This is a genomic window from Sulfuricurvum sp., from assembly GCF_023229695.1.
Taxonomy (GTDB): Bacteria; Campylobacterota; Campylobacteria; order Campylobacterales; family Sulfurimonadaceae; genus Sulfuricurvum.
Genome location: NZ_JALNYS010000001.1, coordinates 113,244 through 170,914, shown reverse-complemented (window position 1 = coordinate 170,914; position 57,671 = coordinate 113,244). Strand labels below are relative to the sequence as shown.

General features: G+C 44.8%; 59 protein-coding genes, 1 tRNA gene and 1 pseudogene (2 of these 61 cut by a window edge). 11 read left to right on the top strand and 50 right to left on the bottom strand.

All coding sequences use genetic code 11. The annotated features are described in order from the left end of the window. Window positions 1–447 carry the 5' end (the start) of a type I glyceraldehyde-3-phosphate dehydrogenase gene (gene gap, locus M0P91_RS00930; RefSeq protein WP_295063165.1) on the bottom strand. It extends 567 nt beyond the left edge of the window, so the window shows 447 of its 1,014 coding nt (coding positions 1–447); its start codon is at window positions 445–447; its stop codon lies off the left edge, out of view. Between the two features lie 75 nt (window positions 448–522). On the opposite strand from gap, the gene nadD reads away from it, so the two are divergent. From nadD to M0P91_RS00915, 3 genes are all read left to right on the top strand, one after another. Further along, on the top strand, window positions 523–1,068 hold the full coding sequence (gene nadD / locus M0P91_RS00925) for a nicotinate (nicotinamide) nucleotide adenylyltransferase (RefSeq protein WP_295063162.1): 546 nt from the start codon (window positions 523–525) through the stop codon (window positions 1,066–1,068). Continuing rightward, the gene (gene rsfS, locus M0P91_RS00920) at window positions 1,052–1,381 is read left to right on the top strand and encodes a ribosome silencing factor (RefSeq protein ID WP_295063160.1); all 330 of its coding nucleotides are present in this window, start codon (window positions 1,052–1,054) and stop codon (window positions 1,379–1,381) included. Before nadD ends, rsfS begins: the two co-directional genes overlap by 17 nt. Before the next feature lie 144 nt (window positions 1,382–1,525). After that, window positions 1,526–2,140 carry an ElyC/SanA/YdcF family protein gene (locus tag M0P91_RS00915; RefSeq protein ID WP_295063157.1) on the top strand — a complete coding sequence of 205 codons (615 nt, stop codon included), beginning with the start codon at window positions 1,526–1,528 and terminating at the stop codon, window positions 2,138–2,140. Between the two features lie 116 nt (window positions 2,141–2,256). On the opposite strand, the gene M0P91_RS00910 is transcribed toward M0P91_RS00915, so the two are convergent. From M0P91_RS00910 to mqnP, 4 genes are all read right to left on the bottom strand, one after another. Continuing rightward, a tRNA-Arg gene (locus M0P91_RS00910) sits at window positions 2,257–2,333 on the bottom strand. Between the two features lie 63 nt (window positions 2,334–2,396). After that, on the bottom strand, window positions 2,397–2,912 hold the full coding sequence (locus M0P91_RS00905; RefSeq protein WP_295063155.1) for a hypothetical protein: 516 nt from the start codon (window positions 2,910–2,912) through the stop codon (window positions 2,397–2,399). Continuing rightward, window positions 2,909–3,430, bottom strand: coding sequence for a hypothetical protein (locus tag M0P91_RS00900; RefSeq protein ID WP_295063152.1), 522 nt, complete (start codon window positions 3,428–3,430; stop codon window positions 2,909–2,911). Before M0P91_RS00900 ends, M0P91_RS00905 begins: the two co-directional genes overlap by 4 nt. Beyond that, window positions 3,430–4,287, bottom strand: a complete 858-nt coding sequence (mqnP, locus tag M0P91_RS00895) for a menaquinone biosynthesis prenyltransferase MqnP (protein ID WP_295063149.1) — start codon at window positions 4,285–4,287, stop codon at window positions 3,430–3,432. Before mqnP ends, M0P91_RS00900 begins: the two co-directional genes overlap by 1 nt. Window positions 4,288–4,471: 184 nt before the next feature. Here mqnP and miaA point away from each other — a divergent pair, with 184 nt between their 5' ends. Then, complete coding sequence (gene miaA / locus M0P91_RS00890; protein ID WP_295063146.1) at window positions 4,472–5,365, top strand: tRNA (adenosine(37)-N6)-dimethylallyltransferase MiaA; 894 nt, start codon at window positions 4,472–4,474, stop codon at window positions 5,363–5,365. Here miaA and M0P91_RS00885 read toward each other — a convergent pair. From M0P91_RS00885 to M0P91_RS00750, 28 genes are all read right to left on the bottom strand, one after another. Then, window positions 5,354–7,714, bottom strand: a complete 2,361-nt coding sequence (locus M0P91_RS00885) for a hypothetical protein (RefSeq protein ID WP_295063143.1) — start codon at window positions 7,712–7,714, stop codon at window positions 5,354–5,356. The two genes, miaA and M0P91_RS00885, sit on opposite strands and share 12 nt — an antisense overlap. Before the next feature lie 28 nt (window positions 7,715–7,742). Continuing rightward, window positions 7,743–9,248 carry an NADH-quinone oxidoreductase subunit NuoN gene (gene nuoN / locus M0P91_RS00880; RefSeq protein ID WP_295063140.1) on the bottom strand — a complete coding sequence of 502 codons (1,506 nt, stop codon included), beginning with the start codon at window positions 9,246–9,248 and terminating at the stop codon, window positions 7,743–7,745. Beyond that, entirely contained in the window at window positions 9,248–10,795 is a 1,548-nt protein-coding gene (locus M0P91_RS00875; protein WP_295063137.1) for an NADH-quinone oxidoreductase subunit M, read from the bottom strand. The genes nuoN and M0P91_RS00875 overlap by 1 nt, the downstream gene beginning before the upstream one ends. Before the next feature lie 9 nt (window positions 10,796–10,804). After that, window positions 10,805–12,673: an NADH-quinone oxidoreductase subunit L gene (nuoL, locus tag M0P91_RS00870; RefSeq protein ID WP_295063134.1), complete on the bottom strand. Its 1,869-nt coding sequence runs from the start codon at window positions 12,671–12,673 to the stop codon at window positions 10,805–10,807. Between the two features lie 3 nt (window positions 12,674–12,676). Continuing rightward, window positions 12,677–12,982 (bottom strand): NADH-quinone oxidoreductase subunit NuoK, encoded by a 306-nt coding sequence (gene nuoK, locus M0P91_RS00865; protein ID WP_295063131.1) that lies wholly within the window; start codon window positions 12,980–12,982, stop codon window positions 12,677–12,679. Then, window positions 12,982–13,566: an NADH-quinone oxidoreductase subunit J gene (locus tag M0P91_RS00860; RefSeq protein ID WP_295063128.1), complete on the bottom strand. Its 585-nt coding sequence runs from the start codon at window positions 13,564–13,566 to the stop codon at window positions 12,982–12,984. The genes nuoK and M0P91_RS00860 overlap by 1 nt, the downstream gene beginning before the upstream one ends. A gap of 9 nt (window positions 13,567–13,575) precedes the next feature. After that, entirely contained in the window at window positions 13,576–14,196 is a 621-nt protein-coding gene (nuoI, locus tag M0P91_RS00855; RefSeq protein WP_295063126.1) for an NADH-quinone oxidoreductase subunit NuoI, read from the bottom strand. A gap of 10 nt (window positions 14,197–14,206) precedes the next feature. Further along, entirely contained in the window at window positions 14,207–15,196 is a 990-nt protein-coding gene (gene nuoH, locus M0P91_RS00850; protein ID WP_295063123.1) for an NADH-quinone oxidoreductase subunit NuoH, read from the bottom strand. Window positions 15,197–15,198: 2 nt separating this feature from the next. Beyond that, the gene (locus M0P91_RS00845; protein WP_295063119.1) at window positions 15,199–17,685 is read right to left on the bottom strand and encodes an NADH-quinone oxidoreductase subunit G; all 2,487 of its coding nucleotides are present in this window, start codon (window positions 17,683–17,685) and stop codon (window positions 15,199–15,201) included. Window positions 17,686–17,688: 3 nt separating this feature from the next. Next, window positions 17,689–19,938: an NADH-quinone oxidoreductase subunit G gene (locus M0P91_RS00840; protein WP_295063116.1), complete on the bottom strand. Its 2,250-nt coding sequence runs from the start codon at window positions 19,936–19,938 to the stop codon at window positions 17,689–17,691. Between the two features lie 9 nt (window positions 19,939–19,947). Continuing rightward, complete coding sequence (locus tag M0P91_RS00835; protein ID WP_295063113.1) at window positions 19,948–21,984, bottom strand: FAD-dependent oxidoreductase; 2,037 nt, start codon at window positions 21,982–21,984, stop codon at window positions 19,948–19,950. Between the two features lie 9 nt (window positions 21,985–21,993). Further along, window positions 21,994–22,218 (bottom strand): NADH-ubiquinone oxidoreductase subunit E family protein, encoded by a 225-nt coding sequence (locus M0P91_RS00830; RefSeq protein ID WP_295063110.1) that lies wholly within the window; start codon window positions 22,216–22,218, stop codon window positions 21,994–21,996. Window positions 22,219–22,230: 12 nt separating this feature from the next. After that, complete coding sequence (gene nuoD, locus M0P91_RS00825; RefSeq protein ID WP_295063107.1) at window positions 22,231–23,457, bottom strand: NADH dehydrogenase (quinone) subunit D; 1,227 nt, start codon at window positions 23,455–23,457, stop codon at window positions 22,231–22,233. Window positions 23,458–23,465: 8 nt separating this feature from the next. After that, entirely contained in the window at window positions 23,466–24,272 is an 807-nt protein-coding gene (locus tag M0P91_RS00820) for an NADH-quinone oxidoreductase subunit C (RefSeq protein WP_295063104.1), read from the bottom strand. Further along, window positions 24,272–24,781, bottom strand: coding sequence for an NADH-quinone oxidoreductase subunit B family protein (locus M0P91_RS00815; RefSeq protein ID WP_295063101.1), 510 nt, complete (start codon window positions 24,779–24,781; stop codon window positions 24,272–24,274). The genes M0P91_RS00820 and M0P91_RS00815 overlap by 1 nt, the downstream gene beginning before the upstream one ends. Beyond that, window positions 24,763–25,152, bottom strand: a complete 390-nt coding sequence (locus M0P91_RS00810; RefSeq protein WP_295063099.1) for an NAD(P)H-quinone oxidoreductase subunit 3 — start codon at window positions 25,150–25,152, stop codon at window positions 24,763–24,765. The genes M0P91_RS00815 and M0P91_RS00810 overlap by 19 nt, the downstream gene beginning before the upstream one ends. 330 nt (window positions 25,153–25,482) lie before the next feature. Then, window positions 25,483–26,577 (bottom strand): methyl-accepting chemotaxis protein, encoded by a 1,095-nt coding sequence (locus tag M0P91_RS00805; RefSeq protein WP_295063096.1) that lies wholly within the window; start codon window positions 26,575–26,577, stop codon window positions 25,483–25,485. 254 nt (window positions 26,578–26,831) lie between these two features. Then, complete coding sequence (locus tag M0P91_RS00800; RefSeq protein WP_295063093.1) at window positions 26,832–28,568, bottom strand: AAA family ATPase; 1,737 nt, start codon at window positions 28,566–28,568, stop codon at window positions 26,832–26,834. Then, complete coding sequence (locus tag M0P91_RS00795) at window positions 28,565–30,115, bottom strand: long-chain-fatty-acid--CoA ligase (protein WP_295063091.1); 1,551 nt, start codon at window positions 30,113–30,115, stop codon at window positions 28,565–28,567. The genes M0P91_RS00800 and M0P91_RS00795 overlap by 4 nt, the downstream gene beginning before the upstream one ends. Next, window positions 30,112–31,344, bottom strand: a complete 1,233-nt coding sequence (locus M0P91_RS00790; protein WP_295063088.1) for an outer membrane protein transport protein — start codon at window positions 31,342–31,344, stop codon at window positions 30,112–30,114. The genes M0P91_RS00795 and M0P91_RS00790 overlap by 4 nt, the downstream gene beginning before the upstream one ends. A 3-nt stretch (window positions 31,345–31,347) precedes the next feature. Next, window positions 31,348–32,196, bottom strand: a complete 849-nt coding sequence (nfo, locus tag M0P91_RS00785; RefSeq protein WP_295063085.1) for a deoxyribonuclease IV — start codon at window positions 32,194–32,196, stop codon at window positions 31,348–31,350. 2 nt (window positions 32,197–32,198) lie between these two features. After that, on the bottom strand, window positions 32,199–33,215 hold the full coding sequence (locus M0P91_RS00780) for a virulence RhuM family protein (protein ID WP_295063082.1): 1,017 nt from the start codon (window positions 33,213–33,215) through the stop codon (window positions 32,199–32,201). Continuing rightward, on the bottom strand, window positions 33,208–35,046 hold the full coding sequence (locus M0P91_RS00775; protein ID WP_295063079.1) for a P-loop NTPase fold protein: 1,839 nt from the start codon (window positions 35,044–35,046) through the stop codon (window positions 33,208–33,210). Before M0P91_RS00775 ends, M0P91_RS00780 begins: the two co-directional genes overlap by 8 nt. A 65-nt stretch (window positions 35,047–35,111) precedes the next feature. After that, on the bottom strand, window positions 35,112–35,375 hold the full coding sequence (locus M0P91_RS00770; RefSeq protein ID WP_295063076.1) for a type II toxin-antitoxin system RelE/ParE family toxin: 264 nt from the start codon (window positions 35,373–35,375) through the stop codon (window positions 35,112–35,114). Continuing rightward, entirely contained in the window at window positions 35,365–35,571 is a 207-nt protein-coding gene (locus M0P91_RS00765; RefSeq protein ID WP_295063073.1) for a hypothetical protein, read from the bottom strand. Before M0P91_RS00765 ends, M0P91_RS00770 begins: the two co-directional genes overlap by 11 nt. 41 nt (window positions 35,572–35,612) lie before the next feature. Next, the gene (locus M0P91_RS00760; protein ID WP_295063071.1) at window positions 35,613–36,758 is read right to left on the bottom strand and encodes a pyridoxal phosphate-dependent aminotransferase; all 1,146 of its coding nucleotides are present in this window, start codon (window positions 36,756–36,758) and stop codon (window positions 35,613–35,615) included. Further along, a complete protein-coding gene (locus tag M0P91_RS00755; protein WP_295063068.1) occupies window positions 36,745–37,245 on the bottom strand; it encodes a hypothetical protein in 501 nt (166 codons plus the stop codon). The genes M0P91_RS00760 and M0P91_RS00755 overlap by 14 nt, the downstream gene beginning before the upstream one ends. Beyond that, window positions 37,217–38,233: an aldo/keto reductase gene (locus M0P91_RS00750; RefSeq protein WP_295063065.1), complete on the bottom strand. Its 1,017-nt coding sequence runs from the start codon at window positions 38,231–38,233 to the stop codon at window positions 37,217–37,219. The genes M0P91_RS00755 and M0P91_RS00750 overlap by 29 nt, the downstream gene beginning before the upstream one ends. Window positions 38,234–38,320: 87 nt before the next feature. On the opposite strand from M0P91_RS00750, the gene M0P91_RS00745 reads away from it, so the two are divergent. Continuing rightward, complete coding sequence (locus M0P91_RS00745; protein WP_295063063.1) at window positions 38,321–38,674, top strand: hypothetical protein; 354 nt, start codon at window positions 38,321–38,323, stop codon at window positions 38,672–38,674. Window positions 38,675–38,771: 97 nt separating this feature from the next. Beyond that, window positions 38,772–39,677: a DUF234 domain-containing protein gene (locus M0P91_RS00740; protein ID WP_295063060.1), complete on the top strand. Its 906-nt coding sequence runs from the start codon at window positions 38,772–38,774 to the stop codon at window positions 39,675–39,677. Here the strand turns inward: M0P91_RS00740 and M0P91_RS00735 are convergent. The 4 genes and pseudogenes from M0P91_RS00735 to aguB all read right to left on the bottom strand — a co-directional run bounded on the left by M0P91_RS00735 (window position 39,660) and on the right by aguB (window position 42,061). Continuing rightward, window positions 39,660–40,448, bottom strand: a complete 789-nt coding sequence (locus tag M0P91_RS00735; protein WP_295063057.1) for a J domain-containing protein — start codon at window positions 40,446–40,448, stop codon at window positions 39,660–39,662. The genes M0P91_RS00740 and M0P91_RS00735 overlap by 18 nt on opposite strands. Before the next feature lie 65 nt (window positions 40,449–40,513). Continuing rightward, window positions 40,514–40,768: pseudogene (locus tag M0P91_RS00730) on the bottom strand (CcdB family protein); the annotation flags it as partial. A gap of 56 nt (window positions 40,769–40,824) precedes the next feature. Next, window positions 40,825–41,115: a type II toxin-antitoxin system CcdA family antitoxin gene (locus M0P91_RS00725; RefSeq protein ID WP_295063055.1), complete on the bottom strand. Its 291-nt coding sequence runs from the start codon at window positions 41,113–41,115 to the stop codon at window positions 40,825–40,827. Between the two features lie 85 nt (window positions 41,116–41,200). Then, window positions 41,201–42,061 (bottom strand): N-carbamoylputrescine amidase, encoded by an 861-nt coding sequence (gene aguB, locus M0P91_RS00720; RefSeq protein WP_295063052.1) that lies wholly within the window; start codon window positions 42,059–42,061, stop codon window positions 41,201–41,203. Window positions 42,062–42,172: 111 nt separating this feature from the next. On the opposite strand from aguB, the gene M0P91_RS00715 reads away from it, so the two are divergent. Continuing rightward, window positions 42,173–42,919: a flagellin gene (locus tag M0P91_RS00715; RefSeq protein ID WP_295063049.1), complete on the top strand. Its 747-nt coding sequence runs from the start codon at window positions 42,173–42,175 to the stop codon at window positions 42,917–42,919. Window positions 42,920–42,961: 42 nt separating this feature from the next. Here the strand turns inward: M0P91_RS00715 and argS are convergent, their stop codons facing one another. The 4 genes from argS to M0P91_RS00695 all read right to left on the bottom strand — a co-directional run bounded on the left by argS (window position 42,962) and on the right by M0P91_RS00695 (window position 47,232). Beyond that, complete coding sequence (argS, locus tag M0P91_RS00710; protein ID WP_295063046.1) at window positions 42,962–44,542, bottom strand: arginine--tRNA ligase; 1,581 nt, start codon at window positions 44,540–44,542, stop codon at window positions 42,962–42,964. A 3-nt stretch (window positions 44,543–44,545) separates the two neighbouring features. Further along, window positions 44,546–44,785 (bottom strand): twin-arginine translocase TatA/TatE family subunit, encoded by a 240-nt coding sequence (locus M0P91_RS00705; protein WP_295063043.1) that lies wholly within the window; start codon window positions 44,783–44,785, stop codon window positions 44,546–44,548. 249 nt (window positions 44,786–45,034) lie between these two features. Beyond that, window positions 45,035–45,658 carry a guanylate kinase gene (gmk, locus tag M0P91_RS00700; RefSeq protein ID WP_295063040.1) on the bottom strand — a complete coding sequence of 208 codons (624 nt, stop codon included), beginning with the start codon at window positions 45,656–45,658 and terminating at the stop codon, window positions 45,035–45,037. Next, a complete protein-coding gene (locus tag M0P91_RS00695) occupies window positions 45,655–47,232 on the bottom strand; it encodes a hypothetical protein (RefSeq protein ID WP_295063037.1) in 1,578 nt (525 codons plus the stop codon). Before M0P91_RS00695 ends, gmk begins: the two co-directional genes overlap by 4 nt. Before the next feature lie 78 nt (window positions 47,233–47,310). Between M0P91_RS00695 and M0P91_RS00690 the strand changes: the two genes are divergently transcribed. Next, complete coding sequence (locus M0P91_RS00690) at window positions 47,311–47,781, top strand: hypothetical protein (protein ID WP_295063034.1); 471 nt, start codon at window positions 47,311–47,313, stop codon at window positions 47,779–47,781. Here the strand turns inward: M0P91_RS00690 and fliR are convergent. From fliR to rpsB, 6 genes are all read right to left on the bottom strand, one after another. Continuing rightward, complete coding sequence (fliR, locus tag M0P91_RS00685; protein ID WP_295063031.1) at window positions 47,773–48,537, bottom strand: flagellar biosynthetic protein FliR; 765 nt, start codon at window positions 48,535–48,537, stop codon at window positions 47,773–47,775. The two genes, M0P91_RS00690 and fliR, sit on opposite strands and share 9 nt — an antisense overlap. A gap of 2 nt (window positions 48,538–48,539) precedes the next feature. Further along, the gene (locus M0P91_RS00680; RefSeq protein ID WP_295063028.1) at window positions 48,540–49,181 is read right to left on the bottom strand and encodes an ABC transporter ATP-binding protein; all 642 of its coding nucleotides are present in this window, start codon (window positions 49,179–49,181) and stop codon (window positions 48,540–48,542) included. Window positions 49,182–49,380: 199 nt separating this feature from the next. Continuing rightward, window positions 49,381–49,785 (bottom strand): PIN domain-containing protein, encoded by a 405-nt coding sequence (locus M0P91_RS00675; RefSeq protein ID WP_295063025.1) that lies wholly within the window; start codon window positions 49,783–49,785, stop codon window positions 49,381–49,383. Beyond that, window positions 49,782–50,021, bottom strand: a complete 240-nt coding sequence (locus tag M0P91_RS00670) for a hypothetical protein (protein ID WP_295063022.1) — start codon at window positions 50,019–50,021, stop codon at window positions 49,782–49,784. Before M0P91_RS00670 ends, M0P91_RS00675 begins: the two co-directional genes overlap by 4 nt. A 247-nt stretch (window positions 50,022–50,268) precedes the next feature. Further along, window positions 50,269–51,336: a translation elongation factor Ts gene (gene tsf, locus M0P91_RS00665; protein ID WP_295063019.1), complete on the bottom strand. Its 1,068-nt coding sequence runs from the start codon at window positions 51,334–51,336 to the stop codon at window positions 50,269–50,271. A gap of 2 nt (window positions 51,337–51,338) precedes the next feature. Then, a complete protein-coding gene (gene rpsB, locus M0P91_RS00660) occupies window positions 51,339–52,109 on the bottom strand; it encodes a 30S ribosomal protein S2 (RefSeq protein WP_295063016.1) in 771 nt (256 codons plus the stop codon). 345 nt (window positions 52,110–52,454) lie between these two features. Between rpsB and M0P91_RS00655 the strand changes: the two genes are divergently transcribed. Further along, complete coding sequence (locus M0P91_RS00655; protein ID WP_295063013.1) at window positions 52,455–54,011, top strand: DUF3373 family protein; 1,557 nt, start codon at window positions 52,455–52,457, stop codon at window positions 54,009–54,011. Window positions 54,012–54,202: 191 nt separating this feature from the next. Here M0P91_RS00655 and M0P91_RS00650 read toward each other — a convergent pair whose 3' ends face one another. The 3 genes from M0P91_RS00650 to M0P91_RS00640 are packed head-to-tail and all read right to left on the bottom strand — an operon-like array spanning window position 54,203 to window position 56,526. Then, entirely contained in the window at window positions 54,203–54,670 is a 468-nt protein-coding gene (locus M0P91_RS00650; protein WP_295063010.1) for a peroxiredoxin, read from the bottom strand. Then, window positions 54,658–55,107 (bottom strand): DUF523 domain-containing protein, encoded by a 450-nt coding sequence (locus M0P91_RS00645; protein ID WP_295063007.1) that lies wholly within the window; start codon window positions 55,105–55,107, stop codon window positions 54,658–54,660. The genes M0P91_RS00650 and M0P91_RS00645 overlap by 13 nt, the downstream gene beginning before the upstream one ends. 3 nt (window positions 55,108–55,110) lie before the next feature. After that, window positions 55,111–56,526 carry an aldehyde dehydrogenase family protein gene (locus tag M0P91_RS00640; RefSeq protein ID WP_295063004.1) on the bottom strand — a complete coding sequence of 472 codons (1,416 nt, stop codon included), beginning with the start codon at window positions 56,524–56,526 and terminating at the stop codon, window positions 55,111–55,113. Between the two features lie 133 nt (window positions 56,527–56,659). Between M0P91_RS00640 and M0P91_RS00635 the strand changes: the two genes are divergently transcribed. Together M0P91_RS00635 and M0P91_RS00630 are read left to right on the top strand one after the other, a co-directional pair. Beyond that, a complete protein-coding gene (locus tag M0P91_RS00635) occupies window positions 56,660–57,106 on the top strand; it encodes a globin (RefSeq protein WP_295063001.1) in 447 nt (148 codons plus the stop codon). Window positions 57,107–57,308: 202 nt separating this feature from the next. Continuing rightward, a protein-coding gene (locus tag M0P91_RS00630) for an AAA family ATPase (protein WP_295062998.1) crosses the window boundary here: on the top strand, window positions 57,309–57,671 show its beginning. Its footprint extends 801 nt past the window's final position; the window shows 363 of its 1,164 coding nt (coding positions 1–363); the start codon lies at window positions 57,309–57,311; its stop codon lies off the right edge, out of view.

The following is a 57,671-nucleotide window of genomic DNA, read 5'->3' as shown; positions in this document are numbered from 1 at the left end:
AGCATTCGAAATAATCGGTTCCCCCGCATAAAGATGCTCATTGACCCCCAGAACAAATGTCGGAATCTCCGGGTCTTGCGTCGGGGCAGAAAAAATAACTTTTTTAACCCCTTTTTTCAAATGATGCGCCGTCAAAGCCCCAGTCAAAAAAAGCCCGCTGCACTCCAATACGACTTCAGCACCACATGCACCGAAATCAATGTTTTCGGGATTTTTTTCACAAAACACGGCCACCCTTGATGAACCGATTTGTAAAGTATTATCTTGAATCTTGGCCTCTGTTTCAAACGGTCCGTGAACCGAATCGTTTTGTAACAGGTAGAGCATTCTATCTATCGGTGCCAAATCATTAATCGCTACAAGCTCTACATCCGTTCTTGAAGCGATAACACGGGTGACACAACGACCTATTCTTCCAAAACCGTTTATTGCGATCTTCAGTGCCATCACATTTTCCTACAACCATTAATAGGGTTATTTTACCAAAAATCGGTTATAATTTCGTTTAAAAGAGGATTGGGTATGAATATTGCGCTTTACGGCGGCAGTTTTGATCCTCCTCACATCGGACATGTGCGCGTCGTAGAGGCTGCATTGATAAAATTGCCGATTGATAAACTGATTATTATTCCGGCTTACAAGAATCCGTTCAAGCTAAAAGTGTGTGCATCTGCCTCCAAACGGCTGCAATGGCTTAAAAAACTTTTTAAAAATATGCCAAAAGTCGAGATCAGCGATTTTGAAATTCGGCAAAATCGCAGTGTCTATACCATTGAAACGGTTGAACATTTTCGGGACGCCATAGAGACACTCTACCTCATTATCGGGGCGGACAATCTCGAAAAGCTTCCGCAATGGCACCGCTTTGAAGAGTTGAGTTCCCTTGTAGTCTGGGTTGTTGCGACGCGAGGAGAATCTCCTATCCCCGATGAGATGATCCGCCTTGACGTTGATGCACCGATTAGCTCGACCGATTGTAGAATGCTCCAAAGAGCACCGGGGCTGAACCTCATGTTTGATCATGAAATTATTACTACCTATAAGGAAATAAATGAATCCAAGAATTGAAAAAATCAGTGCGATTTTAGACCTGAACAAAGCCGAAGCGATCGAAGTTTTTGATCTAAGAGGGGGAGATTACTTTGCCGATTACGTCATTATCGCTTCATCGTTGGGGGAACGCCATACGTATGCTCTCCTTGATCATCTCAGAAGAGGATTAAAAGGCTCTGAACAATTTTTAGGAGTCGATGAGAGCGGTGACTGGATAGCGATTGATTTGGGAGATATCCTCATTCACATCCTTACCCCGCAATATCGTGTCAAATACGATTTGGAAAGCTTTTTAAGTGAAATTGCCGCACGGAAAAATAAAAACTAATCATCAAACGGGATGTTTTTACTCAAAAAACTTATCGCTTCCCTTTTAATGCCTTTTCCCATCTTTCTACTACTGATGGGGATAGCTCTTTATTTTTGGCAACGGGCGCAACATCGACGGGCGCAAAAAACCATTACTCTTGCTATGATATGGATTAGTCTCTTATCGTATCCACCTTTTTCAGCCCTTCTTCTCTATCCCCTCGAACATTCCTATTCAAAAGTGCAGTTTGGCCAAAACGTTCCTAAATACATTCATGTACTGGGACATTCGCATATCGGCAATCCGGCTATCCCCCTTTCATCAGAACTCAGCCTTGTCGGACTGGCACGTGTTACGGAGGGTGTATCCATTTACAAACGTTATCCGGAAATGAAAATTATTTTTAGCGGATACGGAGGGGATGAGCCGGTTTCCGATGCTCGAAAGAACGGAGAAATGGCGCTCTCAATGGGGGTAAAAGCGACAGATATCCTCTTTCTTGAAAGTGCAAAAGACACCTATCAAGAAGCACTTCAGGCCAAAAAAATCGTTGGTAATCAGCCGCTTGTTTTAGTAACCTCGGCTTCGCATATGCCCCGTGCCGTCGCTCTTTTCAAAAAGGCCGGTATCAAGGTCATTGCTGCACCCACAGACTTCCATGTCAAAAAGAAGGATACATTATTGCAATTCCCTTCCGCAGAGGGATTGTTGCGTTCGGAAACGGCGTTTCATGAATATTTTGGAATAGCCTGGAGTCAATTAACCGGCTTAATATAACGGTTCCTGAACGGATCCATCTATACCGGCGAAAAAGCTGTGAGTGGGTAAATTCTTAAGTGGTTCTGATATTTGATTTTCGTTTGTGAAAGTTTTATTGTTACGGTGTTTGTAAGTGGTGCGCCCGAAGGAATTCGAATCCCTGACCGCCGGTACCGCAAACCGGTGCTCTATCCAGCTGAGCTACGGACGCATATTGTGTTGTGAGACCGAAATTATAGCTGATAAAGCTTAAAATATTATTAAGTAAAAACTTCTATCGAAGCTGATTGATCTTAAGGACAAACTCTACCTCAGCTTTTGAGAGTCGAAGTTCTTTGGCAATGGCATCCACTTCCAATCCCTGATTGTACCGGCCGATCACTTTTTCATCATCCAAGCCGCTGATGGATGTCGGCAAAGAGAGGTTGCGAATCCGCTCTTCAAGATATCGGAGACGATTTTCAGTTTTTTCTTTATACGCACTAAAACTCCCCTCGATATGGCCCAAAGACTCCATAATCGGTACCGAGATCTCATTCACCTCACGCCCTAACTCTGCATGGAGCGAATGGTGTTCTCGCGGAACACTCTCCTGAAGCGACGTCATGATCTCAAGTTCTTGCTTAAGCCGCTTGTCCATCGCAAAGAGTTCACGCTGCAAATCGTTCACCGCTTTGGCTACGGAGCGAATTTGTGAACTCATTTCGGCTTCTTTGGTTATGACGAAATAAATCAGCCCTATCACCATCACCGTCAGTGCAATCAGTGCAATTTCAATGCCGTGATTCATTCACGCCCCTTAAGGTGACGTATCATAGCCCTCTCTCGTGCCGTCATATATCCGCTCCATGCATTTTCGTCTCTTGGATGAATTCGAAGAATTTTACCGATTGTTTCATCCACCGCTTCAAAGAAAAGAGGAGTTTCCCGCGTTGGATGAACCGGAAGTTCAAGACGGCAGTAATAGTGTTCTTTGGCTATCAACATCGGTGCACTCAATTTAAAGTACTCAAATCCGATCCCCTCAACATCCCCTTTATACGCTAAAGGTTCTCGATGCGGTGCCGTATTCGTTAACAAGTGTTCGAGGCGATCCATCTTACGATACAGTTCTGCTAATAAATGTAAAACAATCGGATCGGATTCACTTATCCCCCCTCTGACATTGGCCATTCGTAGCAGCTGTCCTAAAACATCTTCGTCATATTCACTTAATAGCTCATATTCGCGTTCAAAGTTTCCACCTCGCTCCGTGATCCGATCAAAGGAGATCTCAAAAATTGCGGGAACCAGTCTAATACTCTCCATCACACTACCTTATCCAAAATAATCAATGCTATAAATACAAATCCCAAATAGCCGTTTACCGTAAAAAATGCCCGATCAATCTGTGTAAAATCACGATGCACCAAATAATGCTCATATGCTAACATAAGAATTGAAAATACCACTGCGCAGTGTGCAAAAACGCCCAAATTTGCCGTTATGACAAACGTTTCCCAAAATAAGGCAGTAAGCAGATGGAATATTGCAGATAGTTTTAATGTCGTTGCGCTTCCGAAGCGTGAGGGAATTGAGTGAAGATTATTGGCAACATCAAATTCCATATCCTGTAACGAATAGAGTAAATCAAATCCCGCCACCCAGAACATTACCCCGATACTCAGCCATAGCGACCATGCCGTAATCTCGCCGCTGACTGCAATCACACCGGCAATCGGCGCCAGTCCCAAGGATATCCCCAATACGATATGTGCCATGGAACTGAAGCGCTTAAAATACGAATAGCTCCCCAATACAATTAGGATCGGTACACTTAAAGAAAACGCAAGAGAATTGACAAAATACGAAACACCGATAAAAATCAGCGCATTGACAAGGGTAAAAAGGGCGATGGAGGTTGCATCCAGACGCCCGTCTACACTCGGACGTGTTGCGGTGCGCGGATTATACGCATCGAATTTACGATCGACAAAACGGTTAAATCCCATCGCAAAGTTTCTTGCACTCACGGCAGCAGCCGCCCCTAAAAAGAGAAGACGAAACCCGAACCATCCATCCGATGCAACGATCATAGCGATAAAAATAAAAGGGAGTGAAAATACGGAGTGCCGGAACATGACCAATTCATTAAAATAGTGCAGCTTTTTAATCAATCGTTTCACATTCACCCTTTATCTTATAGTCATTTATTTTATCGTAAATTATCTTTGACACAATCAAATGCGTTTTCCTGTAGTCCTCGATGATCCTGCTTTTAGCAAAGCCGGTGTAAATTTTGCCATCTTGATGTTTCGACCCATCTCCTTTCAAAAGCTTCATCCTCCCTATTAAGGTATAATACGGGCCATGAAACAGTTGGCAATTATCGGCTCTACCGCTTCGGGCAAAAGTGATCTCGCACTGGCTTTGGCAAAAACATATAACGGGATTATCTTATCCATCGATTCGCTTAGTATCTATAAAAAAATCGATATCGCTTCCGCAAAACCTTCTCAGAATGAGCGTAATGAAGTGATCCATTTTGGTATCGATGTACTCTCTCCCGAGTCCAATGCTAATGTTTTTACGTTTATTGACGAATACCATCGTGCTCTTGAATATGCAAAACAGCATAATAAAAATCTAATCATTGTCGGAGGGAGCAGCTTTTATCTGAAAAGTATGTTGGAAGGTTTGTCCCCTATTCCGGATATCACCGATGACACCCGTCATAAAGCAGCGGAACTCCTTCTGGATATTCAAGCGGCCCATACCTTTTTAGCCAAAGTCGATCCCGAAACCATGACTAAAATCCACCCTACCGATCGCTACCGTATTGAAAAAATGCTTCTGTTGTTTTTTCAATCCGAAACCCCACCCTCCGAATGGTTTCGCCTTCATCCCCCATCTCCCGTTATCCGGGAATGCCCTGTTTTGGATCTGAATATTGAGCGTAACCTTTTGCGTAACCGGATTGCCCTTAGAACGCAAAAAATGGTTGCTTCGGGGCTTATCGACGAAGTAGCCGAATTGGAGAGAAATTTCGGACGCCTCCCAAACAGCATGAAAGCGATCGGTATCGTTGAAACGTTCGAGTTTTTGGATGGGAAGATTTCAAAAAAAACGCTGATCGACAAAATTGCAACCCATACCGCTCAGCTCGCCAAGCGGCAACAAACCTTTAACCTGCACCAATTTTCCCTCGACGCAAGCGGATCCTCCGACCATTTAGAAAAAATTTCCGATACCTTACTCCAATAATGAGAGGGCATCTTTCGCCAGTTTTCCCCATGCCGAAGCGCCATCAGCTTTTATACTTGCATTAAAGGCGGCGCGCGCTTCCGCTTTCCGCCCCATTTTTTGAGCAAGTGAGCCCATTAGGTAGTGCTGCCGGGAACGTTTCTCTTTGTCTATCTTTCGGGTGTTCAGGCTTTTAAGGGTCTCATAGGCATCGGCGTCACGCCCGGTTTTCTGATACGACTGAGCAAGGGTAAATTCGATATACGGGGTTTGTGTGTAGGTTTTGGTTCTCTCTTGAAGGGCCATAACTTTACGTGCATAGGTTTGGGTCAATGCCTCGTCCTGACGTACTGTTCCCAAGGCTACCATTTGCGTATAACGCTCTACATCTTTAAAATCGTTTTTAAATAACGTTTCGATATTTTTGATATGCCGGATCATTCCATCCCCGTTTCCGCTTCGTTGCATGGCATCAAAAAGGGTCCGATAAATATCATTAAGGGGAGGGTTTGTTTCGCTGTTGAGTAACAAAGCAAGCTCTTCTCCCCCTTTTATTGCATTTTTATACTCCCCTAAAGCAAACTGTGTTTTTACAATACGATAAAGCCACAGCTGCCGTTCACTCATAGATTTTGATTTTAAATGGCTTTGCGCTATTTTCTTTGCGGTTGGGTATTGGGCCGTTTTGAGGGCACACTCAAAATTTAGTCCGTCCCATTGCGGCAGCAGCTTAATCTTATACATCTTCTGCATTGACAATGCTTCAGCACATTTCCCCTCTTTGAGATACGCTTTGCTTAGTTCGACACCACTTTTTGTGATTAAACCGTTTGCTTCGGGATAAATGCCGCTGTCTAAATGGTACAGCTCGGTTTCAATCTCCAGAATCTCTTTATACCGTTTCTCTTTGAATAATAGTTGCGCTTTTTTGTAGAGGGCTTTAAGTCCAACCGCATCATTACCGTAGCGATCGATTAAATCATCGTATTTTTTAATCGCCGTACTTGCATTGCTCTCATTCTCATTAAAAAACAATCCATCTTTCGCACGGCGTACATCTTCAATAAACTCTCCGTATTTATACTTATCAAGATACTCATTGAACCGTTTAAGTGCCTCTTCGCGTCTATTGGCCAGAGCCAGCTGCATTCCGAGATCTTTAAGAAGTCTTTCATGGTCCGATGATTCAAGCGGATTTAGTTTAAAAATATTCTCGGTAATCATTGCAGCGGTTCTGGGCTCATGATGTTCAAGAAAAGCATTGGATAATTTAACCGCATCCTCTTTTACTCCGTTAAAGTACGTAGGATTGGCATTGCCGATTTTCTCAATATACATTTTCGCTTTCCCTACATTTCCCGCAAGCAATTCAATTTGAGCCAATTTAAATGCCGCCTTAGAGGCTATGGTAATGTCTTTGCTCGATGAGAGCGCTTGAGCGTAATATTTTGCTGCCTTAGACGCATTACCTCCCCCTTCCAGTTGTTGCGCCTTATAGATCATCCCCTGAGCGGCAAAAGGGCTATGGGCATGTTCATCAAACAATCTGTCAAAAAAATAATCGGCATCCGTCGGTTGTCCGATTTTGGAGTAAGCGTTTGCGGTGTAGGCAAGAACCTCTGCAATATTGGAGTCCCCGGAGTAATCGCGTAAAAACCGTTTCGATACATCAAGAAGGATATCATGCTGCTCCTGTTCATGCAGTGCCCGAATTTGGTAGAGTACCAATTCATTTTTAAAAATCGTCTTCGGATATTTCTTCAACGTATCTTTTACCAATGAAAGCACTTTGGCAAAATCTTTCTCTCCATACGCCTTTTTTATTTGCATATAATCGGTTGCGTCCTGAACCCGTGATATTTTGATGGGGTTTCCTTTTAAATCCAAACCGCCGATGTAGGGATTGGTATGGTTATGAATTTTAACCGGAAAATTAATTGCATTTTCTCCTCCGCTCTTCGGATTAAGCATCGGCGGTGTTTGTCGATATCCCACAACAATCCAATGGTTGGTCCGATTAATATCACTGTAAAAGGTTTCAGCACTCTTCGTTAAATCAAAAGGGAGCGGAATTAATTTAAGTTTGGTAATCGGCGTAATGGTAATGGTATAGGCGTTATTGGTTTTTGCAGACGAAATCGTATAATGAAGATTATGAACGGGCTCAAAAGAGTGCTTCGGAGCATGCGGGAAAGTGCAGACGATCTGTTTTATCGTATCAAAATCATCTTTCGTCGATTCGCACCGAAAAGACTCCTCGTTTCGTAAATGAAGAATACTAAAGGGGTCATGCCCCTCTTTGCCGCTTTGAATCGAAAGCTCCAAGGCGGCGAGAGGAAGCCATAGAGACAATACCCACCAGTGTCTCATAGCTAAACTCCCCTTTCCTCATCGAGGATTAATAGCCGCTATTATACACGAAACGGGTAATAACTTCCAAGAGCGGATTGACGGCAAAAACTGCAAAGATCGTCCCGACTGCAGCAATTCCGATAATGGTTTTTAACGATAACGAGGCATTCATCAAATAATATTTTTCATACCCGACCATCGGCTCTTTCATAAACATAAAAATAATAAGTTTAAGATAGTAATACCCTGCAATTGCCGAGTTCAGAGCCATGATCAAAGCCAATACGGTATATCCGGCACTTACGGCAGAACCGATCATATACATTTTCCCCCAGAACAAACCAAACGGAGGAATACCGGCAAGTGACAACATGAAAAGCGCCATCATCAATGCAGCCATCGGCATCGTTTTTATCATACCCGAAAATTTCTCGTACGGGTGGTCGGAACTTTGCCCCGGAAGAAGATTTTTCTGACGGTTCACCCATAACATGGTAAATGCTCCGAGATTTGTAAAACTGAACAATGCCCAATACAAAAATAATCCGCTGTTCGCCTGCGTCGTCCCGATCAAAATAGCGGCCATAACGAAACCGGCATGAGAGATCGAACTGTACGCCAACATCCGTTTGACATCGGTTTGGACCAGTGCCCAGATATTTGACGCCGTCATTGTTATAACGACCCCGATGTACAAGATTACCTGAAGCCAGACAACCCCGCTGTGGACCAAGAATTCAAACAACCGCATAGCAACGACGAACGCCGCAATTTTCGGAACAATCGACATGTATCCCGCAAGTGCCGCTGAAGAGCCTTCGTAAACATCCGGCGTCCACGTATGAAACGGTACCATGGAGAGTTTAAATCCAAAAGCCGCGATCATAAAGACAACACCTACGAGAACAAACCCGATATTGCTGTAATGATCTTCCGCCAATACCGTCGCAATCTGATTAATCTCTACCGAACCGCTGATAGCGTATAAAACCATCGAACCGAACGCATAAAATCCTGCGGCCAGTGCCCCCATCGTAAAATACTTCACCGCCGCTTCAAACGATTTCGATCGGTTATGCAATGCAATCAGTGTATAAAGAGCCAATGAAGCTGTCTCTAAGCCGACAAAAACCAAAATCAGGTTATCCGTCGCAACCATAAATTGAAACCCTGCAATCATAAACAAGAAGAGGGCAAAATATTCCGGGTAGTTGTACTCATGAAACCGTTTTGAGGTGAGTGCCAACGGAATAAAAAGCATCGAACCTGCAACGATAATAATTTGAGAAAGGATGGCAATACCATCCATCAGCATGACATCAAAAAAGCCCAATACGGTGCCGTTTTTAAGAAATACTCCCCCAAACTCAACCAATGTACCCAAATCAAGGAGCAAGAATAACAACGCCACCATGACATAAAAAGATTTGTGCAATCCCTCTTTCGCCAAATCGATCACTAAAATTGCCAGTGCACCGATTATCGCGATAAGCATCGGTGCAAGTGTCGCTACGTTAAGCGACGCCATCGAAACATTAATCGGCTCTAACATTAGTGCGCCTCCTGGTGTAATTTCATCGCTCCGGCATCGGAGAGATTGGGAATACGCGCTTTTGCCTCAGAGCTTTGCGCTTTATCATGCATCAACTGGATCACCGATTCGACACTGTTGTTAATCGGTTCCAAAACCGGCTTAGGATAAACACCTAGCCAAATTGCCAAAATCACCAATGGAACCAGTCCGATCAATTCGGTTTTATTCACATCTTTGAGTTTTTTGTTTTCTTCATTCGTTACATTGCCAAAAAACATCTTTTTGTACGCTGCCAACATATAGATCGCACCAACGATAATCGCAGTTCCTGCGATCAGGGTATACGTGTGAGATTGTTTGTAAAAACCGAGCAAGCTTAGAAACTCTCCGACGAAGTTAATGGTTAGCGGCAATCCGACCGATGCCATCATCATAATTCCGAAAATAGTGGCATAACGTGGCATAACCGATGCCAAACCGCCGAATTCCGACATCAACTTTGTATGACGGCGATCGTAAATAACCCCGACGAGTAAAAACAGAGCACCCGATACAACCCCGTGGGCCAGCATCAAGAAAACCGAACCGCTAACCCCTTCAACATTCAAGGCAAACGTTCCAAGAATGATAACTCCCATATGGGAGACCGAGCTGTAAGCAACGACTTGCTTAATATCTTCTTGCGCATAAGCAACCATAGCCGTGTAAATAATCATGATAATTGCAATAGCCGCGATTGGAAACATAAAAAAGACCGATGCATCCGGAAAAAGCGGCAGTGAAAAACGGACAAATGCATAGGTCCCCATTTTTAGCAAAATTGCAGCCAGAATTACCGAACCGATAGTCGGAGCCTGTCCATGCGCATACGGCAACCATGTATGGAATGGAAACATCGGAACCTTGATCGCAAAACCTAAGAAAAAAGCCGCAAACAACCACAATTGGAAGTTCTCCGGAAGAATCAAACGATACCATTCCAAGATTGAGAAGCTCCACATCCCTGTTGCCTGATAATAAAAATAGGCCATAAAGAGCATACCGACCAACATTACCAATGACCCGGTAAAGGTGTAGAGGAAAAATTTAACGGAGGCATAAATACGCAGAGGCCCGCCCCATGCACCGATAATATACAGCATCGGCACCAATGAAAGTTCCCAAAAGACATAAAATACAATCGCATCCAGCGCCGCAAAAACACCGACCATTGTCATTTCTAAAAACAACAACGTAATGATCATATCTTTGACACGACGTGTTTCCGTCAATGATGCGATACCGATCAACGTAAAAAAGGTGGACAAAATGACAATAAATAATGAAATACCGTCAATACCGAGGAGGTAATTAATTCCGAATGCCGGAATCAACGGTGCAGACTCCATAAACTGCATCCCCGAACTCATCGGATCGTACGCATACCACAACCATAACGAAAGGACGAATTCAATAGCCGCTACAGTTATACCGTATGCCCGTATGCTATCTTTCGCGACAACAAATCCGAGCATTGCCGCCAATGCCGGAAAGAAAATTAAAATCGATAAAATATGATCCAACATCATTACTCCTTAAGCGCCGATGGCGTTGTACCCGACGGTAAACGCTACGGCTAGCGCCAATAAAACCACCAAGCCGATAACCATCCATCTAAGCATGGTTGAAAGATTTCCATTCTGAATATCTCGTGTGTTTTCACCTGTTTTGTAGATTGCATTGGCAATCATGTCAACCGTGGCATCCACAATCCGGATATCAATCTCTTTCCACGCAAAACGGGAAAGTGCACCATACGGTTTCGTAAAAATCTCATTGTACAATTTAGGGATATAGTACTGATTGATAAGTACTTTATAACAAAAATGTTCTTCCCATTTTGTACTTAGAGGGCCGTTTCGATACATTAATATCGCGGTAACAATTCCCCCAACTGCAATCAATGAGGTCACGCCGATAAGCATCAACTCTACATGATGGGTATGAAATTCAAAACCCGGTAACAACGTTGTTACCAAACGGACAAAATCGTGTTCAAACCATCCCGCAATAACGGCAAGAAGGGCCAAAGGAGACATAACTACCAACATAAAGCGATACGCTTCATGCGGATGAAATCCGTATTGTTTATAACGCTCTTCTCCAAAAAATGCGAGCATGATCAGACGGAATGAATAAAATGCAGTCAAACCGGCAGTTATCCATAACGTCCCCCACAAAATATAATGCTCTGAACTGAACGCTACTTCAAGAATTTTATCTTTCGAAAAGAACCCTGCAAACGGCCAGATCCCGGCAAGGGCAACCGAAGCAAGAATCATCAGAATCGCCGTCCCTTTCATCACTTTGTAAAGACCACCCATCTTAACCGGATCGAGCTCATCGCTCATCGCGTGCATCACATTTCCTGCACCAAGGAACAAGAGCGCTTTAAAGAATGCGTGTGCCATAAGATGGAAAAGTGCCACCCAATAGGCGCCCAAACCGGCAGCCACGAACATGTATCCCAACTGCGAAAGGGTCGAATAGGCGATAATCCGTTTCATGTCACGATTTACCAGAGCCATGGTCGCGGCAAACATTGCTACAAATGCACCGAGTGATGCAATAAAATATCCGACATCCGGAATTTCACTGTAAATCGGGTTGGCACGAATAACCAAATAGACCCCGGCGGTAACCATCGTAGCGGCATGGATAAGGGCCGACACCGGTGTGGGTCCTTCCATCGCGTCAGCAAGCCACGGATGTAAGGGAAATTGTGCCGATTTACCCATTGCACCGATAAATAGGAAAATACCGATCCATGTGATCACTTTTTGATCTAAGTTATGAATTTCGGCAAAAACAACATCGTATTGCAATGACCCGATATTCCAATAGACCAAGAAAATACCGATTAGCATTCCAAGGTCAGCAATCCGGTTCATGATAAACGCTTCGTTTGCTGCCCAGGTAGCCGATTCTTTGTGGTACCAAAAGCCGATCAAAAGCCATGAGCACAGACCAACCCCTTCCCATCCGATAAACAATCCGGCAAAATTATCACTCATGACCAAAACCATCATCGAAAATACAAAAGCCGATAGATAGGAGAAAAAGCGATTAAACCCTTTGTCATGGTCCATGTAGCCGATTGAATACACGTGAACAACCGTAGACACGATCGTTACCACCATCATCATGACAACACTGACCTGATCGACAACAAAGCCGAATGGAATGTACAGATCTCCCGTCGCCATCCATGTCATCAACTCGACATGGACCGTATGCCCGCCCATGACATAGCTTAATAAAATAGCACTGCTAACCAATGATGTAAACAATAGCCCCGATGCTATCAAACCTGTGTGATAAGATTTTGGAGATGCTCCAAAAAGAGCCGCATAAAGCGACCCTACCAACGGAGCAAAAAGTGCAATGTATAAATAAAGTTCCATAGCCTACCCTCTCATTGATGTCATAAGATCAAGATCGATCTTGCCGGTACGTTTATACCATACGATGAGAAGACCTAAACCAATCGCCACTTCGGACGCTGCAATTGCAATAATAAAAAATGCAAACATCTGGCCGCTCAAGTCTCCTAAATAATGCGATATTGCCGCAAACCCGATATTGGTTGCGTTAAGTAAAATCTCTGTTGCAAAAAATAGCATTAACAAATTTTTACGGCGCATAATCCCGACAAGACCAATTGCAAACAGTATTGTCGATAATACAAGATAATGGGTCAGTGTAATTTCCATTAGTGTTCCCCCTTCTCTGGATGTCTCTCATTCGATGCATGAATCATGGCGATCTCTTCTTCCGCCATCAGCGTCAGCGATCGGTCCATTTTTTTACCGGCCAGGACAATCCCCCCGATCATAGCGACAAGAAGCATTACGGCCGCAACTTCAAACGGAACAAGGTATTTAGTGAAAAGAACCATCCCCACAGCTTGCGTATTTCCAACTTGTGAATTGATTGGATAGAGCGCTTCAATATTATCCGAAACAATCGGCGCAACAAAAATAGCGACTACCATTACCGCTGCCAATACTCCGAGTACGAAAACAATACGAGGATTCGTCTGTTTTTCAACAACATTGCGTGTTGTATCAAAGAACATCATTCCAAATGCATACAAAGCCATCACTGCACCGGTATAGACGATGATCTGAATCGCTCCAAGAAAATCCGCACCCAGTATAAAGAAAAATGCAGAGATAAAAATCATCCCTGCCGCCATAGCCGTCAATGCGTACAACGCCTGCGATGTCATTACCGTGATGGTAAACATTGCAATCGTCAATACCGCAAACAGATAAAAAGCAATTGCTTCAAACATTCAAGCTCCTTAATAGGCAAGCGGCGTTTTTTGTACGCGCTCGTCCTCATGTGGGGTAATCGCACCAAAGCCCGGGTACTCGGCTTGCTGACCTGATTTAAGCAGATCGAGAGGGGTAAGCATATCGTCTTTGATAACAAAATGGGCCCGCTGCTCTGAACCGTTTTCATAACGCTGCCCGTGAACAATCGCCAATTCCGGACACACTTCGGCACAATATCCGCAAAAAATACAACGCCCTAAATTGATACTGTATTCGGTCACTTCTTTCCGGCTGTTTTCATCAATACGCGTATCCATTCGAATACAATCGGAGATACAGATTTTTTCGCATAATCCGCATCCGATGCAGCGCTCATATCCGGATTCCCACAAACGCAACAGTTTGTGTACGGCACGATAACGCGGACCGATCGGCAATTTTTCTTTTGGATATTGGACCGTATGAATATCAAATTTAATCATTTCGCGGAGTACTACCCATAAACCGACAAACAATTCCCCTCTAAACGTACGCTTAACAACTTGTTTAAATTTATCCCATCCGGTTACAGGATAATTTTCAATATCGACATAGTAATACGCACGCTCTGGCGCAACATTACGGTCTTCAAACGGTTCTAAATGCATCAATCCCTCCTTAGAACATCATCACAATGCCGGTAACAACGACATTGACTACCGCAATCGGCATTAAAACTTTCCAACACAACCACATCAACTGGTCAGGTCGCACATCCGGCCATGCGGCACGTGTCCAGAGGAAAAAGAAAAAGAAAAACGCTACTTTCAGGAGAAGTTGAAAAGCCCCCGCAATCGTACCGTCACCAAATCCGCCCAAGAAAACGATTGCAATGACAAACGAAATGAAGAACATATTGGCATATTCACCGATAAAGAAGAGTCCCCAGCGCATACCCGAATACTCCGTACCGAAACCGTCAATGATTTCATGATCATTCGCAACGAGGTGAAACGGAGTACGCCCGGTCTCAGCAAATGCAGCAATCCAGAACAGAATAAACGCTACCGGTTGGGACCAAACGATCCAGTGGGTTATCCCGCCGGTTTGGTAATTGTTAATATCCACCAAGGAGAGGGATCCAACCATCATAAGCGGTGCCAAAAGGGAAAGACCGGTGACAACTTCATAGGAGATAAAAATAGCCGCACTTCTCGCTGCAGAGATCAGCGACCATTTATTGGCCGATGCCATCCCCCCAAGAAGCGGTCCATAAAGTCCGATCGCCATTACCCCGAGTACGTAAAGAATCCCGACATTGATATCCGCAACGATCGGATGGACGGTATACCCCATTACGGTAAATTGCGGCCAAAAAGGGATAGCCGCCGCTGCCATAAATGCGGTTGCCGCCGTTATAACGGGAGCAATTTTAAAAATCGGTTTAACGACGTTTTGGGGGATAATATCCTCTTTGGTAAAGAGCTTGATCCCGTCCGCCGCTACTTGAAGCAATCCAAAAGGGCCGACATGCATCGGTCCCAGCCGGCGTTGCATAAATGCGAGCACCTTCCGCTCAAAATAAGTACCCAAGCCCGCAAGCGCCGAGAAAACCAATAAGATAACAACGATTTTAATAATCGTCTCGATAACAAATGCCATATCCATGCTTACACCTTTTGAATTGATACACTCGTGAAACGATAACGCTCACACAATGACTCAAAGTTGATATTAGTATCGAATGTCGGAAGATAGGGTATTAATCCATTAATCTTGCCATCTACGATAATCGTTGTCACAAGTTCCCCTTTTGCACTGCTGATACGAACTTGATCTTTGTTTTGCAGCCCTTTTGCATCACAATAGTTTTGTGAAACATATATCCCCCCTTTGCTATCAAGCTGATGCGCTTTAGCGGTAAAAGGGGTGAATTGCAGCACAGGATTGGCGAGATAAACAACGTCGTTGTCCATTCTTTTAGACTCATCAATGATTATAACACTTTCATCACCATTACACGCATAGGATTGGACGTTTAGAAGATATCCGCGTACCTCTTCTCCCCCATTCGTATAATAATTGGGCAAACCATCAAACTCAACGGAAACATACCCGGCATTTTCCGGAAGCTGCGACGTATAATCAACCGTCAATTTTGCCTGCAGCCCCAGTCTATTGGCGATATCGTTCAGCTCATATCCCCCAAACGCCACTGCCGCATTGGTCGGATTGACCCGTTTATCGATACTCGTAAACGTCCCCTCCTGCTGATTCAGAGCCGGCATATCCAAATCGCCATCTCCTAACGCACTGAGGGTGAAGTCACCTTTCGTATTGTATCCGATGGTATAGTCTCCCCCTTTTTCATCCAAATCGCAGATAAGGGCAACCCCCAGCGTATTGACGAGATTTGGGATCATGGTTACGCTAAACGGCGTATATTTTTCGATTAACGCCACCAGACGGGCACAGTTACGTGCATTCGGATGGGTATACAAATCGGGACCGACCATTAAGGAAAAGTGCTCTTTTTTGGCTAAATATTTGGTTAGTGTTTCACTGAATTTTGCCGGTGCGCTCACCAGATCGAGCAAGCGGTTTTCATCCACTTCAACCTCTTTGGCAACTTTTTTCTTCACCGTTTTGGTCACCTGTTCGCTGACCTCTTCTTCAATGCCAGTCTCTTCGTTGAGCACTTTTTTCACAACCGTTTCGGTCACTTTTTCGTCAACCGTCTCTTCTACCGTAACGGTTTTGGTTGAATGAAAACCGGAGAGATATTCGGATACTGCAGACGGCATTGCCCCTTTATCTCCGAAAAGGTCAAGGATTAAATAAAGAGCTGCCTCTTCCATCATCGGTACATGGTTAATCTGTGTCACGTTTTTAGACATATCGGCGATGACCGGATCATTAATGGGATGAAAATACAATCCCGCCCCTTTATTCATTGAAAGGGCATTATTCATTGCAAAACGGGCATTCGGATTATCGGTTTTAAGAGCACTTCCGATGGATACGACGAAATCGCTTTCATGTACCTCTTTCAAATTTCCGCCATAAAGAGAGGTGCCGCTGATTTCACTGTAATGGCTCAAAAAGTTTTTAAACGCACGAGCCTCTTCGTTAATGAGACGGTAACCCGATTTCTCTTTCAAGCGCTGAAGAATCAATGCTTCTTCATTCGTAATGGACGAGGTAAATGCAATCGTATCGGCTTTTTTGAATGCAGCTATTGCAGCAGCAAATGCAGTTTCATCTTTGGTTACACCGCGATTTTCAAAATCATACCCATAACGCCCTGCTCCGCACAATGAGACATAGTTCCACTCGTTTTTGACGCGATAAATTTTATCCTCCGGATGGGAGATGCTTGTATGTTTGACATCGTAGCTCAGCTGGCATCCGGCGCTGCAGTGGGCACATGTCGCAGGGATTTGGGTGTGTTCCCACGCGTTGGAGGTATATTGAAAATCGCTGCTTACAAGGGCCCCTACCGGACAAACCGCAGTACATTCACCGCAATTGGTACAATCGAGCGTATCTCCTCCGTTTGGTCCGATCAGCGATTTGTTCAGTTTGTTCCACATCGCATAGGCATCTTTAGGCATCGACTCTTTAAAGGTTGCCTCAATCGCATCACCGCCGCGCGGAACCGTTTTAAGCGCTCCGTCACCGATCATGTCTTTACACACCGTCACGCACCGTTCGCACATAATACACAATGCCGGATCATAATGGATCAGTCCCCACTCCTGTGCGGGCTTGTACGTATCCGGAATCGAATAGGTTTGGGAATCAACGCCGATTTCCAACGTATAATTTTGAAGTTCACATTCGCCCGATTGGTCGCAAACACCGCACTCCAGAGGATGGTTCACGTCGTAGACTTCCATAATTGCCCGTTTTTCCGCTTCAATCGTCGGGGTAGATGTGACAATATTCATCCCCTCTTTCGACTTTGCATTACACGCATACACCTGTTTTCCATCCGCTTCAACCAAACAGATACGGCAAGCCAACGTCGGAGAACAGCGTGTTAAATAACAAATCGCAGGAATAAAAATTCCGTTTTCCCGAGCTGCATTAAGAATATACTCACCTTCTCGCGTTTGGACAGAGCGGCCATCTATCGTAATCGTGATTTCATTCATGATTTAACTCCCCATCCTTGTAATTTTCACTTTTTCAAAGCGATATCTCCGATTCACCTCACCAAAAGTTCTATCGTACGTCGGAATCAGTGCGATGGTCCCTTTCAACGTTCCATCAAGGAGAAAAATTCGTTCTTCAATCTGGCCCGATGACTCAATCCGGACTTTCTCCCCGTCTGCGATTCGCGCCGCAGACGCAAATTGCGCCGAGCCGCGAAGGGTTTCGTCTCTTTCGAGCTGAGAGGTTTGTGCCGTGTAGCCGTTAAACTGATTAACCGGATTACAGCGATACGCTACCGTCCCGTTGAATTCGGGAAGATCCTCGATATCTTCTAGTCTTCCATCCATTTCTACTTCGACGTTATCAAGCGTATACCCTCGGGTATCTTCACCCAGCGATGAATAAAAGTTACCCAAATCATCGAACGGATATCCCTTAAACCCTTCAGAAACCGGCAATTTCGCTGTGTAATCAATCGTATAGCGTTCCGCTACTCCAACGGCGGATGCCAAATCATTAAGGGTAGCCCCTTTAAAAGAGAGTGCGACATTGGTAGGTAATAGCTGATGATTGATACTGACGAATGTCCCTTCCTGCTGGTTCAGCGCCGGTAAAGGGAGGTTGACGTCACCGATGGATCCCATAACATAATCACCCGCGCCATTGTAACCGACGACATTCTCGCTTTCATTCTCTTCATCAAGATCACAAATAAGCGATACTCCGATCGTATTCACCTGCGAAGGGACAATTACGAGGGTAAAGTCGGTGATGCTTTCAATCAATGCGGCCATACGGGCAATGTTTTCAGCTCTCGGATGGTTGAGCAAGTCAGAACCGATGATCAGCGTTTTACGTTTCGCACGGCGAAGCGAACGGCTCAATCGCTCAAACTCTTCGTCTCCGACATTGGTTTCGGCGCACAGGTACCCTTCGTCCAGCTCCTCAAAAAACGGACGGATCTCATCGGACAATTCACACTCTTGAAGAAGGGTTTTGGCCAACATCGCCATGACACCCTCTTCGGTCCCCACTTCGTATTTCACAAACTGGGTAACGACATTCTGCAACAGGGTATCTTCCATCGGATGCATGTACGTAACCTTCGCCCCGTTATGGCGGGCAGCTGTTGTCATCGCATAACGCACGGCCGGGTTGTCCGTTGCAATACGGCTTCCAAACATAATAATGGCATCACTTTGAGAAATAGCGTCCAAGGTCCCGCCAAATGCTTTCTTTCCGCTGATCGAACTGTAGGCACGGACAAAACGTTGATAAGCACGTGCCTCTTCATTATACAATTTTAGACCGAACTTCTCTTTGAGGCGTTGCAAAATCAGCGCTTCCTCATTGGTGATCAGCGAACTAAAACGGATTGCTTTGGCATTACGAATGGCATCAACTGCCCGGGCAAATTCTGCTTCGTCTTTATCCGCCTGAATCGCAAAATCAAATCCGAAACGTCCGGCACCGCACAGTGTTGTGTATTCAAAATGGTTGGTTACACGATAAATTCTCTCGTTTTCACCGCCTGCAACACCCGTATGTTTAACTTCATACGTCAAAGAACACCCTGCAGAGCAGTGAGCACAGGTTGCCGGAATCTGCTTTAACTCCCATGCGTTTGCGCTGTATTGAAAGTTTGAACTTACCAGCGCGCCGACAGGGCAAACCGCTATGCATTCACCGCAAAACGTACAATCCAATTTCTCGCTGTTTTTTGGGATAACAGTCGATTTGTATCCCCCAAACTGCAATGTAATCGCATCATCACCGATAATTTCATTGCAAACGTGGACACATTTTTCACACAGAATACACAATGCGGGATCATAATTGATCAATCCCCAGTGCTCAATCGTACGGTGCTGGTCTTTCGCACTGAAATGCTGCGATGAGACACCGAATTCCAGTGTTTTGTTTTGAAGATCGCATTCGCCCGATTTGTCGCACACACCGCACTCTAACGGATGGTTTACATCGTACATTCGCATGATATTGGACCGTTCCGCTTGAAGACGTGACGAGTCAATCGTGACCCCAAGTCCTTCGGTCGGAGGTGTTTGACAGCTGAGAATAAGGCCATCCACCTTGTCCGTCTCTACAACACAGAGTCGGCATGAGGCACACGGATTTGTTTTTTCAATATAACACATCGTCGGGATATAAAATCCCGCTTTACGTGCGGCTTGAAGAATTGTCTCACCCTTTTGGGCAGTTACCGGTTGGTTATTGATCGTAAAGTTAATCATCCGCCCCCCCTAGTGTGCGACCATGGCGATGTAGTAACATCGCATGCATCGTTCTGCTTCAGCAATTGCTTCTTCTTGTGTAAAGCCGTATTTGACCTCTTTGTTGTTGTCACGCCGCTCCTCTACTGTGAGAACTTCACTGTGCTGGCGCGGCAATCCCGGAAGCCATCCCGTAATTTTCTCTTTTTTATTATAAACTTTAAGTTTACGCAGATGATCTTCCATGATCTCGTCGTTTGTCAACGAAATCTCGCCGGTTTGGACGTAACGGCTCATAACCGATGCGGCACGTTTGGCCTGACCAACGGCATTGACGATCGTCATCGGGCCGTATTCACAGTCACCTGCCGCAAAGATCCCTTTGCGTGACGTCATGTAATCTTTGCCGTTTGTTTTGATCGTTGCCCATGAAGTTCGTTCTATCTCCCACTCTTCGGGGATCAGCTTCAAATCGGCACTTTGTGACACGGCCGGAATCAGGTAATCGCATTCGATTTCAAAGGATGCCCCCTCGATTTTTTCAAGGGTCGGACGTCCTCCCTTTGGATCGGGAACCAATTCAAAACGATCAATAATCAACGATTTAAGGAGATCATTTTCATCTTTCATCTCGGCAACGGCCGAGTGAAAAATAAACTCAACGCCCTCTTCGACCGCTTCATGATACTCTTCGTACGTCGTATTGTTTATGATCGTCTTTTCATCCCGTCGGTAGATCATAATAACTTTTGCCGCATTGGCGCGAATGGAACAACGGACAACGTCCATCGACGTAAATCCTCCTCCGACACAAACTACCGTTTTTCCGGTTAAATCGACAAAGTTATTCAAAAGCATATGTTTTTTCTGATCCTCTTCCGGTACCATAATGCCATATTTCACTTCCAAGTTAACCTTATCGAGAAAATCGATCGCTCCCCAATACCCTTGAATCGCCGGACGTTCATTTTCACAATAGACTTTTTTCGAGATGCGGGTTCCGGTTGCAACCAGTACCGCATCATAATCTGACTCAAACTGACGCATCATATCGGCAGTAACACGTGTGTTGGTAATGAAATTTACCCCCAAATCGCGAACCGACTCAATATCCTGATTGTACTTGTCGATCGGCATTCGGTATTCGGGAACACCTACCGCCACCTCTCCGCCAAGAACCGGAAGCTCTTCATAGACGTCGACATCTATTCCGTCCAGCGCCATATAGTAGGCTCCGGTGAGTCCCGCAGGACCGGCTCCGATAACAGCCACTTTTTTACCGATAGCCGGTTTTTTCTCCATTGGATGAAAAAATCCGAATCCGTGATCGGTTTCATAATCGGCACCCAGACGTTTGAGCTCCATAATGGAAATCGGCTCATCGAGGTTCGTACGGCGGCATTCGCTCTCGCACGGGTGGGGGCAAACACGCCCGCACGTATGCGCCAGCGGCATCGTTTGACGGGTCGCCATCAAAGAGTCATCAAAACGTAAATCGCGAACCCCCTCGATGTAGGCCGGGATATCGACATGCGCAGGACATGCATCCATACACGGAGCCGTAATTTTGGCAATATAGGTCGTATCTTCGAGATGATAATGCTTGGACGCTTTTTGTTCATGAATACATGCCAAAAATTCCGCTTCAAAATGGTCCATCAAATCCAATAACGGATTAGGAACTGTTTTTCCGATCTCACATTTTGAGGTTACCTGCATCGTTTTCGAAACTTCTTTAAGATGTTCCATATCCGATACAGTTCCTTCTCCACGGGCAATCTTATCCAAGAGATCATACAAAATACGCCCTCCCCATCGTCCCGGTGCACATCGACCGCACGCTTCCGAATAGACCTGATATTGTGCTGCATATTCGGTAGCAAGACGTACTACGTCGACATCCGGGTTAAACAGTGCCACACCGTCCCAGCCGATAAATGCTTTGGAATGGGCATACTGATCGTATTCCACAGGCAGGTTGTATGCAGAGCTTTCCCATGCATCATCGTTTTTGCCGATATTATTAATCAGCTCACCCCGCCATGTGGAGAAATAGACTTTACTCACAACGGATCCTTATTTTTTGACCACAATGGTCCAGTCTACTTCGTTGAATTTCAACGAGTTCATCAGCTGGTATCCCAGTTCTTTCACTAAATCAGCCGATTTTTGGATCGGTGTAAAATCGCCGATTTCAAATAAGAAAATCAGGACTTCTCCCGATTGACCCTCTTCTTTTATAATAGCGGACATGCGATCGTAAAAATTATCTTTTAAATGACGTAAATCGTAACGTTTCACTCCATGCTCCTTTTAGCGGTCAACTTCACCGAAGACGATGTTGGTCGTCCCGATGATAGCTACAACATCCGGGATATAGTGTCCCGGTAATAAATCGGTCAAAATTCCGGTATGCCAGAAAGACGGTGCACGGAGTTTAAGACGGTAAGGGTAGGCTCCCCCTTGAGAGTTGATGTAATAACCAAGTTCTCCCTTCGGCGATTCGGTCGGAATATACACTTCTCCTACCGGCGGGCGCATCCCCTGTGTCACAAGGACAAAGTGCTGCATTAAGGAATAGTTCTGAGTCATGATGTCGATTTTCGGTGCCGAAATGTATTGCGGTGCATGCGCCATCAATTCCGGTGTCGTATCGGCATACATATCGATTACCTGATACAGGATTTTTGCCGATTCACGCATTTCGGCCATGTAGAGTTTGTAGCGGGCGTAGTTATCCCCTTTATCCGAAACCGGAACCTTAAACTCTACTTCGTCGTACAGCTCATACGGTTCCTCTTTTCGGATATCCCATTCGACGCCCGAAGCGCGGAGCATGACACCCGAACATCCCCAGCTCAATGCCATCTCCGTAGAGATAACGCCGACGTTCTCCATACGCATCAACCAGACACGGTTGGTATCGAGCAAGTCTTCGTAATCTTTGATATTTTCCGGCAATTTGTCCAAAAATTTACGTAAATCGGCGATAAAATTGTCCGGAAGATCAAGCGGTACCCCACCGATACGGACGGCTGAATGGGTCAAACGCGCACCGCAGTAGTCTTCGATCAAGTCCATCAAATATTCGCGTTCGCGGAATGCGAATAAGAATACCGTCATCGCACCGATATCCAGAGCCGTCGTCGCCAACCAGAAAAGGTGAGACATCAAACGGTTGGTCTCAAGCAGCATCATGCGGATCACTTTTGCACGACGCGGCACTTCAAGACCGATCAGTTTTTCAACGGCCAATGCAAAGCCGTAATTGTTCGAACTCGATGCAATATAGTCCATCCGGTCGGTCGTCGGCATAAATTCGTTGTAAATCATATTTTCTGCCATCTTCTCCATACCACGGTGAAGATATCCGATATCCGGATGGGCTTTGGTAATCTGCTCTTGCTGAAGATGGAGCATCAATCTGAGCTGTCCGTGTGCCGACGGATGCTGAGGACCGAAGTTCAGGATCAGTTCATTATCGTCACGGTCAAACGTAATATTTTCAAAAAACGGTCTAAGTCTGTTGGATTGTTGCATGGTTGCCCTTATCGATCGCGATCAGAGATCACGACGCTTTTTTCTGCGTCAAATTTTTCAATGAGGAAAACACCCTCAGCTTCTTGATAAACAAGAGGGGTATCCGGTTCACCTTGACTGATATCGGCACCGCGCGGTACTTCATGACCCAAACGGGCAAAACGCTCGGTGTCATAGCGGTCCACCCGTGCACTGTCACGAATTTCCGGCCCGACGATATCACGTGCCTCTTTACCGAATATTTTGTCCACTTCGTACCATTGAGCGAATTCGTCCCCTTGAAGCGGATAGCTCTTGCGAAGCGGAAACCCTTCCCAATCATCCGGCATCAAAATACGTTTCATATACGGATGGTTATTGATCACGATGCCGAACATATCGTACATCTCGCGCTCGCTCCAGTCAGCGGAGCGGAAAAGTTTCTCGACGCTCTCAATCGACTCTTTTTCGCCGATCTTACATTTTATACGAAGGCGTTTGCGTTTGGTCATACTGAGCATTTGATAGAAAACTTCGAATTTCCCCTCGGATGCAAGCCAATCGATGGCGCTCAGTTCGGAAAGTTGATTATACTCACAGACGTTTTTAAGCAATTCAATGACGCCAAAATTGTCTTCCGCTTTAATGATGACAACCATTTGATCTACCTGGATATAAGCATCCAATACGTCGAATTTGGCTTTGATCGCCTCCAAATCGGCAGCGAAAACGGCATCTTCGCCGACATCATACTTTGCCACTTGCGGAGCGACCCAGTAACGGTCAGTGTAGTACGGTTTTTTTTGTACGTCGTCTTTTGGTGTATAGGCTCTCATTACATCAACCTTTTTGGTTTTTGTGCACGGGATGCACTCTCTTTACGGATTTTCTGCTGAAGCAACATGACTCCGTATTGAAGTGTTTCCGGTCTCGGTGCACATCCGGGAAGATACAGATCAACCGGAATAACACGGTCAACCCCTTGAACCGTCGCATAGGTGTTAAACATACCGCCGGTATTAGCGCATGACCCCATGGAAATAACCCATTTCGGCTCCGTCATTTGGTCATACAAACGGCGGATAAATTCCGCATGTTTTTTTGTCAGGGTTCCGGCAACGACCATCAATTCGGCTTGACGCGGAGAGGCACGAAAAATCGTACCGAAACGGTCGAAATCGTAACGCGATGCACCCGAAGCCATCATTTCAATACCGCAACATGCCAATCCGTAGGTAAGGGCCCAAATAGAGTTGGACCGACCCCAGTTAACCACTTTATCGATCGTTGTCAAAGCGACGGGAAGACCGCCGTCTTTGAGATAATTTACTTGATGTTGTGCCATTCGAGAGCCCCCTTCTTCCACGCGTAAACAAAACCGATTGCTAAAAGCAAGATAAACATCATCATCTCGGCAAAACCGAACCAACCAAGCAATTTAAAATCAATTGCCCATGGAAACATAAAAACAATCTCCACGTCGAAGAGTAAAAATAACAATGCAAACAGATAAAATTGCGGTGAAATGCGGTTAGGCTGCTTTGTCACCTCTGGTCCGCATTCGTAAACCGTAAGCTTCAGTTTTTCTGTGTCTTTGGCCGCTAATGCGCGGCTGGCTAAACGTGCGATGACCGTCGTTGCGTAAAACGCTCCAAAAGTTAGCACAAATAGTACAAATACCCCAAAATAAGGATTTGCTACGTTGTAATGCTCCATAGTTCCGACCTTTTCGTGGTTGATGGCATATTCCCGAGCAAGGAGACTCCTTGCCGAAGGATACGGTTTTAGATAAAAACAGTTGTTGCACTATAACAAAAAGAGGGTTAAACAAACCCTTTTGCGGGAAATATTTTACTATCAATGTCACGATAGGAAACACAATTAATTTGGTTTTTTATAGTTAATGTAAAATAATGTAACACTTCCCCTTTCTAAGCTGAACCAGTGTTACAAAACAGGACATTATTGAAGATCAATTCTTCGGTTGTCCTAGTGGAGGAAGAAAATATGCGGAATTAATTCGGTCGATTCAAGGAAATGCTCTTCTTAATCTTTTTCATGCAGTATACGGTCAAGCTTTTCGAATACATGATTGCTGGCCTCTTCCATCTCTTTGAGCGCCTGAAATATTTTTGCGGAACCTCCCTCTTCCGTTTTTATCAAATCAAACACTTTGTGGGTAGTATTATGGACAATCGAATGGGGAGATTCAAGGGATGAATAACTTGCAGTATTCTTAAAAAATTCATATCCGTCCCCTTCATAATACCATTTCCCCAAACGGCAATTATGGTGATCGACAAAGGTGAATTGTTCTTTCCCCGTTATGGCTGAAAGGTAAGTGTTCACTTTCCAAATCACATGATCCAGTTTGGCCAAACTCATAAACACTCTATCGCCGGTATGTGCGATACTCTCAAAGGTTTTACCCATAACATGGACATCATGATCCATATAGTCATTAAAATGGCCGATCAGCTCATTGGATTCGACGATTCGTTCTTGGACCTGTTCAAATTTTTCACCGATAATCGACACATCCTGTTTCATAGACTGTAATGAAATATTAATTTCACTAATCGCTTTATCCGTCCGGTCAGCCAATTTACGAACTTCATCGGCCACAACCGCAAATCCGCGTCCATGTTCACCGGCTCTAGCCGCTTCAATGGCAGCATTCAGTGCCAAAAGATTGGTTTGGTCCGAAATATCTTTAATCAATCCTAAAATACTCGCGACATCCTGTGCCCGCTGGGAAAGGGATTGAACCGTTTCCATTGAGTCTTGCGCTAAATGATTAAGCCCTTCCAATGTTTTGGAAACCCCCGATGCTTTATGCCCAAGCTCAACAATGTTTTCCAAAAGGGAGGTGGATTGGATAATATTTTCTTTTGACAAAGAGACGGATGAAGCGATATTTCCCTGAATATCGAGAAGATTTTTTTTCAACTGCTCATTCTGATACTGCATCACCGGAGAGATATTTTTATTTTTAGTCTCTTCTGCAAGCTGTTTCATAGCCCTATGATGCTCATCCAGTTGCTGACGAAGCGTTTGATTCTCTTCCTCTTTTTTTTGATACGCTTGTCGAAGAGTTTCAAGCTCCGATTCAAGCAACGAATTATTGTTAAACCAACTCATCTCAAACTCCTTCACCCGCATTCCTGAAGATTTCTCTTTGGTTAGATTGTACACTCGAAAATATTAAAACACCATGACATTTTTATCAAAAACAGCCTATCTTTGATTATTCACTAATGTTACGCACTTTCCGGGCAAAGCCCGGAAAGTGGCAGGGACAGATGTCCCCTGCACCCCCCCTAAAGCCACCCGTATCTTTCGGATACGGGAGATTAACTCCCCTTGAAGTACCCCTTAGGGCAAGGTGCGTACGATCAGTTATTCAAAAAGCCGACCGATTTTTCCCCTTCAAAACTTCCCTGCCGCTCTTTTTGGATTTCAGAAATAAAATCGTTCAGACAAAAGGTTCCGTCTTCGCGGGCGGCTACATTGTATGCGGTATTTTTGATGATCAGATTGATTTGTCCTCCCGTCAACGGATATGAAGTAAGTTTTTCAAGATCAAATCCGCTCTCATACGGAGCATTTTGCGGAAGCATCATTTTCCATAAAGCCGCGCGCTGAGGCTGATTCGGTTTTTTAAACTCAATTTTGTAATTAAACCGACGGGAAAATGCCTGATCGATATTTTCAAGGAGGTTCGTCGTTGCAATGAGTATTCCCTGAAATTTCTCGATCTGCTCCAGGAAAATATTTTGCATCTGGTTATGCATCTGATCTGCGGACGAACCGATCCCGGCGGATCGGGCCGAGAGAAATTGATCGGCTTCATTCAACAGTAGTATCGGTTCGGTTTTCGTCTGACGCGTCAGATCACTGTAGGTATCAAAAATCTTCCGTACATTTTTTTCGGATTCTCCTACATACATTGAAAGAATTTTTGAACAGTCAAAACTAAGTACCTGCCGTTTTAATGAACGGGAAAGGGAATGGGCCGTCAGAGTTTTTCCGGTCCCCGGATGGCCGTAAAAAATAATGCGTGCATCCAATCCCGCTTTTTTATCTTTGATCCCCCACGCGTGAAGACGGGTGATCACTTCGCGGTCAAGCTGACGCATCAAATTTTGCAATGTCTGTTCCGTCGCCGGATTCAAAACAACATTTTCAAGCGATGTCGTCGGCTCGATCAGTTCAAAAATCTCCTGCTCTTTAATCAGCATATCAAGTTTGAGTTTACGTACTTTTTTCTTTTTCTGAGGATGCATAATGGATTGAAGCACCTCATCCACAATGTAAAAAGCCCGGGATATTCCGCCGAAAGGGTTAAGCATCTCTTCGTAATCAATCACCTCTTCATTAATCAGACGGGCACCGTCTTCGAGGAGGGCACGGTTTTTGATCCGCTCGTAATCGTCAAAACTGATCAGGTCGATGAGGGTATTCATCTCCCGCAAATTCCCCTCTGTCGCACTGTATTCTTCTTTGAGCAATGCAAGGAAGATGACTTGTTCTTTCGGGTCCAGCTTTTTTTGTTTGAAAAAACGGTCCAATACGACGTCATGATCCGTTTGGGCGATCCGTTCGTCAATCCGTTTCTCCAACAGATCAAGCTTGCTCTGAATACGGTTAATCCCCAGCGAATGTTCATTGCCGCTATGACGGATAATGGACATTTTTTGATAAAGCTCGATACGGAAAAACTGATCCTGAAGGTACTCCAAATGATCGGCATAAGGCTTGATATCCGGCAGCGTCATCTCCAGCGACCCCTCTTCGAGGAGTTTCATCAAAACCGAAGTGAGGGCAACGGGGGTATTGAAAAGCTCCAACTGTGAAAGCTCATTGATTTTAATCGGGGTAAAGGAGTGGTGCGTAATCCATCCCAGTTCCAGTAAGGTTTTTACCTCTCCGAAATGGCTCAAATAACCGTAATCATCGGCTCCATAAAGCTCCTGCAGCAGTTCAGCCACAATAACATCCTCTTGGGACTGGAGAAATTTACGGGTCAAAAGCTGCAAAATTTTTGCCTCGTCCACCGTACATTTAAGCTGTGAAAAAATGTGTGTTTTTTCGACAGAACTGTTTTCTAAAAAATCAATCAAATATTTCAATGGTTTCCTTGTTTTAACACTCTTTTGAGTACTTTGCCGGTAGCAGTCTTTGGTAATGATTCTACCACGGTTATGGTTTTAGGGATTTTAAAATTGGCCAGATGCTCTTTCAGCTGCCCTTTGATCATAACAGGGGTTGTCGACTCATACCCCTCCTCCAGCTCAATGAACGCAATGGGAACTTCTCCGCTATTCAGATCTTTTTGAGCGATGACCGCCGCCAGTTTAACCGACGGAAGAAGCATCATCTGCTCCTCGATTTGACGGGGATAAATATTGATCCCTTTTGAGATAATGAGATCTTTGATCCGGTCTACAATATAGATGTACCCCTCTTCATCAAGTTTAGCAATATCTCCCGTTCTAAGCCAGCCGTTTTGTATCGTCTCTTCGGTTGCGCAGGGATTATTCAGATACCCCATCATAACGCAATCTCCTTTTACAATCAGCTCTCCGGTTTCACCTACAGGAAGTTCAATCATCTCCTCATTCACCACCTTGACCGCATAGCCGTCCAGAGGCAATCCCACCGACAAACTTTTTTGTTTCTCAATCGGATTAATAGCAACGGCCGGAGAGCACTCGCTCAAACCGTATCCTTCGAGCATTTTGGAATGTTTAAAAACCTTTTTAAATTTATTTAACGTATCTTCACTCAAGGCCGATCCCCCGGAGATAAAACATCGAATGGAGTGAAACCAGCGAAAATACCAGGGAAGTTTTGTCCGGATAAGGGTATTATAGATATCGGGAACCCCCATGAAAATTGTGACCCGTTTTAAAAGCGCCTGCTTCAGGACATTGGTAAAAGGGAACAGCGATTTGAGCACCACAATCGATCCTGCGGAAAAAAACGGCAGAAGAATCATGATGGTAAAAGTAAACGAGTGAAACATCGGCAGATAGACAATAAAACGGTCTTTGTCATTCAAATCAAACCGCTCAGATCCCGCGATAAGATTGGAAAAAAGGTTCCGATTACTGATCATCGCCCCCTTCGGATGGCCGGTTGTCCCTGAAGTATAAAAAATAGCCGCCAATTCATCCAATTCGAACGGAGCAGGGGGATTATCTTCATCCTGAGGATGGGTTGAGATCAGTTCTTCAAACACCAAATGGTTCGCATCCGTCACGGGAGTATGATCAATCCAAATCATCCGTTCTACCGAAGAGACCCTCTCCACCAGATCACGCACTTCACGATCAAGCTTCTCCCCAGTGATAATGATCTTTGCACCGCAATCATCAAGGATATAGCGATACTCTTCATTTTTCAGAAGGGTATTGATCGGTACGATCACCCCTCCCACCCGGCTCACCGCATATAAGGCCGTCACAAACTCGGTACCGTTCGGGCAGATAAAAGCGACTTTATCCCCTTTCTCCAATCCCAAAAGTTCCAATGCCCGTGCCAATGCGTCGGTACGCCCCAAGATGTCGCTATATGAGAAGGACCCCTCTTCACTTAAAATGGCTTTTTTAGAAGGGTACCGATGGGCAATGCTTCGGAGCATCGCGTACAGGTTAGGATAACGATAACGGGTCAAAAGCGATACTCGATTCCGGCAGTGACCAAATAGGCACGGGCATTTGAAAATTCACCGTTGATCGCTGTATTGTGCACTTCACGATTCTCTTTCCTATCGATCAGACCGGCCAGACCGATATTCCATCTCTCGTCAATAGCATACCGTCCCCCCAATGAGACGATCCACCCATGCGAGTCGGGCAACTCATATCCCAGCGTCGCTTCGGGAACCGGCGTTTCATCATACGCGACTCCTGCCATTGCCGTCCATTTCTCATACTTTTGGGTCAATCCGAGACGGTAGGTGTTGGTATCTTTCCAATTTTTAGGTATCGGAGCACCGAAAACAGCCGTCGCCGTATTCGAAATTCCGCTGTAATCAAAATCAAGCGTTTTGTAGGCTGACCAATACGTACGCGTATAGACCGCTTCGATTGTTGTACCCGAAACAAACGTATAAGCGGCCGCGAGATTCAATGCCGCCGGAAGGGGAACCGTCACATTGGCGGGACCGTCGTAAGCCGAATGGGCTGGAGATACGGAAGGCAGATAATTCAGGATCGCACTTCCATCCACACTCAAATCAATTTGAGATCGGTACGTAACGGCCAATGAAAGATTCGGTTTCGGGCGATAATTCAGCGCAAGGTTATACCCCACGTCGATCGAATCCCCTTTTAAGTCACGGCTTACCTGTGTCGTACCGCTATTGCTTTTTACCACTCCATCGGTACGGACGATCCGGAGCCCGCCCCCCACACTCACGGTATCGCTTAGCGGTACGGCTACGGTAGGATTAACCTCAACGGTTTTGAGGGTAAACTCCTGGGCACTCGATCTTGCCGGCTGGACATCCCACCGTTTGGATAATCCTCCCGGCACCACAACACTCAATCCGGCACGCATACCGTTTTTCCCCAGTTTGGGGGAGGTGTAATGGAGTGTCGGAACCAAAAAAGATTCGCTGTTGGAATTAATATCATACGGGCCGGTCGTCACACCCGATGCAGTATAGCTCCCCTGATAATTGATTTTTGAAAGAGCGATATAGGTGGTATCCACTTCCAAGAGTCCCGCGTCATCATTGTAAACCATTGCCGCAGGGTTATAGTACGCCGTATCGGCTCCATGCGCGTTGGCGACATACGCCGCACTCAGAGCCGTCGCGTTGATCGAACTCTCCGGGATCGTATACCCTCCCGCCGTCAGTGTCGCGGCTGTAACCGCCGAAATTACGATAATTCTCATTCTCTACTCCTGCATCGAATATAACAACTCGATCTCCTGCGCCCAGATCGTCTCATCGATCGTCTCAAGCACGAGAGGGATGTCATCCATGCGCGAATCGTTCATCAGAAAACGAAACGGCTCCACTCCGATTTTCCCTTTTCCGATCGAGTCGTGCCGGTCGACATGACTCCCCAAATCGGGTTTGGAATCGTTGATGTGCATCCCTTTAAGGTAATCAAACCCAATAATTCTATCAAATTCCAACCAAGTTTGTTCATAAGCGTCAATGGTTCGGATATCGTATCCCGCCGTGAACATATGGCAGGTATCGATGCACACTCCGACGCGCGATTTATCCTCGATCCGCTCGATAATCGCGGCGATCTGCTCAAAACGCCACCCCAGATTGCTCCCCTGCCCGGCGGTATTTTCGATCGTGAGGTTGACCCCTTCCACCCGGCGGATCGCCTCGTTCATGCTCATCGCGATCCGGTCGATGCACTCCTCTTCGCTGATTTGCTTAAGGTGGCTCCCCGGATGAAAGTTCAGACGATCCAACCCCAGTTGAGAACACCGCTCCAATTCGTCAATAAACGCATCCAACGATTTTTGCCGCTTCTCCTCTTCGGGATGGCCGAGGATGATCAAATACGAATCGTGAGGGAGAATGTGTTTAGGGAGGATTCCGCTTTTAACGAGATTCTCTTTAAATAGGGCGATTGTTTCCTCATCAAGAGGCTTTGCCGCCCACTGTTTTTGGTTTTTAGTAAAAAGGGCAAACGCTTTAGCACCGATTTTCATCGCATTTAAGGGAGCATTAAAGACTCCGCCCGAAGCGGAGACGTGGGCTCCGACAAATTTATTCGACATGATTAGTTTCCTTGTGTATTTTTTAAAAGTTTTTTGATTTCTTTATCAAAATCCGATTCGATTTTTTGAATTTTATTAAACTCTTCGTAAATGGCTAACGCTTTTTCTTCCGCCTGATTTTTAGTAACCGACCCCTTGCCTTCGAGAACGTTGTACTCATTAAACGCTAAAAACTTGTCCACCGATTCTTTGATCTGCACCATACTCAACTCCGTACGGTTTTCAATCAACCGCTCAATGTAGTCAAAATAGCCCGATATTGCCCGCTCCAGCTTTTTAATCTCATCCTCGGTGAGATAATTTTTAGCAATCACCGTATCGGATTTCAAAATCCGCCCGTGAGGTGAATTTTTCCATGTCTGTAACCCCATAAAAGGTTGGGAAATATCCGCTTTTTCATAAATAATCTCTGCCGCCGTTTGAGCGCTGATCGCATAATGAAATTTATTTTGAACCGTAGCATAAAAATTCTTAGTCGTTTCCGAATTTTTATCATAATCGATACTGCACTCCGCGAAAATATCGGTAATTTTCTGGTAAATTCTCCGTTCACTCGCACGGATGGAACGAACCCTCTCAAGGAGTTCATCAAAATAATCTTTACCGAAATAGCGACCGTTTTTGAGCCGCTCATCATCCATCGCAAAACCTTTGATGATGTACTCTTTGAGAACTTTGGTCGCCCAGATTCTAAACTGAGTCGCTTGAGCCGAATTAACACGATAGCCGACAGAGAGGATCGCATCGAGGTTGTAGAATTTTGTTTGATAGTTTTTTCCATCTTGGGCAGTATGTGCAATTTTTGCACTTACTGAATCTTCATCCAATTCACCACTATCAAAAATATTTTTCAAATGTTTCGTTATAACGGTTCTATCAACTCCGAAAAGCTCCGCCATCCGCTTTTGCGGCAACCATACGCTCTCATTGTGGAGAAATATTTCGACCTTCACATCGCTGTTAGGTGTTGTGTAGAGTAAAAATTCGGTGAGGGAGTCTTTAATTGTGAGATTATTCATTTTCCGCCGCTTCTATCTTTTTGTGTTCGATTATTCTCTCTATGTTTTGAACAATCTCTTTGTTTATAATATTATGACAATGTTTTTTTATCCATATATCCTTGGCTTTGTAGGGAATTTTGACTTCAAACGAATCCATAACGTCGATAAATGATTTCCAAAAAGGCAATTCTTCTAATACACTCTCTTTCTGATAGGCAAAAATAGAAACATATCTATTTTTTAAAGCATCAAGGACATCGCGCATATTCTTGTTTTCAACCTGAAGTAAAGCATCGAAAAAATCTCTTGGGATTATCGACTTAAAAACCGGTAATCGGTAGAGAATCTCTTGATTGTTTTCAGCAGATAACATATTGATAAATTCTTGAATTTTATTTTCTTTTAGATGCTGAATAAGAAGATTACCTTTCTCCTCTAATCCCTCATTTCTCAAATTATCCGCTTGCTTTAGTAAATAATCCTTAATATGTTTAAACTCATCTAATTCATCACTTCTATAGCCATAGTAAGCATACTGCCCATCTAATTCGTAATCACTAAGCGTGTATATACCTTCCAATTCTTTTATATTTTCATCCACATATTTTTTTATGTCATTAACTACTTGATCTTTCGTATAGTTATAAATTTTTTGATCTATTAGTTCCAAGAAAATTCCTAAAACCTGTAGAATAACAGTAGGTTTTAAATATTCATTATTTTCAAGCTTTAATAGGGTTTGCTTCAATGCAATCCGAAATTCATCTTCTTCTATCCACATATAGTGCCAAAGCATCACCCATTCTTCTTTCTGCTCTCGAAAAAAATATCGACTACGGTTTAAATCTACTGAAACATCGGTTGCGGATATATTTCCATTCGCAAAAAGATTAATCCAATTTTCATTTGACAATAATAATTCATCAGATAAAAAATTATATTTGTGAAAAAATTTTTCAATTATTGTTAGCTCTTCATCCGGTTTATTATCATTTAACATTTTTCCAATTCGAAGCATCGACATATCTTTTAATGTATGAATATCTAACTTACCACTCTTAGTTTCAAATACAAAAGCAAAAAATATCTGTATAAACTCAGTCATAAGTTCAGAATGATTTTTAAATTTATCATCAAATGAACCCATGAGTCGATCAAAATCTAATATCCCTTGACGTAGACTACGCAGATTTTGATAACCTGCTGTACCAAAAATAGCTTTGATAACCGATTGATTCCTACTCAATATATCTTTTGAATTTTTCAATTCTTGTAAAAATGTTCCGAATGCAGTTTCAAAATTTTGTTCTATAGCGAATGTTTTTCCTATAGTTTTTTCTTTAAATAGAATATAATTTTCATCTTCTTTTAACTTATCTTCATCAGCAAGAAGAATCACTTTTTGTTTATATATTTCCGTTAATTCATTAATATATCCATGTAGTTCTATTAATCCTATCTCTGCTCGTTCCAAATCATCAAAAATGAAAATAGCATTTTGATTGCCCTCTTGTTTTAAGGCCCATTCCATAGACATATCTATCAATTTAATACCCACAAATTTATTGAGCGCAAAACCAATGGCTTTAATAATTATCTTGACATTATGATGATTGTCTAAGCCAAACAACTTAAACATGAGTTTTTTATGGATATCTTCTTTTGTTTTTAGACCAAATAGACTAATTTTTACTACATTATTTTTCTTTTTTCGATCATCTATAAATTTGTCAACAAAAAATGTCTTTCCACTCCCCCATTTTCCAGAAAGCAAAACGGCATACTGAGGCTCATTTAAATTTAAGTAGTAATCTAAAAAATCATTGATATGTTGATTTACAATTGCCAAAGATATACCTTGTTTTAATTGACGCTGGATTCCAAATCGAATTTAAAAATTCCGAATAGTTCGATTTACGGGAAATAGCGATACACTTCTTTGCGGTGTAAAAATCGGGACAACACAACCGCATCGTCAACCAATGCAATCCCCATACGATATGAGCCTATACGGATACGATAATAATTACTATACCCTTTGAGTTTTTTGATATTGGGGAGATCTTGTAACGAAGCAGAAATTTCAATCAATTCAACAATACGCACTATCTCTATTTTTATACTTTTAGGAACATTCTCAATGTCTTTTAAAAATTGCTTTTTGACCTCAAGACGCATTTAACGCCTTTAAAAGCTCCTCTTTACTGACATTTTCACTCTTTAGTCCCTGCTCGATTGCATGAGCGAACGCAAAATCTTCGTCATCTTCATCAATAATTGAAATCTCAACGGTTTTTTGTTTGAACAATGTTTTAATAGATTCCAAAAAATCTACAGTTAAATCATCGGTATTCAAATGATAGGTGGCTTGCATCTCGTACCCTTTCCATAGAAATTCATAAGTTAAGTATTATATCACAGTCGCCGAATTCTCTCCGCCGCCTCTTCGAGTACATCGATCGGTTTAGAGTAGCAAAAACGGACCATGTTTTGCCCCGCATCGTCGTGATAAAATGCTCGTCCGGGGACCGAAGCGACCCCCGTTTGCTCCAGTATCGCCATCGCTTTTTCGAAATCATCGCCTCCTTCCACACCGTTCACATCGGTCATGACATAATAAGCACCCGCCGGGATACTCGGCTTCAGCCCCGCACCCTTCAGCGCATCGCAAAAGAGATCACGCTTTACCTGATGAAGCCGTGCAAGCTCTTCGTAATAATCATCTCCCAGTTTCTCCAGCCCCTCAGCCACACCGATCTGAAGCGGTGCCGGAGCACAGACGTAGATCAAATCGTTAAACTGCGCCATCACTTCGATCACGTCGCGTGATGCGATCGCGTATCCCAGCCGCCAGCCCGTCACGCTGAACACTTTTGAAAATCCCGATACCGTGACACACCGCTCCTTGAGGCTATCAACAGACAATGCCGGAACATGACGCTTCCCGTCATACAAAAAATGCTCATACATCTCATCGCTAAAGACAACCAAATCATGCAACCGTGCAAAAGTACCGATCTGTTCCAATTCCTCACGAGTAAAGACTTTGCCGCTAGGATTGGCGGGATTGCAAATCACCATCGCGCGCGTTTCGGAAGTGACGACCGCTTCGAGGGCATCCATATCAAGATTCCATTGCGGCGCTTCAAGACGGACGAATTTCGGTACCGCTCCGATGGAGAGGAGCGTGGCACGGTGATAGCCGTAATAGGGTTCGAACAAGATCACCTCATCGCCGGGATTTAGGAGTGCCATACATGCCGTATAAAATGCCCCTGTCGCACCGCCGCTGACCAATACCTGATTCGCTTCAATCGAAACATCGTAGAAGCGTTTCATTTTTTGGGCAATCGCTTGCCGCAATCGGGGAAGCCCTTCAGTCGGGGTATAGATATTGGTCCCCTCCTCCATCGCCCTCTTGGCCCCATCGATGACTTCGGAGGGGACCTCAAGATCACAAACCCCCTGCGCCATATTGATCCCCCCTCTTGCATGACACGCACGGGTCATCGAACGTATTTCGGATTGGGCGATCGTCCGGCTTCGCTCACTCAGTCGCATTGTTCTCCTTTACATCGGCTATTTTAATCATAATACCGTTCAAATAATCTCGAAAATAGATCTCCGAGGGTTTACGCCGATAAACGAAATCCATCTCTTCGTTTCGGATATATTGGTAAAGGGTTCCATTACAGATTTCACTTTTTCCTTGTCCGTTGAAGATATCTCTTCCCAACAGGATATTGCGCATCGTATCGGCGGGATACCCCTCGTAAAGGTATTCACGGGCAAAAGCCTCTTCGCTCATGCATCCCGAACCGGTACACACCTCCGCGTCGATCGAGATCTTCTCCACAGCCACTCCGGCGGTAAAAATCTCCACTTCGACCGCATCCCCCTCATGGCGAAGATACCCCATATCGGCAAACTTAATTTTTTTCGTTTTCAGAACGATCATCTTCGGTTCGCTGATGGAGTAATGTTTGGCTGAACACCCTCCCAGCATCACCAGAATAAGACTAGCCCATAGGATAGAGAATTTTCGCATGTACCCCCTCCAAAGCCTTTAATATCTCAGGAGTGAGGGTTAGATTCATCGCCGCAAGCGTCGCATCCAACTGCTCCGGTACCGTTGCTCCGATAATGGTCGAAGCGACAAACTCGAATTGCTTGCTCCATGCGATCGCCATCGTCACGGGATCCAATCCGGCTTCATGGGCAATGCGGAGATACTCCTGCGTTGAAGCGAGAGTCTTGTCGTTTAAAAAGCGTGATGCCATCAACCGCTGACGCTGATTTGGGGATTTGACGTAATCGCTGAATCGTCCGTGTGCATTGATGTTCTGGTTATATTTTCCGCTGAGCACCCCCCCTCCCAGAGGAGAATAGGGGAGCAGCGAAATATTTTCATTTTTGCACAGCGCACCGATCTCATCCAGAGCACGGCGGTTCAGAAGCGAAAAATTGTTTTGGATCGACTCGAAACGGGCCAGTTTCTCGTATTTGGAGGTCATCAGCGCTTTCATCGTTCCGTGCGCACTGTCGTTGGAAGTACCGATATAGCGAACTTTTCCGCTTTGCACAAGCGAATCAAACGCCCTTAAAGTCTCCTCGATCGGAACAACCGTATCGGGCCAATGCATCTGATACAAATCGATGTAATCGGTCCCAAGCCGCTTCAGAGACCCCTCAACCGCCCGCTCGATATGAAACCGGTCGCATGCCGTATATCCGTGACGGATGGGGGGGATAAACCATCCCGAAGCGGCACCGGCCACCTTGCCGGCCAAAATCACCGAATCGCGCGGTTTGGTTTTGAGCCACCGCCCCACCATCTCTTCGGTCAGCCCGGCGAGTTTCGTTTCGGGAGGAACCGGATAAAGCTCGGCGGTATCAAAAAAATTCACCCCCGCCTCATACGCTTTGTCCATAATCGCAAACGCGTTTTTCTCATCGCATTGGCTTCCGAACGTCATTGTCCCCAGACAGATCGGGGATACGCGCAAACCGCTGCGTCCGATATAACGATAGTGCATCGATTTCTCCTCTCTTATTTTTGATATTGTATCAAAATGCTCCCTTTTCACTCCAAAATTTAATTTTTGAGCTACAATTAACCTCTAATGTTTAAAATGGAGCTCGCCATGTTGGATATGATACGTGAAACACAGACGAAATTCGAAGAAATTGCCCTTCTTCTGGATCAAGCTGCCTCTAAAAACAGTGAATACTTCGCCACGCTGAATGAAGCAACGCAAGAAGCTTACGTTACGATGAACGAAGATATGTGTGAAAGTAGCGACATTTGCCATGAATGTGCCAAGCATCGCGATTTTTTACAAAAAATTATCCCGGTTCTGGAAGATTTAAAAGAGGGGACCGTTCTGACGGATGAATTCTCTCGACAGCTCAAAGAGTACCGCGAAATCATCAACGATATCTTATCGCGAATATCATCGGTTCTTGCAGCCCGTTAAAGGACGATTGTGCAAGCGCTCCGTCTCGAATCAGAACCACGGAGCATCTTCTCCCCTTACCCATTCACGACCTCCTAAAGCGGTATAATTTACTCCAATGGATAAAAAGCTCTTTCACGATTTTTTTCACCGCAATCTTCCCCGCGATATGGAACAATGCATTGACCTGTTTGCTATTTTTGGAGGAACCGATATCTCGATCAATAGCGATGAACCCATCGAAACCCTTATCACGAACCATATCCTAAAACCGTTTGAAACCCATCATTCCCGGATTTTTGCCCCCTTGGGAGAGAATCCCCTCTACGGAAAACTGCTCCATGCCATCAGCATAGGGGACAGACGGCTCGATTCCGCCTACCGGCGAGCCCGAATCGGAAAAGAGCGCGGGAACGAAGCGTTTAGCTATTTACGCCGAATCGGTTATCTTTGCATTGAACACTCCCGTGAAACACCTCCCCACAAAATACACCCGAAACAACGGTTTAAAAAAGAGGTCGAACGGCACCGGATCTCCCATAAATTCCGTTTTACAACCCCTTTTTTACGATTCTGGTTTGCGTTCGTCGAACCCTATGCCAAAAGTATCCGTGACAATAACTATACGCCGATGTTAGCCTACTTTCAAACCCATTACAGCGAATTTGTCGGATTCATCTTTGAAGAATTATGCGATCTCTATATCGAAGAGATACTCAGTAAACGGTTTGGAGAATCCATCATCGATTCGGGGAGTTACTGGGATCGGGAAGTCGAAATCGATCTCTTAAGTGAAACAAAAAGCGGTAAAACATGGGTAGGGGAGTGCAAATGGACCAACCATAAACTCAACAAAAAAGAGCTTCATAAGCTTGAAGAAAAATGCGCTAAACTGGATCTTCACCCCGATAAACTATTTCTTTTTACCAAGCGGGGATTCTCGAATGAGCTCCGTACCCTCAAAGAGCGGCACCTCCATCTCTTTTGCGCTGAAGAACTTGAGAGTCTAGCTCGCCGCCCTTAAGGCATCATACGCCTCCTGCAGAAGCTTGAATTTTTCGGTGTATTTATTGACTATCTCCGGACCCTTAGTCTGTACGCGGTCCGGATGGTACCGTTTGGCCAGCTGACGATACCGCTTTTTCAAATCATCTGGGGACGAACCGACCGGAATCTCAAAAATAGCATGGTAGCGAATCATCTTATCTACCGTATCTCTGTCGTACCCAAAACCTCGATAGTTGCCGTACAAACGGCTCATAAACTTATCATCAAATTGATAGTTGATTTGGTAGTGGAGCACTTCACGACGGTTAAGGGTTTTTTCCAGCCGTGCTTTAGCATGAGGAGTACTGACATCAATATAAATAGTAGACGATGACGAGGTGAGAAGAAGGGTTGATAACTGCTGTTTCAGATAACGCATAACCCAGCAATTTGGAGTCAAAAAAGTAAACTTCACCCGATTAGGGCCGAATGCATAGAGCTCAATATCCACTTTTTCCGCTTTTTTATACGGAATCTCAATCCGGACGGCTGCCGTTTTACACCGTTTCAGGGAACGGCGATAAAACGGGCTTGCCAAATCGTTGGCTTGGGTATAACAATCGGTGAGAGAGTCGAGAAATGCCTCTTTCGTATCCGAAGAGGCGTCATTATTCAACACCAAAACCCCGTTATCCAAGAAAAGGGTGTTATGAATATGATGATCAAAGAACTCTTCCATCCACGGCTCTTCCAGAGTATTAGAACCTCCCTGAACAAAGATAGCATTATTACGCAAAACAACTCTCACGGATACCCCCGTTAGTGACTATTTAGATCACTAAAGCAAAAGGAGTTCCAAAGTATCCGATTGGATCAATATCCTTGAATCATAAAATCATAAGCGAATAATAACTCGCTTCGATGCTTTTCGAGACTCCCGCTCACACTACCGTATTCATTGATCGGATACGATGCCATCAAATGAAACATAACCATGTAAGCTTTACTATGAACTTCAATTATAGGGGTAAATGGTAAGCTTTTATACGGTTTCGTCGCAACCGCTAACGGCACAGTCAATCGCGTATTCAGATCGCGTAAGATATCAGCTTGAATCTCTAAGAGGAGAGGATAAGTTTCACAGGATTTTCAGTTTTTGTTTTCATACAGATCAAACTGTGCCATCAAAAAGCCCTGTATTCGGAGGCAAATCCACCCGATTTCACCGTAAAATCGTTTAATGCTTCAATCGCTTCTTTGTTTTCCTCTCGCCATCGGACGCCCTTTTGTTCTCTTTCAAACTGTGATTCAAGAGCTTTGAGATATTCAAGCCGCTCCGTATCGATGATGGAGAGGGTACGGGGTTTTTGATTTTTGGATTTAATTTTGACGAGAATCTCATCCATTGTATCGAGCATCTCACTTACCACATCCGCCTTTAGATGGCTAAATGCACCAAAAGATACCGCTTCCATCTCTGCGTTCCTTTGTCGATAAAATATCGATAGTTTGTCGATAAAATATCGATAGTTTATCGATATTATAGCATGAAAAATAATTTTAAGAAATTGAATGCGTCTCAGTAATTTTCCCATAATACTCCGGTCGGCGGTCGCGGATCAATCCCCAGTAGTGGCGATGTTCCCGTATAGAAGCGGAATCGAATTCGCTGTAGAGTATCTCCTCTTTATCGCGGGATGCTTCGGCGACTTTCGCACCAGTATGATCGGTGATGAACGAGGAGCCGTAAAACGTCAAAGTACAGCTCTCCCCCACCTCTTCGCCGATCCGGTTGGCCGCAATGACCGGGATGATATTCGCCGCACTGTGCCCCATCTGCACCCGCTGCCAATGCGACGCCGAATCGACGCCGATCTCAGGTTCAGACCCGATTGCCGTCGGATAGAAAATCATGTCGGCCCCCATCAGGGTCAGGCTGCGCGCCGTTTCGGGAAACCATTGATCCCAGCAGATCCCGACACCGACGTTGGCGTAGCGGGTTTGCCACACTTTAAATCCGCTGTCGCCGGGTTCAAAATAAAATTTCTCCTCATATCCGGGACCGTCGGGGATATGGGTTTTTCGGTAGTTCTCCATCACCGTCCCGTCCGCATCGATCATAACAAGAGAGTTAAAATAGTGTTCTCCGTCCTTCTCGAAATAACTGATCGGCAACACAACGTCAAGCTCTTTTGCCAAAGCGCTGAATCGCCGAATCATCGGGTGCCCCTCCCGTTCCTGTGCCCATGCAAAATATTTTCGGTCCATATCTTTGCAAAAATAATGCCCCTCAAAAAGTTCCGGAAGCAAAATTATCTGAGCACCGTTGCGCGCCGCTTCGCGTACCTTCGCTTCGGCATGGGTGACATTCAGTTCTCTGTTTTCATCCATTTGCATCTGTATCGCCGCAATTTTGACCATGTGTATCTCCTGCTCCCCTATCTTATAAAGTGATTATATCAAAGCACTTATAAAACCTTAAATCAAATAGTGCTATTCTAAACCAATAAGGCCAGTTTGAAAGGAGTTTTTATGCAACTTAATACGCAGTACAGTGCATTGCCTCACATGAATGCCGAAGTCTCCAAACAGGATAAAACACTTGAAAAAATCGCTGCGGCCCAGCAGCTTAATAGGGAAGATGCCGCTGCCCGCTCAATTGCCCAAATGCTCCAAAATGAGATAGGCGGAGACACGCAGGGGCTTATGAATGCCAATGACGGGATTGCGATGATGCAGATTGCCGATGGTACTCTCGAAAATTTGAGTCGACAAACGGAGGTGCTGAGCGATCTGAGTGTTCGAAACAACAGCGCATCCTTGAATGCCTCTCAAAAAGAGATGCTACAAGGGGAATTTAACCGCACGATCGAGTCCATGCAGCAATCCATTAACAATACCTCTTTTAATGAGCAGTCTTTATTTGATAACTCTTTCACCTTTTCGATGGGAGGGGAGACGCTCAGTGCTTCATTAGGCAATGTCACCCCCCAATCTCTCTCCATAGAGAACCCTGATTCCATTGCTGCGTACGCACAAAATCTATCGACGATTCGAAGCGATACCGGATCGGCAATGAAGGGGTTTATCAGCACAAGCGATTCGCTTTTAACAAAAATAGCCGCTGAGTCTGCGGCAAAAAGCCAAATTGCCGATACCGACATGGCCAAAGCAATCCGTGAATTTCAACAAAGCAATAATCAAATCACGGCAAGCCAGATCGCTATGTCCCATCAGACGCAGACACTTCGTCAATCGATCGGGGAGTTACTCGGGTAAAAATTCGAAGAGTATTCTCTCTTCGGAAGGAAGAAGAGAGGATTACATCTTATCTTTGGCTTGGATCCCTAAGAGGGAGAGTCCTGTTTTGATAGAGAGCGCTACAACAAGAAGAAGTTTCAAAAGCTTCGCTTCATCTTCCGTCCCGATAATTCGGGTATCGTAGTAAAATTTGTGCAGTCTTCCCGCAAGAACCTTCAGGTAGTCGGGGAGTTTTTGGGCCTGTCGTGATTCAAACGCATCTTCGATGATCTCCGGGAGCAAAAGCGCTTCAAACAACAATCCGTCCGCATCGGCACTCAACCCATGCAATGAAGTTTGCATGATTTCATCCATCCCTTTCTCACTTTTGGAGACCAACGTCTGAATACGGGCATGTGCGTATTGAATATAATAAATCGGGTTGGAACTGTCCTGCCGCTTGAGTTCTTCAATGTCAAATTCCAAAGCCGTATCGCATTTTTTGGAAGCAAACATAAAACGCAACGCCTCCGCACCGATCTCCTCGACGACATCACTCATCAAAATAACCGTACCGGCACGCTTGGACATCTTAAACGGCTCACCGTCTTTAAGAAGACTGACCATTTGTGAAAGGAGAACCTCCAGCTTTTCCGAATCGTATCCCAAGAAAGTAACAGCCGCTTTTACCCGGGCAATATAACCGTGGTGATCGGCTCCCCAGATGTTAATATAATCATCATATCCCCGCTCAAATTTCTGGTTATGATAGATGATATCCCCGGCAAGATAGGTCGGACGTCCGTCTTCACGGACAACAACACGGTCATGGTCATCTCCGAATTCGGAAGAGCGAATAAAGGTTTTCCCTTCGTTCACATAAACCCCATTTCCCATCTTTACCATGACGCGGTCCCACTCATTATAAAGAGACGCTTCGCCGACAAAAGTATCAAAATGGACGTTGATTGCCCCAAGATCGTCCACGATCAGTGCTAGTATTTTATCTTTTGCCCATAGCGCAAGCTCTTTTTGACGGCTTTCATCCTGAAGTGCATCCGCACCGAAGTGTTCTAAGACTTCTTTGGCAAGAGTGCTCAAATATTCGCCGCGATAGTATTTCTCCGGCCACTCTACCGTTTCACCCAGTACGCTACTGCGCCCCTCGAGTTGCAACGATACGCCCAATAAATCAATCTGATTTCCCGCATCATTGACATAATATTCTGCCGTGATATCGTACCCCAAGTGTCGCCCGAGACGAAGCATCGTATCGCCGTATACGGCCCCGCGTGCATGACCGATATGAAGCGGTCCCGTCGGATTGGCACTGACGAACTCCAGAAGGATTTTCCCTTTTTTGTCACTGCTGCCGAATTGTTCTCCATGAGAAAGGGCCCATGACGCATATTCATCCAAAAAATGCTCGGATAGGCGAAAATTAATGTACCCTTTAACCGATTCAACCGCACTAAACATCGATTCATCCCCGAACGACGTTGCGATCTCTTCGGCAATGACCATAGGGGATTTTCGTAACTCTTTTGCCAGAGAAAAAGCGATAGGGGTGGAGAAGTGGCCGAAAGAACGATCTTTCGGCTTTTCTAGGATCACATCAGTATTGAATTTCTCGCGCAACAGCGCGCCAACTTTCTGCTTCAAAACTTACGCTTGCTTAACTTGATCTTTAGGGGTTTCTACCGTACTTGCGGTAGAAGCTTCAACACTTTTAGGAGCTTCGGTAGAAGTTGAAGATGCAGTCGCTTCATCATCTTTCATCTCTTTCTTGAAATTACGGATCCCTTGCCCGATCCCTTTGGCAAGATCAGGAATCTTTTTCGCACCGAACAATAAAATAACAATTCCGAAAATCAGTAATAATTCGGTTCCGCTTGGCATACTCATAACTCAGAGTTCCTTTTGTAGAAAATTTGATAAGATAGTATAACGGCTCATTGCTGTAACAGTGCTTATGCAGTTTCGTATCGCTTTTATCATTACTGATGTTACACACTTTCCGGGCATAGCCCGTAAAGTGGCGGGGACAATTTGTCCCCTGCACCCCCCTGAAGCTTCCCGCATCTTTCGGATACGGGAGATGACTAACCTTTTCGCACTTGTTTAGACAAGGTGCGTAACATCAGATCCTTATTTTTAAGCGTTTGCTTCCCACTGTTGGATAAATTCATTAATTTGAAGGGTTGGAATTTTCATACGGGCCGATTTGGCAATGGAGATCAAAATTTCAGATGCCTCATCAAGATTATCGTTCACTACCAAATAATCGTATTCACCGATCCGCTGCACTTCACGCTTCGCCATATCGATACGTCTTGTAATCACCTCTTCGCTATCGGTTGAACGGTTATGAAGCCGCCGCTTTAACTCATGCAGTGTCGGTGTCGTAGTAAACACGGAGGTCGTAATATCGCCTAAACGGTTCTTGACGGCATCGTGCCCTTGCACATCAATATCGAAAATAACCAGCTTCCCCTCTTTAAGGGCTTTTTTGACCGGTACCAGTGACGTTCCGTAATAATTCCCGTGTACAAAAGCATATTCAAGAAACATCTCATTTTCGATCTCGTACTTAAACTCCTCTTCGCTGACAAAATGGTAATGAGTGCCGTTTACTTCCCCCGCTCGCATGGGACGCGTCGTCGTCGATATCGAAAAATAACTCGGCCCGATATGGTCAATAATTTTAGTGATTAATGAACTTTTTCCCGCTCCGCTCGGACCCGACAAAATTAGAATTGCACCGCTTGATAAATTCACTTTTCATTCCCGAAATTGATATTAATACTGATATTAAGCCCTTTAAGGGACTTCACAACCTCTTTATTCGTCAATGCTTTAAGGAGAGCTTCGAGGGCCTCAATCCCCTCTTCCGGATGTGTATTGACAACTCCTTTCGGCAATTCGGCGAGGTTTCCTCCCGATAATTCAAGCGCTTCGTCTAACGCTTCCATATTCAACGAAGCATGTTCACTCCCACCGATACGGATTTCAGGTTCATCCGCTACCATTTCTCCGATTGCAAGTTTAAGCTCTCTTTCATCCAGTAAATCCAATTCATCAAGCCCTTCCAGCCCTCCGAAGTCTACGAGAGCTTCCTCTTCTTTTTTATTCTTACTATCCGACTTCTCCGATCGGGTCTCCTCAAGAACTTCTTCAAAAGAGACGGATGGGATACTTGAGGGATCATCAAAATCGAAAGCACTACTCTCCAATTCGCTGTCCAAATCATCCATATCCAGATCTCCCAATGCATCTTGAATTTCTAATTCCAGATTATCGAACGCTTCATCGCTTAATATCCCATCCTCCGAAGATTCTTCCGTAACCTTCATGAATATGTCATCATCCATAAAAAGTTCGTCATTCGCCAATTCATCCAGAGTATCCGTTTTCATTGTATCCAGAGGCATTTCATTCATCAGCGCATTATCATCCAGCAGCTCAACCGCACCATCGGATTCCGTCTCCCCTAATGCTTCATCGAAATCAAAACCCTCAAAATCAAAAGCATCTTCATCGTCTGAAATGGCACCGTTAGGGACTCTCTCCTCTAGCTCCTCCCCGAAATCAAAGCCGTCAAAATCAAAATTATCCTCATCTTCCGCACTATTTTCTTTCTTCGGCAATTCAAGTTCATCGATTGCCTGAACAACTATTTTTTCATCTTCAACCGATTCATCTTTTTCGGTATCTCTTAGCAAATCACGGACTTCTTGCACCTCTTCGTGATCTAAAACGGCCGGAGAGAGCTCATCATCTATGAGCGATAATGCTTCCGATTCCCCCTCCAAATCAAGGCTCTCAGAGAAGCTATCCATATCAAAATCGTCCGGCAACTCATCCAGATCGGTAGAAATCGTATCCAAATCAAACGCATCCGACAACGCATCCAAATCATCAAATCCAAATCCGTCCGCAGCAGCAGGTTCAAACTCCAAAAGAGATTCTTCAAGGTTAATCGCCTCATAGCCGCTCTTTGGACTTTCCTGGACTAAATCAACCGATTTTGAAGCAACTTCTTTATTAATTCTGCCAAATAAATCGACCAAATCGGTCGGCAAAAACGGCTTATTGATGATATGATCAAAACCGGAGGGGAGAGCATTACCCCGTGTCGCCATAAGAAGTGTTGCTTTAAACGTTACGATCTCTTTCAATGATGCAAAGAGCTCATCACGATAAAGCCCATCGTCAATAATGACTAAATCGTATCCGCTCTCTCCAATTTCTTCCATTGAACCGACTGAGAACAATTCATCTTTGGTTTTTTGGGCACTCAAAGCAACCAGTTTTCGGACAACAGGATTATCGTTAAAAAGCAAAATTTTCATGATCTATACAACCCTTTGTTTGCCTGCTCTTGATGAAGCTAAAGCTAAATGGTATCATTGTAACCAAAAAAGAATAAAATGATAAAGCTTCTGCCGCTTCTTTTAATGTTCTCTCTCGGGTATGGAGAGAATTTTATTTATTTGCTCCCCGATCAGAACACCGTTTTGATACACAAACTAAAAACGATGTTTAAACATTCGCGTCACAAAATTCTCATTATAACACCCTCCTTTCATCACGAAGCGTTAAAACGCTCTCTTATCGAAGGGACCAATAAAGGGGCACGACTTACCCTTATCGTCCGTTCCCTTGATGGAGATCCTCTCTCCTTGGCACAATATGAGAGGATTGATGTACGCGTACTCCACGGAAGAGAGATTCAGGGGAGTATTATCGCCGTTGATGGGCATTTCAGCTGCCTCATCCCTGCCCCCATCGATGCGGAATTGTTAATGAAGCATGCCTCTCTCATCCAATGCAGTGAGCAGACACTCGACGAAGCGCTCCTTTCGCCATTCATAAAGCGCTCACGCCCCTATTTACAATAATTTTTCCAAAAAGTTAAAGGCATCTTGCGATTGTGCCATGACGATTTTAAGCGTGGCTGCCAGCGTTACCATCAGTACAACAAAAGCAACCGCAATTTTAATCGGCATTCCGATCACCAAAAGGTTAAATTGCGGCATGGTTTTCATCAGCATTCCAAAAATGAGATCAGCAAGCATCGAAAGGGCAGTAATCGGAAATGCTATCATAAATCCGACAACAAACATGTTGCCGGCTGCATGGACTATGTATTGGAATAAGGTAGGGGTTAGCATAAATCCTCCGAGCGGTACACGGGCAATGGATTCGGATGCATACAGCAGTATCCAGTGGTGCAGATCAAATTCAAGGAGGACCATCAGTGCCAATAGGGCTAAAAATTGGCTCACGATCGGCATCGATACACCCGATTGCGGGTCAATGGCCGAAGCCAGAGAAAAACCCATCATAAAGGATATCTGCCCTCCTGCAAAGGTAATGACATGGTAAGCCAATTGCAATACCGTCCCTACGGCAAGTCCAAAAAGCATCTCACCCAAAATTGCAACCGTTAAACTCAATCCGTCCATCGGTATCTCAATCGGCGGCAATGCGTTAAAAAAAACGATCGTAAAAAAAAAAGCCATAGCCGCTTTAATCGAAACGGGAATATTCATGTGCGAAAAAATCGGTACCGCCATAAAAAGGGCACTGAAGCGGGTAAACAAAAGGATAAAAGCGACGGTCCGTCCCTCACTGAATATCGCAGCCCATTCCATTCTTAGACCTCTACCAAAGACCCTTCACGCATCCGATAAACCCGGCTGCACTCTTTGGCCAACGCTTCGTCATGGGTCACCAAAACCATTGCCGCATTATGGCTCTGAAGATAATCATGAAAAAGATCCATCACCTCTTGCGCCGTTGAGTGATCCAGATTTCCGGTCGGCTCGTCCGCAAAAATCAATCGCGGTTTTTTGGATAGGACCCGCGCTATGGAGACACGCTGTTGTTGTCCTCCTGAGAGTTCGGTCACTTTTTGTGTTATCACATGATCTATCCCCAATCGCTGCAATAATGAAGACTCTATGGTCTCATTCGCCAAAATCGCGGCGACTTCCAGGTTCTCGTACGCGCTGAAACCTTTAAAGAGATAATGGCTTTGATAAATCAGCCCCAGATCATTTCGGCGAAGTTTGACCAGTTTTTTTTCGTCCAAACCATAAATATCTTCTCCGAAAAGTTCTACACGCCCTTCATTCGGACGCAATAAACTTGAGAGGATATGGAGCAATGTCGATTTTCCGCTTCCGCTCACGCCGACGATAGCAATCGATTCTCGCTCTTTTAATTCCAATGAGATATCGTTTAACAAAGGGTAATCGTAATGATGCGATAAAGAGGTGGCTTTTAAAAGTGTCATACGGGAATTATAGGAGAAATTAGATTAATACAAATGGCTATTAGTGCTATTTGCCAATCGATTGATGGAGTATTGTAAATTTAGGCTACAATTTTTGACTTTGAATATCCAAACTCAGGCTCAAAATTAAATCAAGCGGGCAACGCCGTATTTACTCTCTCGAAGAGCGCAGATATGGAAAGAGTTAGAGTGGAGATCGTCATAATATAGTCACGACGAGGGATGATAGCTTTTCGATCTTTTTAAAATCATTCTGATTGTAGGTTAGAAGCTCCAAACAATGTTTTTCGGCGATTGCCGTATGTAGGCAATCATTGATATGACGGAAACCGACTTGAGAAGCAAGATCGTGTCCCCGATCAAAGGTTTCCATATCGATCGAAAGGGTAGCAAATCGTTTGAAAACAGTGTAATTTCTCTCAATAATCTCCGTAGAAACAGATAGCTTTGCCATCACAAATAACCACTCTTGCAAACTCAGTGTCGAAAGGCTGAATTGAGCATTTTGAACCGCTTCGATCACCATTTTTTTCGCTACCGAATGTTTCATCTCATCTTGGTTGATAACAAAATGGACAAGAACATCGGTATCGAAATAGATCATAGGTTCACATCATCCGCGATAGAAGAAATGTCAATTTCGGGAGATATACGCAATGATTGCATATCGTTAAATGCTGCAAGAGCAATCATCTCTTCGACATTTCGATTGATAGGTACCTCATTCGTCATCATCGGCAAAATGATAATTTCAAGAGGAAGACCACGGAGCTGTTTCGGTAAATTATACTCCACCGCAAAGTTTGAGTTTTCACCGACAATCATTTTATGTGCATACATTTTTAACTCCTCTTAAAGGATAATAATTCATTTTTACTACTTTGAAGTATTTTAGCACAAAAAAAATCAAGAGTAACAACACCCCATATACTCTCTCGAAGAGCGCAGAGGGAGATAGAGTTTAGAGGGGTGATATTGGCTTTTAAAAGTGTCATAAAAGAATTATAGAGGAAAAATGTTTAAGGGGAGTGGAAATAGAAAAATGAAGAGAATCCCGTTTTCACGGGAATGACGCGAGGGGTAACCCTTACGCCATTTGTGCAGCGACTTCGGCAGCGAAATCGTTGACTTGTTTTTCGATCCCTTCACCGACTTCGTATTTCACGAACTCGACGATGGTTGCTGTACCGCCGTGAGCAGCCGCTTCTTTAGCAAGTGCTTGCGCCACAGTCAAAGAGTCATCCATAACGTATTTTTGATCCAACAACGCTTGTTCTTTATCCAAAGTCGTGTTGTCATCTACGAAACGTGCCAATTGACCCGGGATAATGTTTGGCCAGATTTTTTCCGGCTTGCCATCCGCTGTCAACTTTGCTTTGATCGCCTCTTCAGCCGCAGCCAACACTTCAGGTGTCAATTGGGACATAGAGATGTATTGCGGAACGTTTTTCAACGGTTTTTTCAAACGGCCCAACTCTTCGTTCTCAGTTTTGATCGCTTCAATACGGCCGATCGTCTCTTCTTCAACGTATTTCGGATCAAAATCCTGATAGCTTAACGTTGTCGGTTTCATTGCCGCTGCATGCATCGCGACGTTTTTAACAAACGGAGCCATTGCGTCCGCAGTTTTTTGGCTGTCACAGCTGATAGCAACCAAAACGCCGACACGTCCGTTTGAGTGAACGTAACCGTTAACGATACCGTTTTCACCCGCATTCAGGGTTACAAAACGGCGAGTAACGATTTTTTCACCGATACGGGCTACTTGGGAGGTAAAATATTCAGAGAAAGTACCGGTTTCATACGATGTTTCGTTCAACTCGTCAACCGTACTGACACCCGTCGTAAATACGTGTGCAGCCGTGTTGCCGACAAGAGCGATAAAGCCGTCGTTTTTCGCAACGAAATCGGTCTCAGAGTTAATCTCAACCAATGAAGCAGAAGCAAACGTTTCAGAAATTTTGATCCCCAAAAGTCCTTCAGCCGCTACACGATCCGCTTTTTTAGCGCTCTGCGCCATACCGCGGTCACGCAAAAACTCTTTTGCTTTTTCCATATCACCATCACATTCAGTGAGGGCTTTTTTACAATCCATCATCGGCGCATCAGTCGCCGCGCGGAGGTCTTTGACCATCGCTGCTGTAATTTCTGCCATGATTACGCTTCCTCTGCCGCTACTTCAGCTGCCGCTTCGACTACTTCTTCTGAAGCAACTTCTTCGTCAACTACCGCTTCGTCGTTTCCGCCGTTGCGAAGTGCTTTACCTTCATTGATCGCTTCCGCCATCTCTTTACAGAACAATTGGATAGAACGGATCGCATCGTCATTTCCAGGAATTGGAATATCGATAACATCAGGATCACAGTTCGTATCAAGTGGAGCAACAACTTGGATACCAAGGTTACGTGCTTCTTGAACCGCAATGTGCTCTTTTACCGCATCGATGACGAACATCATATCCGGCAAAGTTTTCATATGACGGATACCGCCAAGGTACGCAATCAATTTTTCTTTTTGACGATTCATCATCAACGCTTCTTTTTTAGTCAAAAGGTTGATTTGTCCGTTTGCTTGCATCTCTTCGATGATGTCAAGTTTGCGGATCGATTTTTGGATGGTCGGGAAGTTTGTCAACATTCCACCCAACCAGCGGTTGTCAACATACGGCATTCCACATTTTTCAGCCGCATCACGGATCGCACCGCGTGCTTGTTTTTTCGTACCGACGAAAAGAACGGTTTTTCCTTCAGCAGCAGCATCAAGGACGATTTGATACGCACCACGGAAATAACGCAATGTTTTTTGCAAATCGATGATATAAATGTTTTTACGAACACCGAAAATGTATTTTTTCATTTTCGGATTCCAACGACGTGTTTGGTGTCCGAAGTGTACACCGCACTCTAAAAGGTCTTTCATAGTTACCATAGTAGGCTCCTGAGTAAAATATTTTTGTTCTTCGTTTACTTGGGCGAGCGCAAACAGAGCCGATGAGACACCGGATGCACGAGAACAGCACGATTCGCTTGCGATTTTTTTCTTGGTCAACATAAACCCCGATAATTTCCTGACTATGGATGCAGGAGATTTACGAAACATGTGAGAGAAAATCGGGCGAATTATACTGAAGAGGCTCTTAATTTTAGCTGTATTTAATAATAGCTATCCCCCTTTCTCTATCACATAATAATCACATTAATTAAAACTATTTTTATATAATTTTTGCTAATATGATTCCCATATAAACCATGGGCATTATTAAGGAGCTTATAGATGGAAAAACGACTTTTAGGATCGATTGTCGCTGCTGCACTGATCGCAACAACGGGTGTAGCCGATGATACTCTTTCAGAGCGATTTGAAAAGATGGAAAAAGAGATGTCAGCGCTTAAAGCCGAAATCAATGCTCTCAAAGCTGAAAATTTCAAGCTTGGTAATGCCTCTGCTGCAGTTGAAGCTGAGAAAAAAGGGGAGAAAACAGCCTCTTCGCCTTTAGAAAAGAGCCTCGATGATCTTCAAGATCAGATATCGGATCTCAACAAGAGAACCAACGGCAACCATGTAAAATGGGATGTCGATTTCCGTACCAGCGTTGATAACCTCAGTTACACGATGGCCAACGGCAGCAAAAAAGAGAACGATGCACTCCTGAGCAACCGTTTATGGCTTGGCATGAGTTATGCCGCCAATAAAAACCTCAGTTTTGTCGGTCAATTAGCCTATAACAAACTCTTTGGGCAACGAAGTATGAGCCCTAATCCGTTAGCTGCGGATGGCTTCGACTGGGTAAGCGGCGAATCGGCGTATGATGATACCCTTCGTGTCCGCTCCGCCTATTTTTTCTATACGGATGAGGAGTTGGCGGGTCTGGATATCCCCTGGACGTTCAGCATCGGTCGACGCCCTTCAGCGAACGGCCACCTTATCAATCTGCGCGATGACGACCCTGTGGCATCCCCCCTTGCCCATACGATCAACGTCGAATTTGACGGGGCAAGTGCCAAATTCGGTCTTGGAGAGTTAAGCGGATTAGAGGGGTCTTACATTAAATTTTGCGCCGGACGCGGTATGAGCGATGCAGAGCCAAGATTTGATCCGGCTCCCTACTCCTCAAGCAGTGCAAAAACCAACAGCATCGATATGGCGGGGATCATTGCGGTTCCCTATGACGACAAACAATACTCTACAGGATTTCAATATACCTATGCCAACAATCTGATTGATATCACCGATAACGGGATGGTCAACAACAGTAATCCACCTTCAACTTCAGGGGCCCCGGTTTACACGTTTGAACCGGTCGGCGGATTGCACACCGCAACCGCTTTCGTGAGCATTAACGGAATCGGCGATGAGTGGAGTGATTATCTCGAAGACTCCACTTTTTTTATCAGCGGTGCGATGAGTAAAACCGATCCGTACGGCGGGAAAACCATGCTAGGCTCAACAGAGAGCAAAACCGGCTACAGCTATTGGATGGGTCTTCAAATGCCTTCATTGGTGAGTGATGAGGGGAAATGGGGAGTTGAATTCAATCACGGCTCACAATACTGGCGTCCGATTACCTATGCGGAAGATACATTGATCGGATCGAAAATTGCCGCACGCGGAGATGCCTATGAAGTTTACTTTACAGAGCCTCTTGTCGATGATATTTTATCATTCCAGCTCCGCTATACCTATATCGATTATGATTACAGCGGAAGCAATGGGTTCTTTGGCAGTGCTAGCGGTACCCCTATGGCTATCGGAGATATCCCCGTCCCTATGCAAGGTTCGATTGTTGATAAAGCTCAAGATATCCGAGCCTATATCCGTTATAAATTCTAACTGATGTTACGCACTTTCCGGGCAAAGCCCGTAAAGTGGCAGGGACTAAAGTCCCTACAACCCCCTAAAGCTACCCGCATCTTCCGGATGCGGGAGATTACTAACCTTTTCGCACGTGTTTAGACAAGGTGTGTAAGGTCAGATTCTAATGTGTTTTCATGAAATTCCCGCACATGCGGGAATAATAAAGTCTACGCCTGTAATTTCGCCAGCTCTTCTTTCACTTTTGCCACATGATCTTTGACCTTGACATTGCTCCATCCCGCGCGAACGATCCCTTTGGGATCGATAATATAGGTCGATCGGACAATCCCCATATACTCTTTGCCGTAATTCTTTTTCAAGGCCCATACGCCGTAGTTTTGCATCATCTGCGTCGTCGGATCACTGAGCAGCGTGATAGCGAGATCTTTTTTCTCGATAAAGTTGCGGTGTGATTTGGTACTGTCCGCACTCACCCCGAGGATAATCGCCCCAAGATCGTCATAATCATCCATAGCTGCGCTAAATTCGCAGGCCTCTGTCGTGCACCCCGGCGTAGAATCTTTCGGGTAAAAATACAATACGATCCATTTTCCGCGCAGATCCCGTAAACAAATCTCCACATCATCCTGATTGCTCAAACAAAATTCCGGTGCACTGCTTCCTATTTCCAACATTCGTTTTCCTTTTTAAAATTGTTTTCATCCCATACCTGCAATCCGCATTCGATCAAATACTCTGCCGCCAATCCGTTGCCGAGTCCAATCATCTCTTTGTCTTCATCGAGCATGGGTGTCGTCCCGAGTCCGCAACTGGGTGATTTGGATTTGAGAATTACCCGATCAATGTTCGGATGGGATTGAATAAACGCTTCAGTTACCGCCATAATCGCATCGGTCACATCCATACCGTCCTCATCCCGCAGCAGACGCCGAACGCCATCGCGCTCAATCACGCTGATTCGGCCTCTGGGCGTTCCCAGTACCGGTGCCTCGGGACAAAAAGGGATAAGGGTATGTTCTTTTCCCAACGCCATGATCTCTGCACACCCTTTACTCGCTCCGTCATATCGGCACATTTCTCCGAGCAAACACGCACTGACGGCCAATGTCATCTTTTAGAGTATGACAATCGATTTAATTTCGGTAAATTCTTCAATCGCAAAACGCGGCCCTTCGCGACCGACGCCGCTGAGCTTCACCCCGCCGTAAGGCTGGATATCAAAACGTAACGTCGGCATATCATTGATCACGATCCCCCCCGCCTCCAATTCGTCTATCGCACGGGTCGCATGCGCCAGATTATTGGTGAAAATTGAAAACTGCAATCCGTACGGAGAGTTGTTCATCCGTATCATTGCATCATCGATTCCATCAACCCGTACCAGACTGACGATAGGGGCGAAAACCTCCTCGCAGACGATCTTCATCGACTCGGTGACATCGGCCATGACACACGGGTAAAAAATCCGCCCTTCACATTGGGGGGGAGTCAATGCCCGCGCCCCTTCTGTGATCGCGCTCTGAACCCAGCTCATCGCCCGCTGTGCCGCTTCATCGTTGATCAACGGCCCGAGAAACGTCTCCTCTTCATACGGAGAACCGACTACCAGTTTTGCCGTCGCTTCGGCCATCTTCTGCGCGAAATCATCATAGATGGTGCTGTCGACGTAAATACGCTGAAGCGAAATGCATACCTGACCGGAATTGACAAATGCACCGATCGCACATCGCGACGCGGCATACTCCAAATCGGCACTCGTATCGATATAAGTCGCCGCATTGCCGCCGAGTTCCAGGCCCACTTTTTTGATTCCCGCACTTTTAGCGATAATCTCACCCACCCCCACCGAGCCGGTGAAACTGATGACACGGGGGATATCGCTCCCTACAAGAACACTCCCCACTTCGGCATCACCGTATACGACGCTCAGCGCATCCGCTACGGCATACGGGCTTTCGATAAAAAGTTTGGCAAGTTTGTAAGCACATAAAGGGGCTTCCGGCGTCGGTTTAAGGACTACGGCATTCCCCGCAACAAGCGCCGGTGCCAATTTATGCGCCACCAGATTGAGGGGGAAATTAAACGGGGTGATCGCGACAACGACTCCTGCCGGCTCACGACGCCAGTATGCGTGGGCACGACGACCGCTGCTCATCGCGTCGGTATTGATCGTCTCGCCATGCATGGTGCGCATCGTCTCGGCGGAAAGGAGTATCGTCTCGATGCAGCGGTCCACTTCGATTCGGGCATAGGTGATCGGCTTTCCGACCTCATCGCACAATACCCGGGCAAACTCTTCACGCTGTTGCCGGAGCTTTGAAGCAACATCCCTCAGCCAATCACAGCGTTGGTGTAAAGGAGCTTTTTTAGCCATCGCGGAAGCTTTGTGTGCCAAAACTAAAGCCGCTTTTGCATCGGATGCATCACAAACCGCTGCGCGGGAGACTACCCTTCCGTCATACGGGCTCAAGCGCTCAGTGTAGTTCTCTTTTTGAATTTCCCGAGAACCCATCCATACATGTGCATCCATTTTGCCACTCCTGAATAAATTATGTTTCAATTATACAAATCATCACCTAAAAAGAGCCGAACAGGGAGCTTTTAAGGAGTTTCTTTTTCACTCCGGCATAGAATGTGTCTCAAAATTACGCACAAGGGTTATCATGAATTTAACCATTACCGATGGAGTGTTAGGGGTACGTCCTCCGGTGACCAAACCTCATCCGGGGTTCTTTTTTCAAGTCGGAGAAGAGCGGTTTCGCAAACTGATCGATGACCATTATGAGATGATCCGCAACAGCGATATCGCATTTTTGTTTCCGGTCAACGACGAAGATGATTTTGCGGCGGCAAAACAACATGCCGCCGATTTTTTAATCCAAATTTGCGGCGGACCCGCTTATTTCGCTCAGTCACGCGGAGAACCTCGTATGGTGGGACGCCATGCACCGTTTCGAATCGATGAGCCTGCCCGCCGCCGCTGGCTTGAGTTTTACGGCGTATTACTCCCTAAACTTGAAGCAGAAGGGATAAACCCGGAATACATCCAATCGTTTTGGGATTATCTTGATGTATTTTCGATCTGGATGATCAATACGCCGACACATTAATCCTCTCCCGCGATTGCGGGTGTAGCCCCATAACTTCACCGCTCTGACAAAAGAATACTTTATCCAATTTAATATATAATCGTTAAGAAGATGAGAGATAATGAGTTATAAATATTACTTAGCTCTTATTTTTTAACATAATCTTTGATAAAATATTTTGAACAATTAGTATTGTAGTTAGTATATATTATAAGGTAACGGAATGAGTAAATTAAATAAAATATTTTACGGGCCAGCAGGAACAGGAAAAACGAGGAGAGCAATTGAAGAGGCTGTAGAAATTGTCAAAAGAAGTGAGAATCAAGATAATTTAAATGTATCCCAATTAGATACGTTGACCTATGATGGTAAACTTAAATTTTTTGAAAGTATTTCTACTTTACCTGATAAGTTAAAAATAACCGATGACGAATTACTTAAAGATATCCATAATCCAAGCATGAGATATGAACAAATTGAAAAAAAGCAATATAAAGGGTACTCAAAAACTGATTTAACAAATATGAAAAATGATGTCCTAGAATATCGTTTATATCCTCTAATTGAAACGGTCACTTTTCATCCA

What these genes read in the sequence shown, in the direction of transcription:
- M0P91_RS00915 (WP_295063157.1), top strand. Translation starts at nt 1,526, where the DNA reads ATGATATGGATTAGTCTCTTATCGTATCCACCTTTTTCAGCCCTTCTT.
- M0P91_RS00820 (WP_295063104.1), bottom strand. Translation starts at nt 24,272, where the DNA reads ATGAGAGCCTATACACCAAAAGACGACGTACAAAAAAAACCGTACTAC.
- M0P91_RS00750 (WP_295063065.1), bottom strand. Translation starts at nt 38,233, where the DNA reads ATGCACTATCGTTATATCGGACGCAGCGGTTTGCGCGTATCCCCGATC.
- M0P91_RS00770 (WP_295063076.1), bottom strand. Translation starts at nt 35,375, where the DNA reads ATGCGTCTTGAGGTCAAAAAGCAATTTTTAAAAGACATTGAGAATGTT.
- M0P91_RS00845 (WP_295063119.1), bottom strand. Translation starts at nt 17,685, where the DNA reads ATGAATGAAATCACGATTACGATAGATGGCCGCTCTGTCCAAACGCGA.
- M0P91_RS00695 (WP_295063037.1), bottom strand. Translation starts at nt 47,232, where the DNA reads ATGAAAATTTTGCTTTTTAACGATAATCCTGTTGTCCGAAAACTGGTT.
- M0P91_RS00810 (WP_295063099.1), bottom strand. Translation starts at nt 25,152, where the DNA reads ATGGAGCATTACAACGTAGCAAATCCTTATTTTGGGGTATTTGTACTA.
- nadD (WP_295063162.1), top strand. Translation starts at nt 523, where the DNA reads ATGAATATTGCGCTTTACGGCGGCAGTTTTGATCCTCCTCACATCGGA.
- M0P91_RS00875 (WP_295063137.1), bottom strand. Translation starts at nt 10,795, where the DNA reads ATGTTGGATCATATTTTATCGATTTTAATTTTCTTTCCGGCATTGGCG.
- M0P91_RS00705 (WP_295063043.1), bottom strand. Translation starts at nt 44,785, where the DNA reads ATGAGTATGCCAAGCGGAACCGAATTATTACTGATTTTCGGAATTGTT.
- M0P91_RS00655 (WP_295063013.1), top strand. Translation starts at nt 52,455, where the DNA reads ATGGAAAAACGACTTTTAGGATCGATTGTCGCTGCTGCACTGATCGCA.
- M0P91_RS00840 (WP_295063116.1), bottom strand. Translation starts at nt 19,938, where the DNA reads ATGATTAACTTTACGATCAATAACCAACCGGTAACTGCCCAAAAGGGT.
- nuoN (WP_295063140.1), bottom strand. Translation starts at nt 9,248, where the DNA reads ATGTTAGAGCCGATTAATGTTTCGATGGCGTCGCTTAACGTAGCGACA.
- nuoD (WP_295063107.1), bottom strand. Translation starts at nt 23,457, where the DNA reads ATGCAACAATCCAACAGACTTAGACCGTTTTTTGAAAATATTACGTTT.
- M0P91_RS00885 (WP_295063143.1), bottom strand. Translation starts at nt 7,714, where the DNA reads ATGAGACACTGGTGGGTATTGTCTCTATGGCTTCCTCTCGCCGCCTTG.
- tsf (WP_295063019.1), bottom strand. Translation starts at nt 51,336, where the DNA reads ATGGCAGAAATTACAGCAGCGATGGTCAAAGACCTCCGCGCGGCGACT.
- M0P91_RS00690 (WP_295063034.1), top strand. Translation starts at nt 47,311, where the DNA reads ATGATAAAGCTTCTGCCGCTTCTTTTAATGTTCTCTCTCGGGTATGGA.
- nuoH (WP_295063123.1), bottom strand. Translation starts at nt 15,196, where the DNA reads ATGGATATGGCATTTGTTATCGAGACGATTATTAAAATCGTTGTTATC.
- nuoI (WP_295063126.1), bottom strand. Translation starts at nt 14,196, where the DNA reads ATGCATTTAGAACCGTTTGAAGACCGTAATGTTGCGCCAGAGCGTGCG.
- M0P91_RS00905 (WP_295063155.1), bottom strand. Translation starts at nt 2,912, where the DNA reads ATGAATCACGGCATTGAAATTGCACTGATTGCACTGACGGTGATGGTG.
- M0P91_RS00745 (WP_295063063.1), top strand. Translation starts at nt 38,321, where the DNA reads ATGTTTAAAATGGAGCTCGCCATGTTGGATATGATACGTGAAACACAG.
- miaA (WP_295063146.1), top strand. Translation starts at nt 4,472, where the DNA reads ATGAAACAGTTGGCAATTATCGGCTCTACCGCTTCGGGCAAAAGTGAT.
- M0P91_RS00755 (WP_295063068.1), bottom strand. Translation starts at nt 37,245, where the DNA reads ATGCGAAAATTCTCTATCCTATGGGCTAGTCTTATTCTGGTGATGCTG.
- M0P91_RS00635 (WP_295063001.1), top strand. Translation starts at nt 56,660, where the DNA reads ATGAATTTAACCATTACCGATGGAGTGTTAGGGGTACGTCCTCCGGTG.
- M0P91_RS00650 (WP_295063010.1), bottom strand. Translation starts at nt 54,670, where the DNA reads ATGTTGGAAATAGGAAGCAGTGCACCGGAATTTTGTTTGAGCAATCAG.
- nfo (WP_295063085.1), bottom strand. Translation starts at nt 32,196, where the DNA reads ATGTCGAATAAATTTGTCGGAGCCCACGTCTCCGCTTCGGGCGGAGTC.
- nuoL (WP_295063134.1), bottom strand. Translation starts at nt 12,673, where the DNA reads ATGGAACTTTATTTATACATTGCACTTTTTGCTCCGTTGGTAGGGTCG.
- M0P91_RS00640 (WP_295063004.1), bottom strand. Translation starts at nt 56,526, where the DNA reads ATGGATGCACATGTATGGATGGGTTCTCGGGAAATTCAAAAAGAGAAC.
- M0P91_RS00805 (WP_295063096.1), bottom strand. Translation starts at nt 26,577, where the DNA reads ATGAGTTGGTTTAACAATAATTCGTTGCTTGAATCGGAGCTTGAAACT.
- nuoK (WP_295063131.1), bottom strand. Translation starts at nt 12,982, where the DNA reads ATGGAAATTACACTGACCCATTATCTTGTATTATCGACAATACTGTTT.
- M0P91_RS00725 (WP_295063055.1), bottom strand. Translation starts at nt 41,115, where the DNA reads ATGGAAGCGGTATCTTTTGGTGCATTTAGCCATCTAAAGGCGGATGTG.
- M0P91_RS00765 (WP_295063073.1), bottom strand. Translation starts at nt 35,571, where the DNA reads ATGCAAGCCACCTATCATTTGAATACCGATGATTTAACTGTAGATTTT.
- M0P91_RS00860 (WP_295063128.1), bottom strand. Translation starts at nt 13,566, where the DNA reads ATGTTTGAAGCAATTGCTTTTTATCTGTTTGCGGTATTGACGATTGCA.
- M0P91_RS00760 (WP_295063071.1), bottom strand. Translation starts at nt 36,758, where the DNA reads ATGCGACTGAGTGAGCGAAGCCGGACGATCGCCCAATCCGAAATACGT.
- M0P91_RS00815 (WP_295063101.1), bottom strand. Translation starts at nt 24,781, where the DNA reads ATGGCACAACATCAAGTAAATTATCTCAAAGACGGCGGTCTTCCCGTC.
- fliR (WP_295063031.1), bottom strand. Translation starts at nt 48,537, where the DNA reads ATGGAATGGGCTGCGATATTCAGTGAGGGACGGACCGTCGCTTTTATC.
- M0P91_RS00900 (WP_295063152.1), bottom strand. Translation starts at nt 3,430, where the DNA reads ATGGAGAGTATTAGACTGGTTCCCGCAATTTTTGAGATCTCCTTTGAT.
- M0P91_RS00740 (WP_295063060.1), top strand. Translation starts at nt 38,772, where the DNA reads ATGGATAAAAAGCTCTTTCACGATTTTTTTCACCGCAATCTTCCCCGC.
- rsfS (WP_295063160.1), top strand. Translation starts at nt 1,052, where the DNA reads ATGAATCCAAGAATTGAAAAAATCAGTGCGATTTTAGACCTGAACAAA.
- M0P91_RS00670 (WP_295063022.1), bottom strand. Translation starts at nt 50,021, where the DNA reads ATGTATGCACATAAAATGATTGTCGGTGAAAACTCAAACTTTGCGGTG.
- rpsB (WP_295063016.1), bottom strand. Translation starts at nt 52,109, where the DNA reads ATGGTAACTATGAAAGACCTTTTAGAGTGCGGTGTACACTTCGGACAC.
- M0P91_RS00680 (WP_295063028.1), bottom strand. Translation starts at nt 49,181, where the DNA reads ATGACACTTTTAAAAGCCACCTCTTTATCGCATCATTACGATTACCCT.
- M0P91_RS00790 (WP_295063088.1), bottom strand. Translation starts at nt 31,344, where the DNA reads ATGAGAATTATCGTAATTTCGGCGGTTACAGCCGCGACACTGACGGCG.
- M0P91_RS00780 (WP_295063082.1), bottom strand. Translation starts at nt 33,215, where the DNA reads ATGAATAATCTCACAATTAAAGACTCCCTCACCGAATTTTTACTCTAC.
- M0P91_RS00675 (WP_295063025.1), bottom strand. Translation starts at nt 49,785, where the DNA reads ATGATCTATTTCGATACCGATGTTCTTGTCCATTTTGTTATCAACCAA.
- aguB (WP_295063052.1), bottom strand. Translation starts at nt 42,061, where the DNA reads ATGGTCAAAATTGCGGCGATACAGATGCAAATGGATGAAAACAGAGAA.
- M0P91_RS00715 (WP_295063049.1), top strand. Translation starts at nt 42,173, where the DNA reads ATGCAACTTAATACGCAGTACAGTGCATTGCCTCACATGAATGCCGAA.
- M0P91_RS00645 (WP_295063007.1), bottom strand. Translation starts at nt 55,107, where the DNA reads ATGACATTGGCCGTCAGTGCGTGTTTGCTCGGAGAAATGTGCCGATAT.